Source organism: Microbulbifer maximicatervae (SeqCode) (assembly GCF_056231245.1).
The window spans coordinates 1806884-1864554 of record NZ_CP174334.1 but is presented as its reverse complement, the minus strand read 5'-3'; the positions used below and the strand labels follow the sequence as shown (position 1 = coordinate 1864554).

The window sequence follows — 57671 nt, the reverse complement described above, 5'->3', positions numbered from 1 at the left end:
AAAGCTCAGTTAACTCAGGTTATGCAGCAAATCGGAGCTAGTAATCTTGAAGGCATTTGCGGCAAGGTAGAACTAACCAGCAGATGAAAAGCTCAGGCAGTTCATCCGGCCGAGTCGTGTAAGCAGGAGGCTTATACTGTTGCCGCATTTTCCAATTTTTTTGGATAACCTGACCTGCTAGAAATAATGTTCCTCGGCCAAAACGCTGGTTAATTCGATCAATAGTTTACATAGTTTTACTGGCCATAAATTGCTGTCCCGAGCAAACATATCACCTTGACCCAATGAACAGGGAATTAACTCCACTAACCCCACTCCAGCTTTACAGAATCGACAGGCCTGTCGAAATTGCCCCGACACAGCCCGGTCTACAAGCCGCACTATTTGCCAGGCATCATCAGTTGGATACGGGGTTTATACTACAGAACTACAGCTGTAATAGGTGGATTCGTGAAGAACATGAAGGAACTATGCCTTGCATTGGCTCAGAAGAGTTTACCAACCAGTGAAACCTCTCCCAGTTAATTCATCAAAACTAATTATCTCTCTCTATCATTAACTAGCTTAGCCTGATAAAGGTATGTTTCACCGTATCTGTCACACCTAAAATAACCCCCCAAAATAACACTTGCTGCAGATTATCTTTTGGTGCCACCCTGCCCCTCTGATAAATCACTCGCATACTCGTACATTTGCATAACGACTTCAGAGAGAACCCAGCTAAACGACAACCTTGAGTTTCAGCCAGCACTCCAACTATGCGATACTTCCGCCCCAAAAGAAGTGAAAAGAAAACAGGGAAGACCCATGACCAAATTCACACTAACTCTGGCAGCGGTTTTATTGGCTGGCTGTAGTTCAGTCACTCAGCTCTCGGAAAAAACGGCAGGGGAAATCAGACGCGCGGTATCTATACAAGCTAGTGGGGAAAATTCTGGTACTCAGTTCTCAGGGCCGAAATTACAGGCCACTACTGATGGCTCTGACCTGAACCTCTACTACTACAACCTCCGCGCATTTGAACCCGCTGCTAACGAGCCAACGAAGTACCATCTACAGATCCATATCACCTATCGCAAGGCGTGGCGTCACTATGAGTCTGCGGAGTTAAATGGCGGACAACCAGTAGAGACGGCCCCTATTAACAAAAATGTCCTTCAATGCGTAAGTGGCAATGAATGTATGCTTGAAGAGATCCTGGATATTGCTCTCACTGAGGAACAAATACAGGCTTCGGTGCGCAATCGAGATAAACTCAAACTTAAACTGAGAGCAAGATCCGGGCACAGCTCTACCATTGAGGTTCCAGCAACCTACTTGCTTGGTTTTTACGCTGCGGTTGCCAATTACGAGGGGTGACTACCACTCTCCGTAGGCAATAAATGTTGACTAAGTGCTCTTTTGTGGGGTCTGAGAGCTTCCTGCCTGGCAATATGCCTGTGCAGTCTCCGCCAGACCCTCACCTAAGGCCACCGGGGGGGTCCAGTCAAGCAACTCTTTGGTTTTAGTGATATCCACTTGTAGTGAACCGCACAAGCGCTCGGCAACTGCCCCCTTTCCTATTAGCTTCAGCGCACTGGTGAGTGCGAATTGGGGAAGAGGCAATAGTCGAGCATCACATCCCATGGCATGGGATAAACCACGCAACAAATCTGTTACCGATACATCCATATCATCGGATACCAGAAATACCTGGTTTGCCGCATTGGGATGAGAAATACAAACGCGGATCAGGTCGATCAAATTGCCGATAGATACCAAGCTTCGGCGATTATGAATAGCCCCTAGTGGCAGCGGGATCCCCTTGGTAAGCCAACGCATCATCGCTTGGAAGTTCGCCTTGACCCCAGGCCCATAGACCAGAGGTGGTCGGATAATAACAACTTCCATCTCCGTAGACTCAGCCAGCTCAAGCAGTGCGTCTTCGGCCTCCTTCTTTGAAATCCCATAGGGATCCGTAGGATCACATTGTTCATCCGCATTAAATGGTAAGCGGTTGTCGGTTGACTCCCCGTTAACCTTAATAGAACTAAGATAAATAAAACGTCTAGCACCGGATGAAGCCGCCTGCTGTGCCAGCTTGATAGTGCCTCCAACATTCACCCGACGGAATTCCTCCAGAGGGTTAGCGGAGGTCTCCTCCATTACATGGACGCGCGCAGCGGTGTGAATGACTGTATCTATATCGACAAGCGCCTGTGCCCAATCCGTATTGCTTGACAGGTCACCGATCTGAAAGCCACCCTCAACATCGCGGCGATACACCGGCAAAACCTGGTAACCGTCTTTGCGAAGCTGCGGCAAGAGTGCGGTTCCCACAAAGCCACTAGCGCCGGTTAGTAATATACGTCCTTTCAATGGGGGCCTATTTCTCAGCTGTAGAATTCACGTTAGTTTACACGGACCACTTTTTCGACACACCTTTATCTCGTCAACTACATAGTGAGCATGACAAACTATCCAAGCATCGCTGGCTATTAGAACTCTATTCAATACCACAAAGGCGTTCTTTGTCAGTAATAGCATTTTTAAGCCGAGCCCGGACATTCTTCAGGGCTCTCCCATGTGGAGCTTGAGTATCCGGCCTGCCCCAGCGGGCTTCCCAAGCCTCCCTGGCTTGTAAACAGGCTTTCGCTTGCTTGTACTTCCAATTCGCCTCCTCGCAAAGAGACAACCCTTTAGGTGACTGCCGATCGCAAATCTGGTGGTATTTTTTATGGGCTATCTTCTCCTGAAAGTTCTTGGCAGTAGCACCTTCAAAGTGGCGGATCGGTGGTGTTTGGATTTTTCTATCCGGGCGCACCTGCTTATCCATAGTACTATCCAGATGGAGCATTCGAAAAAATGTAACTCCCAATAGCTCCTCATTAGCATATTGATCATCATTGGAGCTGGTTAATAGCCCTGGAGGATGGGGAGTTGCAAGAACAAGAAGTGGCACAGCCAGCATGAAAAGTAGCAACGTCAACAGCAACAAGAGTGGCCGCCCAGTCAAAATCTGTGTTGGCATTGAAGTCTGGAGCCTCCCTAAATAATCTACCTACGGCTGTGAATTCCGTACTGTGAAGGCCAAATGAACAACACACAGAAGTTTAGTGAACCACCTTATCACTCCCAAATAGCCTGAAGCTCAGGCACTAGCTATGAACTACTGTACCCAATAAGTCAACACAACAGGCAAAATAAAAATGCTCATAATAGTTGAGAGGAAAATAATACCGGATATCTTCGGGGTATCTTGGGGGCGATAAATAGATATCCAGAGGTAAGTACTAACAGCGCATGGCATCAGGGATTGCAGAATTAGCACCCCTCGCATAGCACCAGTAAAGTTAAACAAGTTTGTCAAAATAAGCGCGACGGCACCACCGAGAATTATATGCCCAATAGCAAAGACCAATCCAATCTTAGTATCACCCAGCTTAATTTGGGCCAAGCTATGTCCGAGGGTCAACAGCATTAGAGGAATTGCCATACCGCCCAAGATATTAAGAGAGGACATGACAGGCTTTGGTAAGCTAATATTGAAGATCAATGCGACTATAGAAAAAGCCACACTGTAAATGGCTGGGCTAAGCATAATTTCCTTGGCAGACCAACTACCCGAAGTTACTCCAGGAGCAACCACAAAGAAGAAAATCATTCCCACAACAACAAAAGCAATTCCGTATAGAACTCCCGCATGCCCAAATGCTAAGGCACATACTGCGAGGCCGACATTGCCTACATTATTCATACTAAGACAAGAAAAATAAGTACGTATATTTTTCCTAAATAAAGATAAGAGCAGAAAGGTTAGCACCGACATCAACGAATACATAAGAAAGGCTGCCAGCAGCATCCACAGGAACTTACCCAATACTATCTTCTGACCCAGCATTTGATCCAATATCAGCGCAGGATATCCAATATGGGCCATTAATTTGGATACCATTTTAGAATTTAATTCTTGCCTACCTGCCGCGAAGAGGTATCCAATGAGAACGCAGATAAATACGGGAATAACAACTTCAAATACGTTCTCAAATAGGGTTGTCATCGAACGTTAAACCCCCACTGCCCTACTTTTCAGTACAGTGCAACAAGTATCCTTTTAATGTGCTAATAGCATTAGCCCACCAGAACGCACCCACAGAAGTACGCTGGTGAAATTGCGATGTTCTGACGACCTTCTAGATGAAAAACCCTAATTATATATATCTATAAATTCAGCTGTAATTCTCTAAGGTTTAGAGTCGGAGTTATCCATATTTCAGCATCAAAGGCAGCAAAAAATTTTTCATTATAGGTCATCAGCTGATCTTGACAGTTCTCTTCAAAAATAAAAATTGCTGCACGCTTTCCTTGCTCCAAAAAGAAGTAGGAAGCCTCAGGATTGGCTGAGGCGATAAAATCATTCATCGCCACAGACATACTATCATCAGCAATGGACTTGTTGCCGGCCTTTGCCGGTATCAGGATTTTCATTAATAAGCGCATTTTGATCCTAGCAGTTGTTGAGGTTGCAGGATCAAAACATAGTCTTTTCACTGTCCAGCTGCGCTGTATTAAGCGACAATTCTCGGAGTATATCAGTGGTAATTTACAACCGATATTCAGTAAGTAGCCATTTCCTTCTTGCCAATAGTATTACTACCTGAAGGCGTCATCGAATCTCTACAACATTCCCCAGGGAAGGGAAAACATGACTTAGGTAGTCACCAAGTCACTGGGATCGCTCCCTTTCTTTGGCTTACGCTCAGTCCACTTAATCCATTTTAAGTCCTCTACCATAGTTGTATAGATGACCGGCACCAAAAATAGTGTTCCAAAAGTGGCCAAGATAAGGCCGCCAATTTGCGCAAAACATAATGGCCGCCAGAGGGGGCCTCCGTGAATAGCTAAGGGAATCAAGGCGAAGGTAGTCGCCGCAATAGTGATTAAAATGGGGCGCAGTCTAAGAATACCTGCATCAAGTAATGCCTGACGAAGCGAATCTCCTGCAGTATGACGCATCTCAATAAAATCAAATAGGACAATAATATGACTGACAATGACGCCTATTAGACTCACTATCCCTAAAAACGCCATAAATCCAAATGGCTGACCAGATATAAACAACGCTATTAGTGCACCCACCATACCTAATGGAACCGTGGCGAACACTACCAGAGGCTTTATCAAACTACTAAATTGGAATACCAAAGCAAGGTATATTGCACTGGAGGAAACAGCCATGATCATTAGTAATTGCAAGAATCCATGACGAGTACTGGCTGCATCTCCAGATATCTGCAATTGATATCCAGCAGGCAAAGAATTTGAGAGTTCTTTTAACTCTTTTTGAACACCAGACATAATATCTGATGAAATGAACCCGGAATATGGAAATGCATAAACAGTAATCGTTCGAAACTTTTCCAATCTATATATTCTTTCTGTCGAAAAGAGAATGGAAGTGGTTGCCACTTGTCGCAATGGAATATGAATATCGCTATCAGATGCGAATACATATAGATTATTGACATCCTCCAACTGTCCACGTTCCGCCAATCGAAGCTGAGCAACAATAGGTATTTCCTTATCTCCCTGACGCAAGGTATCCACTGTAGACCCAGTAAAACCTGAAGACGATGCCAGAGCGATATCAGCATTGGTTACGCCCGACATCTCAGCTCGATCTTCTAGCACATTCATATTCATTACTAGACTTTTTCCTGCCCAATCAGCGCGAACCACGCGAGCATAGGGAGACTTCTCAATAATTTCTTTAACTTTTTCAGCATATTCTCGCAGAAGTGCTATATCCTTCTCCTCCTCCAAAGACCCAACAGCAACTCGCCCAGAAACTCTTATCTCAACAGGGTGATCAACAGTACTTGTTTGTAGCTGGCGAACATCTAACTCCGCTCCAGGGATTCGTTCAGAAAGAGCAGCCTGGATAATTGGAACTAGAATAGGTGTCAGATACTTATCACTTAATCGAACGATAATCTGCCCATAATTGGATTGCTTTTGTTGAGGATTAGAGGTGTACCAAAAACGTGGCGCCCCACCACCTAAAGTGCTGCTAATCCCCTCCAATATGGGTCCATCACTATTTTTTACATACTCCCGCTGATACTCTTCGATAGTTTCTCTAATTATTTCCTCTGCGACCTTTGCTACATTATCCGTTGCATCAATACTCGCATCATTTTGCAACCAGACATCAACATAAAATAAATACTGAACATCAGCGGGAAAGAATGCATTCCTCAACTGGCTTTTTATAACAACACCCAATACAAGGATGCCTAAAGCAATTAATATAACAATCTTTCTGTTACTTATAGCCCAATCTGCTGTTCGGTAGTAGTGCCCGGTAAGCCCCTCTTTCCGCCGCACCTCCAAGCTGCGCTCCGTTTGGTCCGGCGGGCGTAATAACGTATTCCCAAGAAAAGGGATAAATGTCATGGAAACAATGCGGGATGCAACCAAAGCACAAACCATCACAATAGGAAGACTATGCAGAAAATCCCCCTGGTTACCCGTTAGCAATAAAAACGGCAAATACGCAACAATATTTGTCAATGTCGCAAAGAAAATCGCCTTAGCCAGCAAAGTTGGGCCCAACCAAGCAGCAATAATAGAGGGTTTACCGGATGCCATTTGTCGTTTAATCGCGTCACTCGCAACTACTGGATCATCTACCAAAAGGCCCAGAGCTATTATTAACGCAGCAATTGACACCTGTTGAATATCAATCCCCAGCAGTTGCATAAATCCAAAGGTCATTGTCAGTGTTACTGGTATAGATATCATTAACAGTACAGCAGATCTCCAATCTGAAAACCCGATAAACGCAATTATCACCACTAAAATAATTGCCTCTATCAAAGCTTCTAGAAAGAGGCTTACACTCTCTCGCACTTGACGCGGCTGATCAGAAACTCTTTCAATAATAAGGTCTTTTGGTAAATCAACCTTAACCTTTTCCAAGACTGTGCTAACATTGCGACCAAGCTCGCCTATTTGTTTACCATCCAACATCTGCACAGAGAGATTTATGCTGCGGCTACGCTGCCACTCTCCATTTTCATCTTTATTTACATAGTAATTTAACAGGGGCGGTGGTGCTTGATACCCCATAATAATATCGACAATTCCTCGCAAATACACCGGCGTTCCTGTATCACTCAAAGCTACCGGGACATTGGCAATTTCTTCATGGTTATTAAATTCACCACTGGGCATAATCGCGATACCCAAATCATCCGAAATAATGGTGCCGCCGGGAATAGTTGTATTGCGGGAATTTAGAATAGGGGCAATCATATCCGGTCGCAGCCCATAGGAGGCCAACCTCTCCTGCGAATACAGCAGCTTCACTTCTTGGGTGAGTACGCCAGTTCTTAACACCCTTTTCACTTCAGGAATGGCTCTTATATTTGCTGCAATAAGATCAGAGAAATCATCAAGTTGACGATAGCTATATTTCGCACCTGCCACTTTCATTAAATTGTCACGAGTATTGGCCAGGTTACGAACTACGAAAGGGTCCCAAGCATCGGGAAAAAAGCGCTGGGCACTTAGCCTATCGGATAGGTAGAGCTTTGTAGCCGCTAGTATTTCACTGTTACTTTTATCAGATAAAAAATCCACCCCAAGGTAGCCAGCCCCATTTAATACTTCAAAATTCGTTCCGTATCCTTGGGCCTCCAGCCAGTTAGCAAAAATCCATAGGCCTGTAGCAGAGTACGTATCTGCTAAAGACAAAGGAAGGGCAACAACAATACTCACCCGTCCCTTACTATTTGACTCTTGCCCTCGAACCTCTGAAATACCTTCCCTAATATCCTCCGCACGCAATGTAATTTCAGTTGGCCCTGCACGGGGGCTAGCAACACTGAGTAATATAGCTGCAGTATCACCAAACTCCGAGTTCAGAGAAATTTTGCTAGCTCCAGATGGTAATTGCTGCTGAGCATCAATCAGCTTCAGATTTAGATCATTAAATGCCTTGGTGACATCGGTTTTCGGTGCTAACTGCGCTTGTACTATAGAGACACCATTTAATGTAAGGGACTTTATTGCAAAGGTCCGTGAATCCGGCTCGTGGAGATATTCACTCTGCGCTATCGCCTCTTCAACTTTTCGAGTTACCAACTCTTCAACTCTTACTGCAGATTGTCCACGCCAATGAGTTGTTGCTACAGCAATACGCACAGGAATATCTGGATCTTTGCTTTTCGGCATAAAGAGATAAGCAACTACCCCCCATACCAGGATAGTGACCAGCAATGCAGCGGAAATACTTGGGTTGTCTACAAAAAAACGAGCAGTATTGAAACGGTGGTGACTTTCCGCCTCAATAATTTCTGCCTGTCTTTTTTCTTCCTGATCTGTCATTCCCTAGCCCTCAAGGCACGACAATTATAGCTTCCCCATCTCTGAGCTGGGCAGCACCAGTTGATACAACCTCCTCGCCCTCAGTTAACCCCTGGATAATGACAATATCATTGCCAACCACTTGCCCCGGGAGCACTTTTCTTAGTTTTGCTCGCAATAATTCCTTGTCTCTTTCCAGCACAAATACAGCGAATCCTTTAGATTTACCAGGATGAGCTACTAAACATGAGAGCGGTATGACGACCCTATCTGGAGGTATCGGTATTTTATCCAGGGCCAAAGACATAATCATTCCTACCCGTAATTGCGCTTTTGGATTGTCAACAGTGACCGTAATTGCGAAAACTCTGGTGCGGGGATCAGCCATGGGCGAAACTTCAGTGATCATGCCCTTGAATGTAAGGTCTGGTAAAGACTCTGTACGCAATGACACCACACTGCCCAGTGGAGCATAACTCAACACGATGTCCGGTACGGAAAATACAACCTTAACGCGGGAAATATCAGCCACAACGAAGCCAACCGACTGCGAGTGAACCAATGTGCCCACCTCTATGTTACGCTGCAGGATAATTCCAGTCAGCGGAGAGCGCAGTACGGTATCTCGTAACTCTTCCTCTGCCCTGTCCAAATGGGCCTTACTGCCAACTACTGCCGCCTGCGCAATTTCATACTCTTCCCTGGCTGAATCATAATCAGGCGCGGTAATACTAGCAGTGGCAAAAAGCGCAGTTGCCCGTTTGTAATTTAGGTCAGCTTTACGCCTCTCTGCTTCTGCTTTACTCACATTTGCAGCGGATTCCACCACGCGATCTCTATATTGCTCGTCATCAATCTTCGCCAATACTTCATGGCGTTTAACGTAATCCCCTCCTTGCAGCAAACGAGTCTGCCCAAGTGCCTTTCGCGAGGGTATTACACGTACATAGCCCTCTGTACGAAATGCTACATCAACTTGCGTATAAGGATTGACGACTGCAGAGTAGGGATAACCAGCTGCAGCGTCTTGCGAGCGGGCAACAAAAACTTCCACCGGCGTAGGCTTTCTTTCCGGTGGTTGGCGGTGGCAACCACCAACCACCACAAATATAGCGATAATACAGAGGCTGATAACGCGCATTTATCACACCTCCCCCACCGACCTTTCATATTCAGCCAGGGTTCCCCATACAGACAGTACCGCGCGGTTGTAGTCGCTATTCGCACGAAAAAGCTGCTTCTCCGCCTCCAGGACATCACTCAGGACGGCAGCTTGCTCGCGGTAACGATTTGTCATTACCCGCACTTTCTCCCTATAAGCTGCCTGTAATTCCCGCGCAACCCCCACAGACTCCTGAGAAGTACGCAAGCGACGCAAACTCTCACGAACCTCTATTTCTATTCGATTTCGAACCTCTTCAGACTTTTTTTCCGCTTCAAGAATTTTATTGGCACGACTGGACAGTTCATCCCGTTTCCGCCCCCAATCAAAAAACTCCCAGCGCATTTCCAGGGCAATAAAAGCTTCGGCATCGGGTATCAACCTGACGTCATAGAGCTTTAGGTACTCAATATTCAAATCGATATCGGGGATGTACTCGGACTTTTTCACATCGTAGCTATATTCAGCCCGCTCAATCGACAACTCTGATTCCGCGAGATCTGGACGCTGCTCAAAGGCAAGCCCTAAAGAGGTTTCGACATCGAACGCTAAATGATGTGGGTTTGGAAGGCTCTGAATATTGAAGGGGGTCTCAACATCCCGGGCCATCAACGCATTGAGACGCTCCTTCGCTGTCGCCATCTCATCGGTAAGGCGCTGGCGCTCCAGCCTGCGCTGGGCCAGGCGTGCTCGCACATCCAAAAGTTCATACTCGAGGGCAACTTGTTGTGCAACATAATTCCCTACAAGTTCACTCAATGAGGTAAGGAAGATAATGGCTTCATCTACGGCCTGTAAATCACCAAGGATTCTGCCAATTTCAAAATACTGGATCTTGGTGAGGTAGCCTATATCCTGCTGCACCAAGCGAACCTTTTCCTCTGCCATTTCAGTGACAACGTAGCCCTCACAAATCTCTAGCTCTATGGTGTACAACTGTGTGATAGGTTGAGTCGCGCTGACGGAGAAGGTCTTGGTCACACCTTCCTCTGATGTGATCTCTATATCCCTAGGGGGGATAGGGCCTATCGGAGAATTCTGCACAAAAACGCCACGATCAAAGGTGTACCTCTGGCGTGTTAGGTTGTCGATTATCCCTGCATTCATTTCCAGCCGGGGATAGCGCTTTGTTTTTAATGCCTCGACGTCATCCCAAACCTCATTAACTTCAAGCGCAGCCGCCTGAACCCGTAAATTAGCTGTCACTGCCAAATCGACGGCATCTTCCAGGGTCAAAACCGGCTCGCTGGCATAGCTCCAGGCTCCGCCGCCAGTCAGCAGTATTGCGAGCGCGCACTCGAACAACGGCCACCTCTATTTCCAGCAACAATTTAAATCTGCTCACTGCGCAAATAAATTTAGGATCGAGTAAGTATATCTGTTGACAGCCACTGGCCGGACTGCTGGCCCCAGACTGGCGGATTCCTATTTATCCCCTTGGACAATATTCATATTTTTAATAACTTAGTAAGTTTATATTCCACCGACTGGCGACTAGAGATTCATTTTCGAAAACACCAGCACCTCTTAGAGCGGGCAGCCCCCTCCCATCAGTTTTCCGAACAGAAACTGTGTAGACGCCATAAAGAAGCATCACCTGTCGTGATCCTTTAGCTAGGCTAGTTAATGGCGGCAATCAAAACCGTATTTCTTTGGTTCCGTGGAAAACCCTATGGCGGTGAAGTTTATTCCTCTATTGATTCTCGCGGTTTGCACTATCGCCGTGGCTGGGGTGTTGAGCTTATTGGTTTATTTTGACCTGGATGATCAGATTATTGAGCTGATGCAGTGGCTCAATGAGCAGGGCTGGCAGACAAGTTTGCTATTTATCTTAATTGTGGCCGCAGCAATCGTCTTTTTACTCCCTGGCGTCATTTTTACCATGGGGGCGGGGTTCGTATTTGGCGTTATAAAAGGAACTCTACTGGTTATTGCCGGCACCGTACTTGGGGCAACCCTCGCATTTCTTATCGCCCGCTACCTTCTTGGCGAGAAGCCCTCTCGGTGGGTTATGTCTCATATCAAGCCCGCGACTGTTGGCGAAGTGATTCGTCGCGAGGGCTGGCAAATGATCATGTTGACCCGACTGGTTCCCCTATTTCCCTTCAAGTTGTCGAACTACTTCTTTGGACTGACTCCAGTTCGACTGCGTGACTTTGTGATCGGAAATTTCCTTGGAATTATCCCCCTTACATTGCACAACGTTTACATCGGCTCCATCGCAGCAGACCTCACCTCCCTGGGCAAGGTTGAGGAACGCACTCCAGTTCAGTGGGGATTTTATATTGCCGGATTCGCCCTGGCCGTCATCGCACTAATCGGGCTCACTCGAATGGCTCGCCGAGCTTTGAAAAGAATTATTAAAGAAGAGGACCTCTGATGCCTTGGATGAAATGGCTACCTTGGCGCTTCTTCGTACGCCGCTTTGCCACCGCTCACGGTTTCCTTGATCCACTCACATTGATGGCGCATCTACAGCGCTTTGCCGAGCCTTCAGAGGTGAGTGAACCCATCGAGCTGCTACGCGCAGGGGCGGTATTTCACGCTCGAGCACTGATCAACAGTAAAGTCATACAACACAACCTGGACTGGGTGTGGCCCTACTGGATTCAGCGCCAGTTCGATCCCTATGACAAGTCGTTTATCCCTCGAGCTTTTTCCATTAGCCACTGCAATTTGAGCCACCGCAATTGGACCGCTGTAGGTATACCAGACTGCGAAGAATTGCCGATTGTCGACCCCCGAGGCCTACTTACACCTCACTACGATGGCTGGTCTATCGATGTCTGGGTCATCAGTGATAGCGGTGAAGAGCTAACGCCTTCCACCCTCGGCTTCTGCAACCAGCACCAGGAGCTGGGAGATGATATTGCGATAGTCACCGAATCCCACCGCCGGGGTCTTAAGTTACATAACAGGGCTTCAGCGAGCTTGCTCCAGGGCCATCCCCGTTGTGTGCTTGAACTCAATGCCCAGTGTCCGGGAGGCGGCTGGTTAATGGTGGTCTTGCGCCCCTGCAATCCAGAGGGCGTCAGCTTTGTTCACAAGGTTCGCCTGGGCGACAGCGGGCGCAATTGGCTTATTGAAGACAAGTCTGCAGTGGAGTTCAGTCAACCGGTGGACAAGCACTTGGCGTCCAATTACAAGCGCGGCGATATCTACCTCCATCTCCGCGACAAAGAGAGCAATCGCGAGGGGCTCTGCGATATTGGCATGGCCTCCGCGGCCGCTATGTTTCGCATCGAAGACCGAAAATCCCGCAAGATTGAGGTTGCTATCCCCCTGGTCACAGAGGAGAGTAAACAGGGCTCTCCCCTTTGCTGGGAACATGTCCTGGAAGGTCACTGCGCCCTGACCGTTCCCGACGAAAAGTTTCAGTTTCTCTACGACTCGGCAATACGCACCCTTATTCTCCATTCTCCCAAAGATGTCTACCCAGGCCCTTACACCTACAAACGGTTTTGGTTTCGGGACGCGGCATTTATGATTCAATCGCTGCTTTATGCCGGACTGACAGACCGTGCAGAAAGAGCTCTGGAGCAATTTCCCCACCGGCAAAAGCGGGATGGTTTTTTTCACTCCCAGGACGGCGAATGGGACTCCAATGGTGAAGCCCTTTGGATCTTCAATCTCTACTGTGAATTAACCGGCAAACCCTTAAAGCAGCCGTGGTGCGAGCCTGTCGTCAGGGGTGCCAAATGGATTATCAACAAGCGTCTGCCGAATGATGGCAGCCCCTGTGGGGGCCTGCTCCCTGCGGGATTCAGTGCAGAACACCTGGGGCCCAACGACTGCTACTACTGGGACGACTTCTGGGGCGTCGCCGGCCTGCAGAGTGCCGCCAGTATTTGCACGCGCGAAGGTATGGATGACAACGCCCACCGCTTCAATACCGCTGCCAGCGACTTCCAGCGCACTATCGATCAAAGCTTGCAGGATGCGCAGGACCGCCTGGGCCGCCCCGCGATGCCAGCCTCACCAAACCGGCGCCTGGATGCCGGTGCCGTAGGGTCAATCGCCGCAGGCTATCCCTTGCAACTCTACCCACCAGAGGACCCGAGGTTGGTAGACCTGGCGGAATACCTGATGGAAAAGTGCTTTGTGAGCGGCGGGTTTTTCCAGGACATGATCCATTCCGGCATTAACGCCTACCTCACTCTCCACATTGCCCAGGTATTGCTTCGCGCTGGAGATGCCCGCTGTATTGACCTTATGCGCAGTGTGGCAGAACTGGCATCGCCAACAGGGCAATGGCCGGAAGCCATCCACCCCCATTCTCTCGGCGGATGCATGGGGGATGGACAGCACGCCTGGGCAGCGGCTGAGTGGGTGGCGATGCAACGCAATTGCTTTGTCCGCGAAGAGCAGGACGCTCTGGTTCTCATCTCCGGGCTACCCCCCGAGTGGCTCAAAGGTACTGACTCAGATCAGCCCATCCGCTTTGGGCCCGCGCCAACCCGGTTTGGATTGGTTACCCTGGAGATTCAACCAGGCTCCACGCCAACGGTCTCTTGGGCTGCCGATTGGCATGGTAAGCCCCCGCCTATCGCCATTAAGGCCATCGGCTTCCGGCCAGTGCTGATCACCGACGAATCGCAGAGTGCGGAGTTGAGCCCCAAGTGAATATCGTGATGCTCACCAACACCTACTTACCTCACGTGGGCGGCGTTGCGCACTCCGTCGCCGCGTTCAGTGAGGAATATCGCAAACGTGGGCACAAAGTACTGGTCATCGCACCTGAGTTCCCGCAAAAGTCTGACGATGAAGAACATGTTCTGAGAATTCACTCAATCCAGAATTTTAATGGCACCGACTTTTCCATGGCACTGCCATTCTCAGGCGTCTTGAATGATGCCCTGGATAAATTCCGTCCGGATATCCTCCATGCCCACCACCCTTTTCTCCTGGGGCTGACCGCCCTACGTATTTCGCGAGAGCGCGAGCTACCGCTCGTTTTTACCCATCACACATTGTACGAGCACTACACCCACAACTTGATGGGAGATTCACAAGCACTCAAACGCTTTGTAATGGAAGTTGCCACCCGCTTCGCCAATAAAGCAAATCTGGTCCTGGCCCCAAGCCTGAGTGTTGTGAGACTTCTCCGGGAGCGAGGGGTACAAACTCCAATCGCGGAAGTCCCTACGGGAGTGCACCCAGAGCAATACGCCCATGGAGAAGGCAATAAGCTCAGGAAAAAACTGAAAATACCCGCATCAGCATTCTTGCTGGGACACCTGGGCCGCTTTGGGAAGGAAAAAAACCTGGTTTTTCTTTGTCAGGCCGTCGCCAAATTTTTACAGGAATATCCATCCGCACACTTTCTTCTCGCTGGCAGCGGCCCACTGGAAGATCAGCTCCAGCAGTTTTTTACCGACAAAAAATTAATGCAACGTGTACATATGCCAGGGAAAGTCATTGGTGATGCCCGCCGGGATGTCTATAGCGCAATGGACACCTTCCTATTTACTTCCACTACTGAAACCCAAGGTCTAGTGCTGTCTGAGGCAATGGCCTCTGGGGTTCCCGTGATCGCCCTGGAAGCCAATGGATCGAGAGATATATTGAAGCAAGGTATTAACGGCTGCCTGGTAACCAAAGAATCGCTCAATGATTTTGTCGCCGCGATACGTTGGTTCCACAACCTGTCTGACGACCACCGCCAACAGATGATTAAGGAAGCCAGAATTACGGCCCAGGACTTTTCCATGAATAGCTGTGCCCAGCGTGCACTGGATCTCTATCAACCCCTCGTGCACTACAACTGGCCGCTCGATAACTCTATTTATGCGCGATGTATACGCACTGGAAAATTAATCACCATACAGTGGGAGATTTTCGAGGGCTTCACAGAAGCCGCAGGCGCAGCCTTGAATCAACCACCCAAGCGTTAGTCCAGAAACTATGTTAAGCCGTATCGGACTATCAATCAGACGCTGGCGCCGCCGACTCAGTCGCAGCGAGTGGATTACTCGCTTGCTCGGACTATCCACCAACCCAAACAGCCCCCATGCCCCAGGGCTAATTTTGATCCAGATTGACGGACTGGCCTACCCCGAACTTCTCAAAGCACTGGCCCGAGGGCGAATGCCATTTCTGAAGCGGCTAATCAGAAAAGAGCACTATCGCCTGGAGCATATGTACCCGGGAGTCCCATCGACAACTCCTGCAGTACAGGCCGAACTTTTTTATGGAGTGCGCCAGGCCGTACCTGCATTTGGCTTCCTCGTCCACGAAACGCAAAAACTCGGACGGATGTACGATCCTGAGGTTGCCGCCCTGGTCGAAAAAAGAATTAAGACTCAACACCGCGATCCACTATTGCGAGGGGGCAGCTGTTATCTCAGCCTATTTAAAGCCGGAACAAAAACCGGTGAAGCGCACTTCTGCCCCGCCGACCAGGGATGGGGCCCGGCCCTGCGCGAAGCCAGCCCGATGGCAATCGCCATCCTGATTGTCACCAATATTTGGAGCCTTGTTCGCACCACTGCATTAATTTTGATTGAACTGGTTCTATCCCTGATTGATTGCGTACGCGGGATTATCGCCGGCCAAAACCTGATTAAGGAGTTGTTGTTTATCCCCACACGGGTAGGCATCACCATTCTCACTAGAGAGCTGTGCACCATGGGGGTAAAAGTTGATATCACCCGCGGCCTGCCGATTATTTATATCAACCTGCTCGGTTACGATGAGCAATCACACCGGCGCGGGCCAAAGTCAGCATTCGCGCACTGGGTGCTAAAAGGCATAGATAGTGCGATAGCCAAAATCTGGAAGGCTGCACACAGCTCCGAACGGCGGCACTACGATGTGTGGATTTTTTCAGACCACGGCCAGGAACAAACAGTGGCCTATGAAGAGGTCAACGGGCGCAGTCTTGGCGATGCCCTCTCGGAAGCTCTATCCAATTTACCTTCAGCGCCGCAGATCAAATCTACCACCATCCCCAAAAAGGTCCGTTTCGAGCGAGCTCGACTGTTCGGCAGTGAGTGGATGGACAAAAGCAGCATCGAAGAGGAATCCACGCAAGAGGGCGATAGAACGCCTACTGCCATAGCGGCCCTGGGCCCAATCGCGATGCTGTACAACATTGATCTGAACGGTACCAGCCGGGCAGATGCCGCCAAAAGGATGGTGGAGCAAGCCAAAGTGCCCCTAGTACTCTATCTGGAAGACCCATCCTCCCCCGCTTCCTCACCAGTGCATGGGTGGTGGAAAGATGGCCCCATCAAGCTTCCTGAAGACGGCCGCAAATTGATGGGGGACGAACACCCCTACCCGGTTGAAGCCGCAGAGGATATGGCCAGCCTGTGCCGGCACCCGGACTCTGGCGACTTTATGATGTACGGCTGGTGTGCTGGTATGCGGCAACCCATGACTTTCGCCATGGAAAATGGCAGTCACGGCGGCTCTGGCCCCAATGAGACCCATGCCTTCGCCCTGATGCCAGAGGATATCCAGCCCCCAGACCCCAGTCGGGGCTACTGGCGCCCGCAGGATCTGCGCTCCACAGCCCGCGCCTACCTCCGTGGCGCCCGCCCCATGAAGGTAGATAACCACAGGATGCCAAAAACTGTTTTGCGCATCATGACCTACAACGTGCACAGTTGCCGAGGGCTGGATGGCAAGCTCTCCCCACAGCGAATTGCCCGGGTAATTGCCCGCTATCGCCCGGATGTGGTGGCATTACAAGAACTGGATGTCATGCGCAAACGCACCGGAGGCCTCGACCAGGCCGAAAGACTTGCTCGCCTACTGGCAATGGACCTGCACTTCCAGCCCACTATAAATATGAAAGAGGAGCGCTACGGTGATGCGATCCTCACCCATCTCCCCGCCCGGCTCATCAAGAAAGGGATTTTGCCCGGCCCTCCCTCCGGCAAAGGGGGACTTTTTAACCCCGCTGCAGACGAACCGCGTGGAGCTGTTTGGGTGGAAATCGAAGCCAATGGCAAACCTATCCAGATTATCAACACCCACCTGGGGTTATCCCGTGCAGAGCGGCTGCGCCAGGTGGATGCCCTTCTCGGCCCCGAATGGCTCAGCAATCCCCGCTGCACCGGAGAGCGAGTGCTACTGGGAGACTTCAACGCGCTACCCAACTCTGCCGAGTGCAAGCGACTCGGAGGCTATCTCAGGGATGCCCAGGAACAGGCGCCCCGCCACAACCCCAAAGGGACCTTCCTAAAGGTCCGTATTGATCACATGTTCCTAAGTGCGGGACTCAATGTGAAACGGGTACGGGTGCCCAGGACATCGCTGACCCGCCAAGCCTCAGATCACCTGCCATTGATCGTGGATATCGACCTACCCATCAAGGGTGGAAAGTAATCGATCTCGGTTTATCGAGCCCCACACTCTTCGCACCCTCCAACCCGAGCGATAACACTTGAAAAATGCCCCACAGCCCCCACAATAAGCGGAGAATATTTGAATAAATCCTTTAAAAATATAGGGTTTTTGTGAATTCATAGAGACTGGCAGACGGACGCTAAAAGGGTTTTCCCGACTTGAAGGTCCCCACTGCGAGCTATATGATTCTTCTATCACTTAATAGCAGGAGTCGCTAAATGCAACCGCAAGCTTATACTCAAACCCGCGCACTGGATCGCTCGGAATCGGCGAAGGTGTTGCGCAATACCTATGCCCTACTGGCAATGACCGTTCTCTTCAGTGCCATTACCGCCGGTATTTCCATGTCTATTGGCATGGGTCGTGGCATGAGCCTGGTCTGCTCCCTGGGAGCCCTGGCCCTCATCTGGTTCGTATTACCGCGCACAGCAAACTCCGCCGCAGGCGTTGGTGTTGTATTCGCATTTACCGGCTTGCTGGGTGCCTCCATTGGCCCATTGCTTAACCACTACCTGGGCATGGCTGGCGGCGGCCAGATCGTTATGCAAGCCCTGGGCACCACTGCCCTGATCTTCTTTGCCCTGTCTGCCTACGTACTGACTACCCGCAAAGACTTCAGCTTTATGGGCGGCTTCCTGGCCGTTGGCCTGATCGCAGTACTGGTATGTTTCCTGGGCGTTATCATCGCTGGCTTCTTCGGCATCCACATGCCGCTGTTTAGCGTGGCCCTGAGTGGCGTTGTTGCCCTGCTGATGTCTGGCTTCATCCTGTACGACACCAGCCGCATCATCAACGGTGGCGAGACCAACTACCTGATGGCTACCGCCTCCCTGTACCTGAACATCTTCAACCTGTTCACCAGCTTGCTGCACATCTTTGGATTCGCATCTTCTGACGACTAAGCAACAGCTTTGTTGAGCAAGTCACAATGCCCCGCACCGCGGGGCATTTTACTATTTGGCCCCCTATGAAGTTTTCCCTAGCCATCTACTCAGCCCCCCACAGCACCCAGTCTTCATCCAGTGCACTCCGGTTTGCCAAAGCCCTCCTAGAGCAAGGCCACGAAATTTATCGAGTGTTTTTCTACTGCGACGGCGTACAAAACAGCAATGCCATTGCCGCCCCTCCCCAGGACGAAACTGACCTGACTTCAGAGTGGCAGGCACTGGGCCACCAGCACCAATTGGACCTGGTAGTTTGTATTGCCGCTGCGCAACGGCGCGGTGTGCTGAATCAGCGAGAGGCCGAGCGCCTGGAAAGACCCGCCGCCAACTTGGCTGAGGGTTTTGAGCTGGCTGGACTCGGCCAACTATCCGACGCTGTCGCCAACTCCGATCGCCTGATTACCTTTGGAGGCTAAGCATGAGTACTAAATCATTGGCCCTATGCCGCACCGCCCCCTACGGCAATGCCCTGGCGCGGGAAGGTATCGAAGCCGCACTGGCAGCGGCGGCGATGGAACAGGACATGGACCTGCTATTTCTCGGCGATGGGGTATTCCAATTGCTGGACCAGCAATCACCTGCGGATATCGGCCAGAAAAGCCTGCGACGCAACTTGCAGGCTCTGCCGATGTTTGGCATTGAGCAGTTTTTCGTTTGTGAGAAAAGCCTCGCTGAACGCAATATCACCCTGGAGCAGATCCAGGTTGCCGGCGTAGAAACTAAAACCGTAAAAGATACTGGCTCACTGATCGCCGCCTACCTCACCGTATTGAGCTTCTGATATGACTTTGCATATTGTCAGTAAATCCCCTTATACCAGCAGTGCCCTTAAAGAATGCCTGGGTGCTTTTGCTCAGGATGACTCGCTCCTGCTTATTGAAGATGGTGTCTATGCGCTAAGGCACGAGGCTCTGGAAACGGTGCCAAGTACCCAAGTTTTCTGCCTTGAAGCAGACGCTACTGCCCGAGGCCAGCAGCAACTTGCAGTAAACATGGATAGAGTGGAAATGATCGATGATGCACGCTGGGTACAGCTCTGTACCGAGCATCAACCCATAGTCAGCTGGTTTCGGTAACAAAAAATGAGCAACCTAGTAGTCAATGGCCAGGAAATCCCCTTGGACAAGGAGGGTTACCTGCGCAACCTCAGCGACTGGAGCCGGGACGCCGCCCTTCAGTTAGCCAGTGCTGAGGACATCAAGCTAACCGAAGAACACTGGCAAATTATTGAACTGTTGCAAGAATTCTACCGCGAGTTTGAACTCTCCCCCGCTATGCGCCCGCTGGTAAAATATATTGGCCAGCATCTAGGTGCAGAAAAGGGCCGCAGTATTTACTTGATGCAGCTCTTCCCCCCAAGCCCAGCTAAAGTGGCCAGTAAAATTGCCGGCTTACCTAAGCCGACCAACTGCTTGTAACACCCTATGCTTGGCCAGGCTAGCCAGTGCTTGCCTGGTCAGCTACACGCTAGACTATCAACCAATATCAGCTGATTTTGCTCCCAAAAGATGAGCAACCCCTAAGGAAATGAGCAGCTCCCCTTGGATAAAAGGGCAACCTTGGCAACTGAAAATTCTTACTTAAGTTCATCCTCTTACACAGACAGGACTTAAGGCCAATCAAGAAATAATCGCAAATTCTGGACATTTATCCAGCAAGTGCACGCACAGCCGATGACTCTACCGCGAAGCACCCAGATATCTCTTGATGAAACAACCTATTACCACTGCGTATTCCGCTGTGTACGGCGAGCATTCCTTTGTGGTCGAGATACTGTATCTGGAAAAGATAATGATTATCGTCGTGAGTGGATTGAAAACCGTATGCATAAGTTGGCTGAAGTTTTTCCCTGGATATTACCACCTATGCCGTAATGAGTAATCACTTTCGTGTAGCACTCTATATTGGCAAAAAATATTCAAAGCCTCTAATTTGGCCCAGCGCTATCTAAACAGTGATGCTCTTGATCCCTGCGAGCTTAAGGTACTAGAAAATGTTGCTTTGATATGGCGAGAACACTTAACGGATATCAGCTGGTTTATGTACTGCTTAAATAAGTCTGCCGCTCGCCAAGCTAACACTGAAGACAAGTGCACAGGTCGCTTTTGAAAAGGTCGATTTAAGCTGGATCAAGGCGCTGTCGCTGCCTACATGGCCTATATCGACCTCAACTCTATCAAAATGTTACACTAGTCGTGTAACTAAGCGCTCACTAGAAAGCAATACGCCCCAGTACTCCCTCTCCATTAAACAAGTAAAGATTCAGGCATGTTAAAAGGGCTTTTACGAGTTCGATCTCTACAATTATTTGCAGTACTTCTTAATGTGATTGTTCCTGGTGCAGGCCTAATGCTGATCGGGCGTTGGCAAGCAGCTCTTTTTACCCAAGCTGCGCTCATTACTCTAGTCGTTACTCTATGCTGGTCTCGATGGGTCTTTGAACCCATTGGGATTGTAATATGTCTTACTCTCGCGGGACTGGTCTATTTAGCTTCTACTGGCTTGTGTCTCAGTATACCCACCTCCCCTTCAAATAGGCTTATTCGCCAGTTTTTGCACACTAGTATATTCACATTCACTTGCCTACTAGGTCTCACTGCGGGATTTCTTTACAAAGATCGTTGGCTGGGTATACATATAAACTATGTACCGAGCATGTCCATGTACCCAACATTGAAACCGGGGCAGTTCATTGTATTGGATACCTGGATATATCAGGACAGAGCACCCCAACCCGATGATGTGGTGGTATTTCAAAGGGGAAATAAAGGTCTCAGGCTTGTCAAACGTGTAGCCCTATGGCCAGATGGCAAGCTGCAGCACGAGGGTTTATGGTATGTATTAGGCGATAATCAAGGTGCCAGCCATGATAGCCGATACTTTGGAGGGATTCACACCGAGCAGCTTGCGGGGCAGGTTAAACTAGTACTACTCACCATTGATCACCAGCATCAGTTATTGTCAGACGACACCTTGCAGGTGGTGCGTTAGCGTACAAGATTAACTCTTTCTGGGGGGGCGGGGCCAACCTCCCCCTGCTTTGACCTTGGCTCACACAGTTTTGATCTATTCTACAAACTCACACTCCTCAAACACCTCTGGCATAAGCACTTTCATTGCACTTATTTTGATATCTTTCTTAATCTGTGGATACCCCTAATCTATGCTAAGCAACATACTCTGCTTTAAGTTGAGTCAGCTGATTTTTATCCGTACACGAATAAAAACCTCTATCTTCAGCCCATTTTGAAAAACGTTTTTCCATAACGCTCAGATGCTCTTCAACCAACTCCTTCGATTGGCTACAGCCTGAGTATTGAAATCGGATAATGCCATTAAAACTCGGCTCAGGAGTAAAGGGCCTATCCTGAAACCTCATCTCCATATAGTTGAAACTATAACGCTGGGCTTCATCACGCGTATAGATTTCACCAAAACGTAGAGCGTCATCCAGACTTTCGCAGGCAATTCTGATAACAAGTTCTTTCTCAGCGGTATTATCTGGCGAGTAGTCTAACTTGATATCCATGTCAGGCTTCGATTCAAACTCCAGCACCTCATCTAAATGTTGAGGGTCAACTTCCAATACTGGACCTTGAGCGACATACTGCGTATGAGTAACCAGAGAAAAATACTGCTTACCTGAGACTCTATCATGAAAGTCATGGCCTCCGACATAATAGCCTTCAGGAAGATCAATACGGCGCTGCAAAGTTAAACTATCTATATCGTAAATTAGAATCACTCCATCATCAAAATGACTGTAATAAATATAGGAGTCATCAATATAAATAGACGGACCCCAGCGCCGATTAAGCGGCACTGAGGTTTCGGTGTCAATTCGATTGATCAGCTCACCACTGATAGCATTAATCAACAGAATCTCGTTCAACGAAACCACATAAAGTACGCCTCCAACCAACTGATAGATATCAACAGCATTAGGCATCTCACGCTCCCATACCACGCTGCCATCTTCATCGTTTATCCCCACCAACACACCGCCACTGAAAGTAGAGTGGCTACGTCCTTCAACCTGCTGACGGGACTCTACTTGCGGCCCAATAAATGTAACGATTGTACCCTCTATTAATATAGGCTTCAGGGCACGCTCGGATGGGAAATCTTGCTTATAAATCCAGACCTCATTTAAGTTAAGGTCATATTTGAAGAAATGCTCTGCCTTAACATCATAACCATATAGAAAATTATCTATTAAAACATCAGAAATAGAGCGGACTTCTTTAGAAACAAAGCTTCTTGAGTCAACATCAAAAACAGCCAAACTATTTTTAAATTTTTTCGGATAATTTAAGATGGTTGCTGGGAATCTATTTACTTCACCAATCAAGGGGTAGGCTGGAAAAATAACATCCAAAAACGCTTCTGGTAAATTTAACTCACCCCCAGAACCATTTAAAAACAAAGCTTGATCGGACACCAAGCACCTTCTATACACACCACCGGCAATTTGATAAAAGTTAAAACGCTGATCATCACTCAAATACTCTTCATAAGTGACTTCACCATTTTTCAACTTAAAATTCCCCCCCACTCCTGCCGCCAGGTACAGGCTGCCTTTCCTCTCTGGATGGCAGTGGACGTAAACCCCCTCACAAAAACTATATATCTTCATACCTAATCGCCCGATTTTATAATATTTTCATAGCTGTATATCTGAACAAATTTTTGCCCATCTGATCCGCCACCATCTAATGCATCAAACAACTTTGGTAGTATATTTTTGTCCCACTGTTCCCTGTCAGACTTTTTCTTTAGGTCTAAATTACCAAAGTCCATAGCCAAATTGTCCTGATGCCTAACAATCAGGTCTTTAATGTGTTCAATAATAGCATCTTCCGTCACTTCCTTGGTGGCACCAGTCGCAATCACATCCGAAAAAAAACTTATGTAACAAATTCTGGACATCCATCAAAGAAGAAGTATAAACCGCCAACACCATTGACAAAAGAGTGTAAACTTACAAAATACTGGACATCCATCCAGTAAATACGCGCACAACCAATGACTCTACCGCGGAGCAACCAGATATCTCTTGACGCAACACCCTATTATCACTGCGTATCCCGCTGTGTACGGCGAGCATTCCTTTGTGGTCGGGATATTGTATCTGGGAAAGATTATGATTATCGACGTGAGTGGATCGAAAACCGTATGCATAAGTTGGCTGAAGTTTTTGCCCTGGACCTTGCCGCCTATGCAGTAATGAGCAATCACTACCATGTGGTACTCTACATTGACAAAAAATCTGCCGATAAGTGGTCTCTTTTCGAGGTGATTACTCGCTGGCAAAAAATATTCAAGGCCTCTAATTTGGCCCAGCGCTATCTAAACGGCGATGCTCTTGATTCCTGCGAGCTTAAGGCACTAGAAGGTATCGTTTCGATATGGCGAGAACGCTTAATGGATATCAGCTGGTTTATGCGCTGCTTAAATGAAGCTATCGCTCGCCAGGCCAATGCTGAAGACAAGTGTACAGGCCGCTTTTGGGAGGGCCGGTTTAAGTCCCAGGCTTTGCTGGACGAAAGAGCCCTCGCCGCTTGTATGGCCTATGTAGACCTCAACCCTATCCGTGCCAATATCGCCAAGACTCCTGAAGATTCTGATCACACATCGATTCAACAACGTATTCGTGCAGCAATCTCAGGTGAGCAGCACAAAAGTTTGCTGCCGCTTGTGGGTGACGAGCGTCAAAATATGCCAAAGGGTTTACCCTTTCAGTTAGATCACTATCTGGAGCTAGTCGATTGGAGCGGGCGGCATCTAGACCCTAGAAAGCGCGGAGCCATCGCCGAAAATATCCCACCCATCCTCGAACGGCTGGGAATTTCATCTGAACACTGGCTTTATCTCAATCGAAACTTTGAAAGCCGCTTTAAAGCTTTGATAGGGTCTGCTGAGGCCGTACGAAGCGCTTGCAATCAGCTGAATAAACGCTGGGTACACGGCATAAATGATTGTCGACACTACCTTTCTGCAACACCCTGCTAGTCCCCTCCGATTCTCTCGATACTGTTTTCCACTTTATCTAAAACCGCAGTTAGTCTAAGCCCAAGCATAACTCTTCAGCACTTCATCTCAACTTAACTAGCAAACAGAAAGAAACAGATACTGGGGCTAGCGCTAGCAATACTGTTAACGCCTTTCTCCAATCTATGGGTGTCCTAAATTGATTCCACTCTTGATCCCTGCGAGCTTAAGGCACTAGAAGATGTCGCTTCGATATGGCGAGAACGCTTAATGGATATCAGCTGGTTTATGCGCTGCTTAAATGAGTCTGCCGCTCGCCAAGCCAACACTGAAGACAAGTGTACAGGTCGCTTCTGGGAAGGACGCTTTAAATCCCAAGCTTTATTGGATGAAAAGGCCCTTGCTGCCTGCATGGCCTATGTCGACCTCAACCCCATCCGCGCTAATATGGCAAAAACCCCTGAAGATTCTGATCACACTTCCATTCAGCAGCGTATTCGTGCATCAATCTTGGACGAGCAGCCCAAAGAGCTACTGCCACTTGTAGGCGGTGAGCGACTGAATATGCCTAAAGGACTTCCTTTTCGGCTGGATCACTATTTAGAGCTAGTCGATTAGAGCGGGCGACATCTAGACCCTAGAAAGCGCGGAGCCATCGCTGAAAACACTCCACCCATACTCGAGCGACTGGGTATTCCACCAAGGCACTGGCTTTATCTCAGTCGTAATTTTGAAAGCCGCTTTAAGGGTTTGGTAGGGTCAGCTGAGGCCGTAAGACACGCTTGTAGGCGACTCAATAAACGTTGGGTACATGGCATAAGAGACTGTCGGTGCTACCTTTCTGCAACACCCTACTAGCTCCCTTCCACTCTCTCGATACTGTTTTCCACTTTTATCTAAAACCCCAGTTAGTCTAAGCCCAAGCATAACTCTTCAGCACTTCACATCTACTTAACTAGCAAACAGAAAGAAATAGATACTGGGACTAACGCTGGCAACACTGTTAACAACTTTCTTTAAACTAAGAGTGTCCGGAATTGTGTGGTACTTTTCTCTAATCTATGGGTGTCCAGAATAATTATTTGGCAATACAGCTAACCATTCAGCCAAAGCGGTATTGTCATCATCACCTTCCCGGCTAAACTCCCCCCAAAAGCGCAGACCCTCTCGCACGGCATAGTATTCAATATTGCCGACATCCCGCTCAATCACGCCATAAAGCTCTATATCTCTACCCTGCTCCACTAGCTTTTTTGCAAAATACATCCAGGCATCGGACAAACTATAAATCACTACACCATCAAAAGCCTCCTCTGCACCTTGCGTAGGCAGGGCTTCATTAACGAGGAGGGAATAGTCTAATTCCTCTAACGGTTCTTTAAACCCCGCTAATTGATAAAGCTCGGTCAGCGCTGACCAGCTAATACAATTGAAAGTTACCAATAGCTTGGGTAAAACCACTTTAGGATTCAGTATTAACAGCGTTCCATCAGCTTCCATAACCTAACCCCCCTACTCTTCTTCCAAGGCTTCGGCGATAAAGCGCGGGAAATCTTCACCCAGCTTGTCACTATGAGCATCAAATACGTCAAAAAAGTTTTTAGCCACTGTCACTTTATAATCACGTTTTTTATCGGCCGGATCTATCAGACCATGGGCATTACGGATTAATTGTTTCATACGGGATTTAGCCGGCCCAATACGCACTGGCAACTCAGGGGATAGTGTCTGCCTGATCTTATAATTCTTGAAATCAAATAACCGAGCGTCTAATAATGGCGGCATGGCATCCATAAAGCGTGGTAGATATTCTAAATAGCTTCCAACACTGTTATTGTCCGTATCTTTTAACCAGCTCGTAAGGTTTCGCATAGCACAACTATAGGCAAAGCTTGCGTCAAGCGGGGCTATCGGTTCTTTTATCGGAATCTCTATGTCTATAATTGAATCTGGGAGCCAAGTATCACCCCAAAAGTTCCAAACATAATAGGCATCATCTTGAGGGTGAGCATACTCCCCAATCCTCCCCTCCAATAAAGCTTGTTGCAAGTCAGCAACCTGGTAAGGCTTTAATGGGTTGTCTTTAAAATAACTAAAGTAGTCTTCCCAGCCGGCAATCGTTTTCTTTGGATACAGCGCAAGGTTACCAACATGATGAGGTTCAACTTTACGCCAATCAGTTTCATCAAATCCGTTATAGAAAAACGCCTTATCTTTTTGATTATAAATCTCTGCTCTTCCATCTTCCCGCTCAGAGGCCTCAATTCTGTCCCACTGAGCATTTCTATCGGTTTTAAACTGGTAATTCTCGAACATTTTAGACCTCCAAGATAAATTCTTCAGATGCTTCTTTTAGTACTCTTAATCTATAGATACCCTGAAATAGCCTATTAAAACAACAAAGCCGCTAAGCAAAACACTTAGCGGCCAGAGAGGAAGCAATGAGAATAGCCCCTAGGGCTCCAACAAACTCTTATCATCCACGTTAACCGTTGCCCCACAAAGCACCAAAGCCTCACGAAAAACTTCAAGATCTCGGTGAAACCCGGTTGGGCCTTCAGCGTGGCAGCGTAGCCGATTACCCTGCTGTTCAAAATCATAAAAAGTGGGACGACCATAGTTGCACCAGTCGTCCAGTACTTTATCCATTAAAGTCAGGGAGTCAGGGTTAAGAGCTTCCAACCGCTCTTCGAGGTAAGCGCCCAACTGTCCACCACATAAACCTTGAATTAAAACCACCCAGTCTGACAATTGGTCCTGCGGGACAGTAATATCAATAGCAAAGCGATTATCACTCATGTTCAGAAACCACCTCTTGCCAAATTTTTTTAATACTAGGGTCTACTGGGTTATTAGCGACATGATCATAAAATCGCTTTAAAAAAGCTATTTGCTGTGACTGGTCATCCAATATAACTTTTGGATTAAATTCAAAATAATTACTCAAGAAGCGCCTTATAAAATATATACAATACTCAACAGACTTGGAATCGGAATTGGCAAGATCACCAAGAGCATCCAAACAAGAAAAAAAGTAATCTAGGCGCTTCATCAGTATAGTTGGATAACCTTTGCGCAAGTAACTCCCTATACACCCACACATTCGATCAAACAAATCATAAGGGTCAACATCCAACTCAACTACTTTCTGGTCTCTTCCGACAGGGACCCGGCTTTTAACCAACGAACGAAAATATTTAGAGTGAAAATAATCGAAGAATCTTAGCCGTGACTCCTGATCCCAAAAAAACTTTTCATAATCACTTGTTAAACTATCGTAAAAATATCGTTCAAAAGCCTCAGGCTTCATTCTTTCATCCATAAAAGCAAAATCCCAGCCCTCTGCATTTTGTAGTGGAAAGTATAAAACAATAGATCCACCACGAGCCAAGTCAAAATCTTCACACACTCCTGTTAAGAAAGCATTTTTTATTTTAAAAATCCTATCTCCGCGATTATCTTCCTTTAAAAATGCTTCAATAGGTTTCCAACGCTCTAAGCGTTGAGATATCCATTGGGGGTCTTTCGTAAATTCTAAATTAGGCTGAGTCATCACTTCTAGTCCTCTGCAACGATCACATCAGTAACTTCGTCAAAACCAATGCTGGCCAAATTATTAATAACTTCGTTAAAGCTAGCCATTTTCAAATGGCCACTACTCACCCCGCCTTCAAAATTGGTTTTAATAGCGTCTTCAACACCGGCCTTACTCACCAATGGCTGGGCAATTGTATAACTGACGCTCTTCTTGTTCCCAACATCACCCAAATCAATACTTAAATCTCTCTGTGGTTTATTTTTATTGTTTTTCCATTGAGTATTAAATTTTTGGAAATACCAATTAAAATCAATCACTTCAACCACTGGAAATTTATCATTTTCATCCTTCTTTCCTCGTGCGTGTCCAATTTTTTTTGCGGCGCTATCCAAGGCAAACTGCCGGTGTAAGCTCACATTTTTAGTCTCATCGCTTGCTTTCTCCATGGCATCCCGTAGGCTCCAAGGCTCAATGATATCCACTTCTTTATCATTAAAATTTAACACTCGGAGATATTTGCTACGCTGACCATTGCCCTTGTCCACCCCAGCGTAGGACTTTCAACAAATTCTGGACACCCACCAAATAAGAAGTATAACCCGTCAACCTTATTGACAAAAGAGCGCAAACCCACAAAATACTGGATATTCATACATGCCAATGCGCGTGCAATCAATGACTCTACCGCGAAGAACGCAGATATCTCTTGAGGCAACACCTTATTACCACTGCGTATCCCGCTGTATACGGCGAGCATTCCTTTGTGGTCGGGATACTGTATCTGGGAAAGATTATGATTATCGGCGTGAGTGGATCGAAAATCGTATGCATAAGTTAGCTGAGGTTTTGCCCTGGATATTGTCGCTTATGCAGTAATGAGTAATCACTACCATGTGGTACTCTACATTGACACAAAACTGCTGATAAGTGATCTCTATTGGAGGTGATTACTCGCTGGCAAAAAATATTCAAAGCCTCTAGTTTGGCTCAGCGCTACCTTAAAGGCGATACCCTTGACTGCCGTGAGCTGAACACACTAAAAGAAATCACTTCAATATGGCGGAAACGCCTAACAGATATTAGCTGGTTTATGCGCTGCTTAAATGACTCTATCGCTCGCCAGGCTAATACTGAAGATAAGTGTAAAGACCGCTTTTGCGAGCGGTCAGATAAAATCCCCGGCTTTGCAATAAGAGTCCTCACTTCCTGCATGGCCGATGTAGATCTCAACCCCATTTGTGCCAATATCGCCAAAGATTCTGATTACACATCAAATCAATAGTGTATTCGCACAGTATTCACCGATTAACAACCCAAATGTTTACTATCGCTTGCAGGCGATGAGTGGGTGCCTTAATCGCTGCCCAAGGTGGGGCTATCGACTTATCTAAACTGGTTCAGTTTTTTTAAGCTCCCCCTTTCATCCAAACGAACTGCTACAACTTTGTTTTCTCCAGCATTATCACTGAAGGTTTCTGCAAAAGCGCCTCCTATAATTTACTCTAAACATCACTAGACCGGCACTCAATTGCTCTCGCCCCCATCTCAAGGCAATCATCAATGGTAAACATACGCTTCGGAATTATTGGCACAGGAATAATCGCTGACTTTACCACCCGAGCCATCAGCCAGGCAGACAGTGCCAGCCTTTCCTCCGTCGCCAGCAGACGGCACACACGGGCCAAAGAGTTCGCCTGCGAACACGGGATTCCGAATGTCTACCCGGATTGGAGGTCACTGGTAGAGGCGGAAGATTCGGATGCCATTTACGTGGCTAGCCCCACCACCAGTCGTGAGGAAATCTGCCTCGCGGCACTGGCCAACCATAAGCATCTTCTCTGTGAAAAACCTTTTCTCAATACTGCCTCGGTCGACAAAATTGCCGCCCGGGCTCAGTCTGAAGGGTTGGCATTTATGGATGCCACACATTTCACCCATCACCCTCGCACGGCCAGAATTATTCAGTGGGAAAAAAAATATCTGGGCCCGGTTAATAGAATTCGCAGCGCCTTTTTTGCCTCTATGATGGACCGCAACAATATTCGCTTCGATTCACACAAAGAACCCACTGGCGCAATCGGGGATATCGGCTGGTACAACATGCGTGCAATCGTCGAATATATGCGCCCCACAGGAGCAATAAAGGCAATTTCAGGAGCGATAAAGCGGGACTCACAAACAGGGACCATTATTAGCGGTGCGGGCCTGATTGAATTTGCCAGCGGGCAAACTTCAACTTTTGAGTTCGGATATGACTCAGGCGTTTGGCAAATGGACCTGGACATTCTGGGAGAAAGCGGCCTGATCCAGCTAGACGACTTTGTACTCGACTGGAGAGACAGCGCAGCCTTTTACAATCCTGAATATACGCCAGAATTTGTGGTTCGCCGGGGGCAGGCATCGCCAGATAAGTTCGAACACCAACAAGTCCCTATAGAGCGATCGCAGGCGGTACAGATGATCGAAGACTTCTGCCACTTAACAACCCCAGATAATCAAGTTGACCGTATCCAGGCTATCGAGAGGGCCCACGCAACCCAGTCATTGATCGACCAGTACTGCCAAGCAGTTGGCGTAGCCATCTAGCTATCGCCACCAACGCGCGGTATTGAATCAAATATGCAGGATAACGTGCCGAGCCCCGTGGTGATGGCGGTGCTCCCAAAGATAGATCCCCTGCCAGGTACCCAGCATCAAGCGCCCCTTTTGCACTGGAATGGACAAGCTGGTCGCGGTAAGGCTGCATTTGATATGAGCCGGCATATCATCTGGCCCTTCAAGGGTATGGGTATAAAGCGAGTCATTTTCCGGCACCAGTCGATTGAGCCAGTTCTCAAGGTCACGGCGCGCACTGGGGTCGGCATTTTCCTGAATCAGTAAACTTGCAGAGGTGTGCTGTATAAAAAGTGTACACAGACCCTCATCGAGGGCCTGATCACTGACCCAATCAACTACACTGCCGGTAAACTCGTGAAGCCCCTGTCCATGAACCGGAATTTTTATCTCACCTATTGCCATACGGTTTCCTATATAATTCGCGCCCGCTTTTTGTACTGACACCGCATTGTAATATGGCACTGTACCGCGTTAATACTGACGACTACCCACAACAGCTTCAAAACAAGGCCGAGCGCCTGCAAGAGGCTTACAGCAAGTTCACTGACCTGGAGCCGGAACTCTTCCCCTCCCCGCCCATTCACTACCGTCTGCGCGCCGAATTCAAGGTGTGGCATGAGGGAGGTGTAGCCAATTACGCCATGTACCGCCAGGGTGAGTACAAGAAGCCCTTTATCATCGATGAGTTTACCGTCGGCTCTGAGCTGATGAACCAGTTGATGCCGAAGGTGCTGGCTGCTGTCAATAATAGCGAAGTCCTACGCAAACGCCTGTTCTCCGCCGAGTTTCTTACCACGCTGAATGGTGATGCGCTGATTACGCTGATCTACCACAAGAAACTGGATGAGACCTGGGAGCAGGAAGCCAAAGCACTCCAGGCACAGCTGGGATTCCCGATTTTGGGGCGCTCGCGCAAGCAAAAAGTGGTTTTGGAGCGTGACTTCGTTACCGAAAAACTGGATATCGATGGGAAAACTTACCAGTACAAACAGGTGGAAGGCAGCTTTACCCAACCCAATGGAGCGATCTGTCGTTCCATGATCCAGTGGGCGAGAAGTGCCTGCGGAGACAGTGATAGCGATCTGCTGGAGCTCTACTGTGGCAATGGCAATTTCACCATCCCGCTCAGCGAGAAATTCCGCAAGGTCCTGGCCACTGAAATCTCCAAGGTATCGGTAAATTCGGCCCAGGAGAATATCGCCAACAACCAGATCACCAATCTGGATATCGTACGCCTGTCCAGTGAAGAGTTTACCCAGGCCATCGATAAGGTACGCCCCTTTCGCCGCCTTAAGGATATAGATCTGGATAGCTACGACTTCTCCACCGTCCTGGTTGATCCCCCCCGAGCGGGTTTGGATGAAGACACCTGTGCGATGGTCGCCCGCTTCCCGAGAATCCTGTATATCTCCTGCAATCCGGAAACCCAATTGGAAAACCTGGAGTCGCTGACCAAAACCCATCGCATCGAGCGCTTCGCGCTCTTCGATCAGTTCCCCTATACCGACCATACTGAAACAAGTTTATTGTTGGTGAAGAAGTAATCGCTTCCGTTATTCCTCTACCCCACCCCGGCGTGCTGTTATTTCGGCGCGCTGGGAGCTTCTAAATAAGCTGCTCCCCATTAAGCGAATCTGCGATCCAAATTCAAGGCACCACAGCCCCGGCAGTGTTTTATAAACGCCTCTTCTATGCCCAGGGGCTCCTGGCAGTAAAAGCAGTGCCCAGATCTTACCGTTATATGAACAGCCAATTTTTTGCTGTAGAGCATAGGCAATTTAAGTTCACCGCTCAGCGCTTTTATCAAACTTACGCTAATACGCCCCTCAGAAAAATTCCGCGTAATTTTTTGAATGTTCGGCAGGGCCTTATCAGCAAACTCCCAAACTTCACCACAGTGGTCACAGGAAATCATCATTTCCCAATTTACTCCGCCTTTCCAAAGATACAATTATTTTAGTCCCAAAGGCTGAAGTATTTTCTCCATCTGCTTAAAGGAAAGGCGACACAGCAAAGAAGGAAATAATCTTTCCAGCCACCACAGCAACTTAAGTTTTGCTGGCACAACAATGATTTCTTTGTTCTTTGCAATTTGAAACAAAGCCTTTTCTGCAAAAGCATCAGCAGATATTGGCCCCAGAGGCTCGAACATCTCTGCCTGCTGTTGAAGTGGAATGGGGGTTGGCATCCGCCCACTGACGCCACCTCCCTGCAAAATCGGCGTTGATACTGCCCCGGGACACAAAACACTCACTCGTACACCGCAGGACTCAGCCTCAGGGCGAATAGCCTTTGATATTGCCACCACAGCACTCTTGGAGGCTGAGTAGGCGGCCATTGCTGGCGACGGAACTAAAGCCGCCATTGAGGCAGTATTGATAATATGGCCAGAGCCCTGGCGCTTCATGGCCTGGAAACCACATTGGAGCCCATGAATAACGCCAAACAAATTGATATCAATCGCCGCTTTCCAATCTTCAAGATTATGATCGGAAAAATATCCACCCACTCCTATACCAGCATTGTTAAAAAGGAAATCTAACGGAGATATTTCACTAATGACCTGAAAAAATTGATCAAAATTACGAACATCCAAGTGAACAAACGATGCTCTCCCACCGGACTCCTGTATTTGGCTGACAACCTGCGTAGCCAGGTCCCGCTGGATATCCGCGATAATGACTTGAGCCCCAAGTGCTGCCAGTCGACAGGCCAAGGCCGCACCGATTCCAGAAGCACCACCGGTAATCAGTGCCGTCTTGCCACTAAAGTAAGATACCTGATCCATAAGCGCTTTCCCTTCCTTGCTTTTACCACTTTATACCCCAGTTTCTGCTATCATCGCGCCCGCAAAACCTAAGGGGTGGCCTTGCCTGAGATGTCCGGGGATCAAATTGGTCTGTCGCGACAAACCCTTGAACCTGATCCGGTTAATACCGGCGTAGGAATAGGTAGACAAAGCAAAACCTCCCCACGTCGCACTCCGGGTCTCTTTCACTGCCGCTATTCGAGAGAGAACCATGAAAAAACAGTTTCCCACCCACCCTATTGCCTGGTCTGTCAGCCTTGCCAGCAGCCTGTTCGCTGGTATCGCCACCGCTAATACCGCAGAGACAGGGCTTGAGGAAGTGGTGGTTACGGCACAGCTACGGGAAACCAACCTTTTGGAGCTTCCTTCCAGTGTTACCGTGCTGGATGAAAGCGCGATCGATGCGCGGGGCGCGGCCAATCTGGACCAGCTTTTGAACATGGCGCCCAATGTGAATTTTTCCTCCGGCGCCTCCAGGGGACGATTTGTACAGATTCGCGGAATTGGTGAGCGCAGCCAGTTTATCGATCCGGTAAACCCCTCTGTAGGCCTGATCATCGACGGTATCGATTTTACTGGCCTGGGGCTCGCAGCCAGCACCCTGGATATCGACCAAGTGGAAATCCTGCGGGGTCCACAGGGCACCGTGTACGGTGCTAATGCCCTGGCCGGCCTGATCAACATGACCAGTGCAGCGCCCACCAGTGAGTCAACCACCAAGGTGTCCGCCGAGCTAAGTGAGTACAATGGACAGAGTCTGTCCGCGGCTACCAGTGGTTCTTTGAGCGATGCTCTTGGCTATCGATTGGCTGCCAGCAAACGCAAATCCGACGGCTATACCGAGAATGTGTATCTCAACCGAGATGACACCAGTAATATTGACGAGTCTGTACTGCGCGGTAAGCTGGCCTACTCCCCGTCCGACGATTTAAAGCTGGGCGTTACCCTCTTCTATATCGATGTTGATAACGGCTACGATGCTTTCTCTCTCTATAACACTCGCGAAACCCAATCTGACCAGCCCGGCTGGGATCGCCAGGAAACCTTTGCCGGCGCATTGACTGCTCAATGGTCTGGTAACGAGAACTTTACTCTAGAAGGCACTCTCAGCCTCGCCGATTCAGATACAGAATATGGCTACGATGAGGATTGGAGCTATGTCGGCTTTCATTCCTGGGAATACAGCTCCACGGATAATTACCAGCGCGATAAAGACAATATCAGTATTGACCTTCGCGCACTCTCTACCGAAGAGTCCAAGTTATTCTGGGATCGCAGCCACTGGGTAGTGGGCCTTTACGGCCGCACGGAGCGCGAGGACCTGAATCGCAACCAGAGCTTCCGCAGCACTTTTGATACTGAAAACTCTGCCATCTACGGCCAGCTCTCTACGGAAATCACCCCAGCGATCAACTTGATCACCGGTCTTAGACTGGAAAGACGCGAAGCCGATTACTCTGACTCCTATAACATCGATGCAGATAATGGTGAAAATCTGTGGGGCGGCAATATATCCCTGCAATACCATTACACCGGCAACACCCTGCTCTACGCTACGGTTTCCCGGGGCTATAAAGCCGGCGGTGTAAACGGCAGAATCATCTCAGAATCAACAAGCAACACTGAGATCAACAGTGACATGTTCGAGTTCGATACCGAACAACTGCTCAACTATGAATTAGGTATTAAGGGCAGTTGGCTGGAGAATCGTTTGCAAGCCCAGGTTGCCGCTTTCTACCAGGACCGGGATGACGTTCAGGCCAAGGTTTCTATCTTTAACCCTGCCGACTACTCATTTAGTGACTACCTTGCCAATGCAGCCGGCGGAAGTACTACTGGTCTTGAGGTGGAACTGAACTATCAGGCTACCGACGCCCTGCGCTTTTTCGCCTCTGCTGGCTGGCTGAATGCAGAATTTAAAGACTACGAAAGCAGTTCCCACGTCGATGCCCGAGATGACTACGCAGGAACGGTGTTGGCTGCGGTTGATCTGGATGGCCGCGATATCGCTCACGCCCCCAACTACCAGTTCTTCACCGGTACAGAAATCGATCTGCTTCCCAACCTGATCTTGCGATTGGAGCTTGAGGGTAAAGACGAATTCTACTTCTCAAACAGCCACGACGAAAAATCCACAGCCTACGAATTGGTCAATGCTCGCCTGACCTACCGGGGAGATAACTGGGATGTTGCCCTGTGGGGAAGAAACCTGACTGACGAAGATTACTATGTGCGTGGGTTTTACTTCAGTAACCAGTATGGCAATAACCCGGCCAATGGCTACGCAGCCGAGCCCTACTATCAGTATGGTGAGCCCCGAATTGCCGGGGTAACAGGCACCTACACCTTCTAATCACTCAGTGACTTTGGGGCAGCGCTTCGCTGCTCCAGAATCTCTATCAAGCGGGAAATTATGCAGCTCTCTGTCGAAATCAGTATGTATCCGTTAAAGGACGAGTACATCCCGGCTATTCAAGCGTTTATCGCACAGTTAAACAGCCACCCAGAACTCAAGGTAATCACCAATACAATGAGTACTCAGGTGTTTGGCGATTACGATCTGTTGATGGATGTGCTCAAGTTGGAAATGCGAAAATCCTACGAACAGTTTGGCCGCGCCATTTTTGTATGCAAGTTTATTGACGGCGACCTGGCCCCGGGAGAAGCGCATGTTTGACCAAGATATCATCACCGCAATCAGCGCTTCGATTGCGGCCATGTCCCTCTGGGAAGTAGCCGCTGTAATACTGGCCCTGGCTTATTTGCTTCTGGCCATGAGGGAGAAAATCAGCTGCTGGTATGCCGCGTTTGTCAGTACGACGATCTACCTGTTTCTATTTTGGGATGTCAGCCTGTTAATGGAGTCTGCACTACAGGTTTTCTATCTGCTGATGGCAGTTTATGGCTGGTGGCAATGGCGAAATCACCGCAACCGGCAAGACGATTTAAAAATCCATCGCTGGAGCGGAAAAACCCACTCAATAGTTATTGGCGCTACCCTGATACTGACGTTACTGATCGGCTACCTGCTGGATCGCAACACCAGTGCCGCCCTCCCCTACCTGGATTCATTCACGACTCTGGGGGCAATCGTCACCACCTATATGGTCACCCGGAAGGTACTGGAGAACTGGCTTTACTGGATTGTCGTAGACGGTGCTTCAATCTATCTCTACCTGGACAGAGAACTCTACCTTACTGCCGTATTGTTTATGCTGTACCTGGTGCTGGTTGTGATTGGCTATTTCCAGTGGTTGGCCATTTTCCGAAAAGAGAAACAACAACCCGATAGCGCTCCTCAAACAATGGCAGCGGCATAGTGACCAACTGATATGAGCCAGGACTTGAGCAACATCATCCCCAACGATTGGCATCATTGGAGCAAGGCCCGGCCCACGGTGGTCAGGCCCCTGGCTGGGGGGCTGACCAATAACGCCTTTCTGGTTGAGTCCGCCGATCAGCTGATGGTGCTGCGGATAAACTCCAGCATCAGCGATCAGCTCAATCTCGACAGGGCTGCTGAACAGCAGGCGCTGCAAGCTGCCACATATTCCGACAGCTGTGCCCCTTTGGTTTACTGTGACCCACATTACCGATATTTGGTGACCCGCTATATTGAAGGCACTCCCTGGGATAAAAATGTCGCCCACAGTTTGGAAAAACTTGCCGATCTGCTGCGCCGTATACACGGCTCCCCTGCAATTGATGCCCAATTAAACATCGGTGAGAAAATCTCTAGTTACCGGCAGTTTATCGACAAGCGAGCCAGTTATTTCCACTTGCTCGACACACTGCAAGAGAAACTTCCGCAATTAATTGACGCTGCTTATCGGATGGGCGACGAATTTTGCCTGTGTCACAACGATCTAACGGTTGGCAACCTGATCTGGGCTCCCTCTGACAAGCTATACGCTATCGACTGGGAGTACGCAGCAATGGGGGATAAATTCTATGACCTCGCTGTTTTGGTAGAGGAACACAACTTGAATCAGCGAGAGCAAAATAGTTTGCTGGAGTGCTATCTTAATCGCACTGTGTCACCTGAAGACAATCAGCGCTTGGGGTTATGGCAGCTGATCTACGGTTACCTTTGTATTCTCTGGCACGGGGTACAATGGAGTAACCAAACCCTAAGGTCCCCGGAGCAAGGGAGATATATCGGGAATAAAGCCCAACAGTTATTGAAAGGCCTATCGGCTCACAGCCTCAACTGAGCAATCCCTGCTAGAATAGGCCCAATCCCCAAGAAGCGACTGTCAGTCACTGCGGCGCAATCCAAGTTGCTTTCGAAGTTGCTGTCGAAGTAATTCAACTAGGGCCCGACTCGGCTAAAATACCCCCCCTTTTTTCACACCCCTAAAATAACCACAGAGGTACTCCTGTGATCAGATCATTTTTTGCAATACTACTTACCTTGATCGCTATCAACGCACAAGCGGTAGAGAAACCCGAGGGTTTTAAAACGATAGACGGGCTGTTTGCTGCGCTTTCAAACCTGGACCACCAGGCTATGCGAGACGGCGTCAGCGACGATTTTATACTCCTTGAGCACGGTGAAGTCTGGGATATTGAAGACCTTATCGCCGTAATGAAACCCAAACCCTCAAAGCTGGAAAGAATCAACTACTTCAGCATTATCAATTTTGAAGAGCGTGAGAACCTGCTGACCATCAACTACTGGACCAAGTCCATTTTTAAATCCGAGGATGGCAATAAAGAAGCTGTGTGGTTGGAAAGCGCCATTGTTAAGAAAATCGATGGCAAGTGGCTAGTAGCCCAATTGCACTCAACCCGCCTGCCCGCAGAGAAATTCCCCAAAGACGTCCAGTTTGAGCAGCAAGTCCTCTAATAAAATGCCTTACAGGCCCTGCCCGCACAGGGCCTGTGTCCATTTGATCTCTCTCAGGTCCCTCCCAACTAGAACAACTACCGGATTTCAAAGCTTCCAAGTGCTAGTATGTGACTCTAAATCACATATTAGTCTCCAGTTCTACAGGGCCACTCAATGAAGCTTAAAGTTTACCTCTCCGGCGAAATCCACTCCGATTGGCGTGCGCAAATTATCGAAGGTTGCCAAAAAGAAGGGCTGGACATCTCCTTCTCTTCCGCAGTCACCAACCACGACGCCAGCGATGCCGCTGGTGATGGCCTGGGTGAGGAGCAGAACGCTTTCTGGCGGGATCACAAATCTGCCAAAGTTAACGCAATCCGAATCAAGCACCTGATTGAAAACTGTGATTTGGCGGTGATTCGATTTGGCGAGAAATACAAACAATGGAACGCCGCATTTGATGCCGGCTTTTGTGCAGCCTTAGGCAAGTCCTATATCACACTTCACGATGAATCTTTGGTGCACGCACTCAAGGAGGTGGACGGTGCCGCCCAGGCCTGGGCACAGACCCCCGCACAGGTTGTCGATATCCTGAAGTACTTAACCACTCAGGCCTAAAGAGCTTCTGGATAGCAAGCCGGCAGGCATCTACTAACAAAACTGCACAATCAGTAGGTGCTGCTAGGGAGCCTCCGAATAACTCCGTAATGCCTCTGCGGGCCTTGAAGGCTGCAGATGTTAGGCGCAGCTCGCCGCGAATGGCCGTAGCCCTTTGCAAGAGCTGCAACGCAGCAGCTGTGGCCTTCAAGGCCCGCCCTTCGGGGCTTGCAGAGCGATTCACACTCCGCGTTACGACTTCTTGAAAGGTCTAGACATTCCTGCGAAGCCGCGCCTTGATTGTGAAACGCTCTGCATGCCAGAGGTATCACGGAGTTATTCGGAGGCTCCCTAGTTAAAAGCCGTAATTAAGGACACCGGCATAGTTCGGCCGAGAGGCTGCCTCTGCTGATGGGTTGTGCACTACCTCGCCGCTACGATTGATCGCATAGATTTCCGCACCGCAGTGCTTGCAGAATGCCTTCTCCCGCAAAGCCCCCTCTTTAAAGTGATATTTGCGCAGTGAGTTTTCAGGATCGCTGATATGGATAGCGACTTCAGTATCAGCGTGCCCCCTTTGGCCCGCTGGTACAAACAGGGCATCTATAAGCTTGTTGAAATGAATCGCTCCACAATGACAAGTTAACGGATTCATAGCCTTATCTCCCTGGTCGATTAGTATGGGGAAGCAGTTTACTATTTACTTTAATTTAACAAAGGGGATATATTGAAAAGATCTTTTAGCTTTAAGGAAACAGTCTGTGCGTAGAGAGTACGACAAATACCATTTGATCAACGTTTTTTGCAGTGTTGTTGATCACGGTTCCTTAAGCAAAGCTGCCAAGCACTTGGGCCTGTCTACGCCCACCGTAAGCAAGACTCTCGCTCAACTTGAACAGGCCCTTGGCCAGGTATTGCTCAATCGCACCACCCGGGCAATCGCTGTTACAGACGCCGGAAGGATTGCTTACCAGAAAGGGCAAAAAATAATCAGCTCATTCACCGAGCTGGAAGACCAGATTGCAGAGGCGGCAACGCTCACCCGAGGAAAATTAAAAATCACTTTTCCGGAAACCCTCGGCTTAAAAGTATTCAGTCATATCTGCAATGATTTTCAGAAAGCATTCCCCGATTTCAGCTTGGAGCTTATCTTCAGCCCCTATCACCTGGATTTAATCGAGGACGATATCGACATTGCTTTTCGCGTCTGGGAAACCCTGCCCGATTGCCAGTTTTACGCCCAGCCCCTATTTAGTATCCGCCCTATTTTTATTGCCGCGCCGACCTATCTGGAAGAACACGGCTGCCCCAAATCCATTGCCGAGCTCAGCCAACACAACATCATGCTAACCCGCCTTGACGGCCTGGAAGATGGCTGGTCAATTGATGGGAAGTTCTATCAATTCAATGGAAATTTAATCTCCAATAAAACTTTCCATACCCGAGCAGCCGCATTAAACGGGAATGGCATTGCCAAGCTTCCCTCCTATTTTTGCCAACGGGATATCAAAAAGGGGCGACTGGTAGAGGTACTCCCTGACTTGGAGCGAAAAGATAAAACTGTAGGCGCTATCTATAAAGTAAGGCGAAAAGATTCAAAGAAAATTGACGTGTTTTTGAACTTTGCACAAGAGCGCTTGCAGGAGTATGACTTTAGCCTGTTTGATGAGTGAGAATGTGCCACTAAAGAACTCTGCAGCGATTAGAGATCCTCTGTGAAACACTCAGCTGTTTAGCACCACATTAGGTGGTACCATAGAACAATAATAAGCGGCTTGCTACTGGGGCTGAAGAGAGTGAAAACAATACTCTCGAAATACACTGTAGATACATCCCCTCTCCTTTATTGGTAAAGCCGCACAACAGTCATACATTGGAGATTGAAGTGACAATCACTAAAGAGGTCGAACAAGGCCAAGCTGTCTATTCCAAACCCGTACTTTGGCTTTATGATATGTGGGTTCTGGGCATATCAAACCGCTTTATTTGGAAGTGCCCAACTCCTGGAATACTAGAGCACTTCAATCGAAATATATCCTCCAACCACTTGGATGTAGGTGTTGGAACGGGCTATTTTATGGACAAGTGCCATTTCCCCTCCGACAAAGTCCGCCTCGCCCTGATGGACCTGAATCAAAACAGCCTGGATATCTCAGCGCAAAGAGTGGCTCGGTATAATCCAACACAGTTCCGCTGCAATGTCCTGGATAAAATTACTTTAGAGACTGAAGTTTTTGATTCAATCTCCTTAAATTACCTATTTCACTGCCTTCCCGGCAAGCTGTCAGAAAAACTGGTTGCGCTGGATAATGTCGCAACCCTGCTATCGGATTCAGGCACCGTCTTTGGTTCCACCATCCTGTCTGAAGGCGTACCGAAAAGTGGGGCAGCCAAGAAGTTAATGGCTATCTACAATAAGAAAGGAATATTTTCTAATACTCAGGATTGTGAAGAGGACCTTAATACATTTCTTGCCAGTCGATTTAAGGAGTACAAAATAGAAATTCGCGGGTGTGTAGCACTATTCAGTGCGCGGCACAAAATCACCGGCTAGAGCATCTACAGGGCACTTATGAGGATGAAGTTCTCGTTTAAGTTGGGGCTGAGAAATCCACTGATATTCGTTACCTTGTCAGCTTTAGCAGTAGTTCCCAATTATTGCCTGGGCCTGCATTTCAGTGTATTTGAAGATAAATTTGAATGCCTTGATATTCACAATTCTCTAAACTGTGCACGGTCAATCGAAAGTGGATTGAGTGCTCAGATCAACCATATCCAGCGGACGCAACCAGGGCACCTGACTATAGCCCTGAATAGCGGGAAATTACTGACGTACACAGACATCCTTCCCGCAAATAGTCCCGCAGAACACATAGCCTACTCTGCAATTGAGCAAATAACTGATAACCTGCTACTGATTCATCAACAGCTCTGGGAAGCACATTCCTATATTTTGCTAGACTTGAGAAACGGCCATGAATATTCTCTTGCCGGCTACCCTTTGCTGTCTCCGCAAGGCGGATATCTTTTTGTTGCCGAACAAGACCTGGACGCCGGTTTTAATGAAAATGCCTTACAAGTTTACAGCTTATCTGCAAATTCTTTGGACTTACTATACGAGCTAAAGCCTGAAAACTGGGGACCAGACCAAGTTTACTGGACGACAGAAAATACGGTCTCTTTTATTAAAAAGCAGCTTAATCCCAACTACCTTTCAAGTAAACACCAGCCGTTTTATATTGAGACTAAAGCTGTACTTTCTATTGCCCCTGATAGCCAGCGTGTAAACATTCGATATTTTGATTAAAATACCCCTCTTTAATTTACCCAAAGTATCTTGGAGCTATTTTGACAGCTAATTCAGGTCTCTCGATATTATTTGTCTGCCTCGGTAATATTTGTCGTTCTCCCTTGGCGGAAGCCGTTTTCCGCACCAAGGCACAGCAGGCGGGTATTCCTGTTTCCGTCGACTCCGCGGGCATCATCAGCTACCACGCAGGTAAGCGACCAGATCCGCGAACTTTGGCTATTGGTGAAGAAAATGGCTATTCATTTGAAAATAGCTACGCTCGCCAGGTAGCCACTACCGACTTTACAAAATACGATCATATCTTTGCGATGGACAAAGATAACCTGGAAGCATTGCAATCCTTGCAGCCTGACTCATCAGGCGCCCAACTAGGGTTATTTTTATCAGTGTTGCAAGATAGTGATTTAGCTGAAGTGCCCGATCCTTACTATGGTGGTATTGAAGGGTTTCAACATATTCTCCAGCTTATAGAACAAGCATCTGATGCATTTATCGAGCAGCTTAAAAGCAGAGAGTAAGCAAAGCCCCCACAAATTCTACCGGGCTTGTGGGGGGAAACTTTCCTCCAAGGCAGACCTATCCCACATTCCCTTATCGGCTGCGGCTTCATAAGTACTCTGCAAAAAATCAAACAGCGCCTCATCAGGGGAGCGTGAAGCTCTCACCGCATCATAGGGCAGCAAGAACTCACCCAGATCTTTGGAATAGTAAGCTGAGGCGGGCGCGACCCTTGCTTCGGGAAATCCTTGGGGCTCTGGGTAAGTATATGAATAGAAGCAAGCACCATCTACACCACCGCCACCAGGCCAAAAACCGGCACTGCTAACTTCATGAGAGTAGGCTTCCCTGGCCACCCAATCGGGAAAGTGTGGAACGCCTCCAGGGTGCGGAGGCGCCTCCCTGCCAGAAAAACGGGTAAGTGCTAAATCAAAACTTCCCCAAAAAAAATGAATTGGACTGCACTTGCCAATAAAACGACTGCGAAACTCAGTGAAAACCCGATGAATTTGCACCAACGCCTGCCACAGCTGCCTAGCATATTCGGGATCATACTCGTAGTTATCCTGATCCCTCTCAAAGGGTATCGCATCCGCCACTTCGGATGGCATGGTGTTAATCTCAACCGGTATACCTAGCTGCTTGAGTGCAGCCATTACTTCCCAGTAGAAATCAGATACTGTGCGGGACTCCAAGGGTAATACCCATTCTCCCCCCTCAGTGGTCAACAGCTTCAGTACGTGATGATAGAAATCAAAGCTAATAGAAAACGACCGCCCTCCATAAGGGATAAGAGATGTCTCCAGCCCTCTGGCGGTAATATATAAAGGAACATGCCAGGAGTGATTGATCCAAGGAGTTTGTACCAGGCGAATCTTGCCAATAACCTGCATCCACATATGCAGGGTGGCAATCGTATTTACTGACTCAGCGTAGGGTAACTCTGGCCAGTCTTTACTCTCAGACCGATTCTTTAAGTTGCTCACTTTACGTGCTCCATCTATCCTTTGACTCGCTCGATACCTAGTGCCTTCTGTTAACCGCCAAGCTTAGACCACTAAAAATACCCCATCCGAAAAAAACTAAAAACAGATAAACAGCTCTATTTTGATCATCATGAAAGACTACCTTAAATTCAGACTCGACAGCCAAGCAACAAGCATTATCGAGACCCCATAGAGAACAATAATGATAAGGGTTCCGATAGTGTTGATTTTTGTTAGCTTTCCTGACTTGTCAGACAACCAAGTATTAAAAGCTCTAGTTATCAGCGGCATCGCCACCCAAGTAAGCGACGTAACAATTAATAAGTTGATAAAGAAGTTAGTCGTCGCAAAGGGCCAACTCTCTACCAAAGGTAACAACCACATCGTAATAACCATAACTATCGGATATAACATCAATAAAATGAGCATGGCCATTTTCCACTGCGAGGGCGCAGTGTCTTGAGCTCGGCCACGAGCCCGAGAAAACCAATCCTCAAAGCCATGCCCTATCCGCTTTATTTTTACATCTTCAAAAAATCCTTCAGCACGTTTTACCAATCGCTTATGTTCATCAGAATTAAGCCAGTTGTCTAAATGCTTGTTGGAGTCAAATCGAAATATTGCAACCCATTCCTCTTGAATACCCTTTATTGGCTTAGTTAGACCAGCGCCCAAGAAGCCTGGATATTTTTTAAGTGCTTTATCAATCTCTTTCTGCCACTGCATATATTCGCGAAAAAATTCAGGCTTCACTTTTTTGGATACCACAATCGTTACGGGCACTGTTAGTTGATCTGCACCAGCGATAACTTGAGATACTACTTCAACCGAGAATTTCTTCTCTAAAAAAGCAATTAGGTCTTTAAGTAAGTTATTTCCAAGAAACGTTTCAAGGTGAGCAACCGTATCAAATTTAAATATTTGAACCCACTCATTTTGGATATTAGAAACGGGCTCTAACAAATTCACCTCGAGCAGCCCATCACAATCTAGCGCAACATCCACCAGCTTCTGATGCCATGATCGATACTCATCCCCCAGGTACTTTGGCACCTCTTGAGACAATACAAGACAAGCACTGGAACCCTCTTCCATTATCTGGCAGCAGCCTCCGGCGGATGAACTAAAGATCAAAGTATTATGCAAGCAGAATGTATTTGTGTTCATTTTTGCGAACGAATGCTTTTGCTGAAAACTATCGCAACAAACAAACTTAGACGAAATGTCAGGACTGACATCAAGGGTAGCATTTGGGAAGTAACGCTCCGTACGAATGACGGAGCGGTCTGCAGAAGTGTCGCCTATTTGGGTGACACTTCCGCTAGAAAAATAAATGCGCGAGCAATCAGCCAGTCAGGCTTTCACTAACAACCAGTACTTTGCCGTCGCGCCCGCCTGCCGCAGCTATTCGTACCGCTTCTTTAATTTCAGACAGAGGGTATGTGCCATGAACTGGTGCAGATAACTTACCTTCCGCTACAAGCTTTGTGATAGTGCCAAAAACTTCCTGTTGCCGCTCTGGGGATGCCGAGCCAAACCACTTGGCCAGCCAGAACCCGCGCACGGTGATATCTTTAAAGATGATCATCCCCGGTGCGATAACGCAGGGTTCCCCACTAAGCGCGCCATAATTCACTAAGGTTGCGCCATTTGACAGAGCTTCGCCCATACGAGCAGTTGCCATTCCACCAACAGCATCAATGCCTAGCTTGATCTCAGCATCACCAGTAGCCTCAGCCACTCGCTTACCCAGGTGCTCACCATCCACGAGAACCACATCAGCGCCTGCGGCCTTCATCGGCTCAATCAAAGACTCACGGCGGACAACATTGATCACTTTCAGGCCCCGCAACTTGGCCAGGGTTGTCAGATAAGACCCCACACCGGAATTTGCGGCATTCTGAATAACCCAATCCCCCTCCTTGAGATCTACAAATTCGCTCAACAGCAAGTAAGCTGTTGGCGGATTAATCGTTATCATGGAAAGCTGTAGAGGGTCTACATTATTCGGGAGCGGAATCAGCCCCTGGGCATTGGCCACCATATGTGTAGCCCAGGTGCCGCTTCCTACCGGCAGGAGAACGACCTGGCCAATGGCTGGCGCGGTAACATTAGGTCCATGTTTGACGACCTTAGCAACACCTTCATTGCCTCCAACCGCAGGAAGAGGAGGCAACATCCCATAATCGCCCGTCAGGGTCAGAACATCTGAAGGGTTAATTGGTGCTGCCAGCATCTCCAGCAACACCTGCCCCTCTTGAAGTTCAGGGGTATCAAAGGACACCGCCTCAATAACATCCTGCGGCACTGGTCCGCGCTCTTGATATTCCGCCTTTAACATATCGCCGTATCCTTTTTTCGATTGATTATGAACAACGACCTTCACGCTGTACAAAATGTACCATGAACACTAGAGTTTGACGCTTATTAACAGTGGGGCCATTTAGATTCCTCCTGATAAATCAAACCCATTTACAAATCGCCATTTGGATCTACTTATGTGTGGTTCAAGCTAGCAATTTCAAGTCAGCCACTTGAAGATACTAAAAAGGGAGAAGGGAAGAATACACCGCGCTTGGGACCCTATGAGGCATGGATGCCGATTAGGAGCTTACAGGGATGTATTCACAGCGTGTCTCGAGTGCGGTGTATTCTTTCCTTCCACCCCAGTAGTAAGTCCAATGAAGCAAATTGCAGCAGCGATAACAATAAGCAGAAAAGAAGTTAAATTAAGCAGGCCGAAGTAAATAACGGCACTTTTGTGTTCTATCCGATCAATTACCACCTTAAGCACCGGGTCCGTAACAGCAAGTGCAGGGTCAGGCTCTATCACAGAAGCTAGAATGGTATAATTCCTGCCCTTTATTGTTTCGCATACATGCAGTGTTCTTCCCATTGTTGACCCCCAAAATCCTGAGGCCTTGTCACCGCTCTTACCCACTGCAACCTCAACCCCCTCCTCTAAAATTGCCCAATCGATAACCAGCGTTTCAGAATGAGCTTTATACTTTTCCTTATCAAGAAATTGAATACTCAACCGACAATTTTGCTCGCGAAAATCAAGCACCCTTTCTGTCTGCAACTCCAGCTCGAATGGCACACTTAATTGCGATCGGAAGTTAAATTCACTCCTCCACTTTTTTGTAACATCAACAGGATACTCAACCGCTATCCATTTATATTTTTATAGGAAACAGTTGCATATACCAATATCAAAACCGCAACAACAACTAACACCAGCACTGACTTAATGGTTAATCCCACACCCCCCCCAAGATACCTTCCTTAATACGTCACAGCTACACCCCTTGAGACCCAAGCAGAACCAAGAAAACACACAATGCAAGCCAAACTTAGCATTTCGCAGTACCCAAAAGCAGGCAAGCACATACTAAAAAGGGAGAAGGAAAGAATACACCGCGCTTGGGACCCTATGAGGCATGGATGCCGATTAGGAGCTTACAGGGATGTATTCACAGCGTGTCTCGAGTGCGGTGTATTCTTTCCTTCCACCCCAGTAGTAAGTTGCCAAATAGCGCTCTCCAACACTGCTCAACGGACAATTATTTAAATTTATTAAAATAATCATCATGGAAAATAAAATATATAGCAAAACGTACCAGTTGGGAGTAGAGTCGTAGAGGCATCCCTAAAATAATCATTTAGATAGTTACAAGATGTATTTCAAAAAAATTACAAAAAAAAATTTAATTTTCCAGGAATTCATCCTGCCTCGCTTGCAAAATATACAATCTGACCAAAGAGAACTTTTCAGTTCAGAAATTCTAGGCAAGTACAGAACACTATTATCAAAATCATATCGATTAATACCTTTAGCTTTATGCTGCTTACGTATTAATTTCCATTTAAGAAACTTCAAAAAGTCACAGCTTTTCTCAGCCACGATAATTCGTATTGCTAGCAGGACAGGAGAATAACAATGGGGCTCTGCATTGACTCCAGTAATATCACGTTTATCACACAAGTAAGGGCTGCCCTGAATACTCTTGTCGGCGGTGTCGGTACCGCACTTACCTATACACAGGAGCGATACCGAACCGGGGGGCGACATGTGCTGCGAATTACAGAGGGAGTTGGTATTTTGACTGCAGCTGGCTTGAGGGCAAACAGCACCACTTTGCTACGCCGACTAATTACCAGCCGCCATGACACCAGAATTACTGAGCACCACGCTCTCGGATTTCGTCCCGACCAGTGGCTGATGGATCAGGTATGGAGCGGCTTTAAGAGCTACCTCCCACTAGTAAGCCCGGACAGAGGCTTTATGGCCAAAGTGATGAGCAGCGGCTCCAGCGGCGTTGTAATGTGGAACAATACAGCCCTGCAAACCGCCAACCTGGCCAACAACGGCACCGTGGCAATGGGGAATTGCCCAAGCTATATCACCCTGGCCCATGAATTGGTCCACGCTGACCGCTGTAATCGCGGGCGATACCTGTCGGGCAGTGCAAATTCCACTTTCCTGGCCGATGAACGCCAGGCTCCCATGGGTAGAGTTCTCCGCCAGCAAAATGCTCCCTTAACCATGGCCCGCATTGCCAATGGCGGTCTAAATATTGTTTATAACAATATAACTATCCCAAACCGCAACAACCTGATCTCAACCAGAACTAGCGGCTGGATATGGGTAGGTGGCTCCATGGAATTGCGTGAGGAGATCGCCACTGTCGGGCTCAGTGACGATGACGGTAATGTACCTACTGACCCGCTAGCCATTAACGAAAATATGATTCGGGCTGAACATGGCGTAGCGCAACGGATGAAGTATGGCCAGATCAGAAACCTGAACTAATCTCGCGCATATGGGCCCCGCCAGCACCAAAACCTGAGGCCGCTCCACCAAAGCAAACTGACAGATATGATCTGTGTACCTCCTGCTAGCAGTATTAACTTATGAGATATCGCTAGCAGTAGGTTTCTTGCCTTCCCCGCTTTGCATATTGCATCCGACCACAGCATGTCGTTATGCTTTGGCGGCTAGAATCACACCTTCCCTTTGTCTGGAGGGTACACAGAACACCTTGGTCAACATACAGCCAGATCATAACCATGATTGATTATGCCCTTATAAAACACGTCCACATGACCGCCGCAGCGCTCAGTATCCTGCTGTTTACCATCAGGGTGGGATTGGAGTTCAGCCACAACACGGGCTGGCGAAATGGCCCCCTGCGCTGGGTGCCACACCTCAACGACACTTTGCTGTTAGCTGCAGCTGCCGGACTGGTAATTCTCGGCAGCTGGAACCCGAGCACATCGCCCTGGCTAGGTGCGAAAGTAGCCCTGGTATTTGGCTACATTATTGCTGGCGTCTTTGCTCTGCGCCCCAACTTTTCCAAGCCAATTAGAATCACTGCCTGTGTACTTGCCTTCCTGCAAGTAGTCGCTATTTTCTATCTGGCGATGCACAAGCCCAGCTTGTAACTGGATGGCATTGAGTACTCTTGGTATCAACCTCAAACTGGTATCAACCCCAAACATCGTGCTCAATGCCTTTTATTTTAAATTTACTTCCATTGAACACCGGCTCACGCACCCCGGAAGACAACTGACTCTCGTAATCTGCCATTACCTTAAAGGCCACACCAGACAAAAGTAAGATAGCTATAAGGTTTGCCGATGCCATAAAACCCATCGAGACATCGGCCATACGCCAAAGAAAGACAAAGTTTTCTGCACTTCCCGTATCTGCCACCCAAGCCCCAAAAAGTACGAACATCAAAAACAATAGCCGATAACATAAGATGGATGTTCGGGTATGGTAGAGGTAATAAATATTGGTTTCGCCGTAATAGTAGTTACCGATAATTGATGTAAAGGCAAAAAACATCAATGCCGTAGCAATAAAACTACTTCCCCAGGTACCCACCTCGCTCGCCAGTGCGTCTTGAACCAACTCAACCCCTTCCAAATTACCGACCATAAAGACATCTGCCACCAAGATAATGGCTGCCGTGGAAGTGCAGATAATAATGGTATCGAGAAATACCGATGCCATTTGCACGTATCCCTGCACCATTGGGTGTTTTACATCTGCAGCAGCAGCGACATTGGGCGAGGAGCCAAGTCCAGCTTCATTGGAAAACAGGCCCCGCTTGATTCCATTGGCCACCGCCGCACCAAAGGCCCCCGCCCCAGCCTCCTGAAACCCGAAGGCATTTGCCAGAATTTCCAACAGCACCCCAGGTAATTCAGCAATATTGGCGACCAAAACATAGAAAGCTACCAACAAGTAACCAATTGCCATAAAAGGGACAACAATACCGGCAAAGCGCGCAATTGAACGAATACCGCCAAAAACAATAATCCCGGCAAAGAGCGCAATAAAAAAACCCACCCATAAAGGGCTTACACCCCAAGCTCCATACAATGCGGCAGCCATCGTATTTGACTGCACAGCATTAAAGGTAAATCCGTAACAAATCATGAGAAAAACTGAAAAAGTCAGGGACAGCCATTTCCACTGTGGTCCCAGCCCCTTTTCAATGTAATAGGCAGGTCCCCCACGAAATGCTCCGGGAACATCACCGCTCTCTTTGTAAGTTTGCGCGAGAGTATTCTCCACCAAACTGGTGGCCATCCCCAGCAAGGCCACCAGCCACATCCAAAACACCGCTCCGGGCCCGCCAGCGGTTATAGCCACAGCCACACCAGCAATATTTCCGGTGCCGATTCTCGCAGCTGCGCTGGTGGCGAATGCCTGAAATGCGGTTACTGAATTTTCATTTTCCTTATGAATGCCACGAATCATGACTTTGACCATATGACCAAAGTGACGAAATTGTATAAAGCGAGTGCGAATAGAAAAGTAGAGCCCCGCTGGCAGCAATCCTAAAATCAAGATTCCAAGCCACCAGATGCCACCGACTCCGCCCCAGGCGAGCAGGTTTGCCCACTCGATCAGGGTAGTGAAATGATCCAGAAAATCTTGCATTACCTAACCCATTAACCGCTTATAGTTATAAATGCCGCCAGCCCGCTGGTAGTAAGATTAGCAGATATTTCAAGAATTAATTTTGAGCAAAAAAAGGATCTGTAAAGATACATGACAGAGTTGGCGTAGAAATTATGCCAACCTCAAAACCTTCCTATTAACCTTGGAATACTCAGAGAACGATATGTTACAACACTTTAAGAACAACTAACCGTTAATTAAGCTTAACTAGCTTTAAGAAATAAGGTATAGCAACTATAGCCGTTTCAAAAGACTTTTATTTACCTCAAAATTGAATCGTTGCGCAAGATATAGTACTTAGGAGGCATGCAAAACCAGTAAAACAAAATGATAATAATGAAATCTGTCAAATTCATAAGATCTATTAATGCGCTGAAGATCATTCATTAAAACGACACTCCAACACCCTCAGCGCGAAACCACTATAAAACTGACTTAGAAGACCAAATAAATATTTCGAATAAGAGTGGAAGTACCCTCACAGATCACATTTGAATTTCCTTCAATCTTCACTTTCTTCCCGGCCATTACAGAAGAAAGCAGCATTGAATATTGGGCCGCACCAGCTTCAGACGTCAAATAACCAGTCCACTGTCCACCACCACAAGTATCGTCAGACATATCTCCATCTAGTCTGACAATAAATCTATTACCTGAGGATGAGTCTGACTCAGGCGTTTTATGTACCTGTAGAAAATTAATCTCACCCTGCTCTTCAGGAAAGTCCGCAAAAACACTAGCAGAGAAAAAAATCAAAAATAACGAAAAAAATCTCACATTAACACTCCAATAAAAAATTATTATGCTTCTATCTACAAACGGGACAAAGTTAATTGTCCCGTTTAAAAAATCAGCAATACCTATCGCAATCTAAAATTACAAAAATCAGTTTGTCAACTGTAAAACCTGACCGTTTATACGGTGCGCTTAGCTTGATTCAATTTGCCTTACAGCTGTCGCACCACCTCTAGCCTAGACATATATCACTTTTACTTTTATTAATTATCTAATCAATAGAGAAAGCAATCTAATATTACCGCCAGCTGAACAGTTTTCATCATCGATTACCAGGTTTACTTCTTTTCCTGCTGAATGAGCGGTGAGAGCAATAGAAAGGATATGATCTAAATTCGGTGCATTTTCATCTGCCTGCACCATTGAGTTAGCATCACTACAATCAAGTGGATCAGGCATCTCATCCTTTAACATTAAGTTTACCCTTTTACTTCCCCATCCAAGAGAGATTTGCTCGATGCTTGTCCATCCGGAGTATTCTGCTGCATAGCTATTAGCACTCAGCAAACCTGCCACTATAATTGCTGCTAACTGACGTTTCACTATAAATCCTTATTCCTATTTTGGAATGATAACTGTTTCATTTGTACCAGTTATAATAACTTTGCCTCATTTTTTTACAAATGAGGTAAAATCCAACTTATCTATTTTATACACAGTGAATTTGTTCAGCAACTTATACGAAAGCAAATGTTAGAACCATATTGTAATTTTATAGATTCGAACCCCCTAACCACCTAACTAAACCTTAAGGTTAATACCCACTGACAGCGACTCTTGAAAGATTACAAATTAGCCCTGCGTTTTTAAGAGAGTAATCCATTTGATCGCAGTGAAATAGAAACGTCCAAATTCCATTGCACCTTTTTGGCGGACAGCTCTGTAGAAGATCAATTGATCTACTTGCTGTTGAGGCTGACGCTTTCACGTGCCAGGCCAGTCCCGAAGGTGATCGTGCAGCACTCTTTTAAGTCCCAGGATTTGGTGGATGTATATGCCCTTGCCAGCTGTATGACCGACCCATATCACCTTTTAACCAATAGGTGTCCTGAATTTTTCGCCTACTAAATCCTACTAATTTCCACCCAATATCCTAACACTATCTGTTCTGTTTTCATCCAAACCCACCGTTTCGAGCCCCAAGTAGAACTCCCCACGATTTCATAGCGCTTAACTCTAAACCAGAAAGAAATGGCCATTAGAATAGGCATCAGAAACAAAAACCAGAGAAGGCGACCCCGTCAAATCCGCCACTCGCAAAGTCTAACTATTACCTTTAAGAAGCTTTTAACCTTATTCGATTCGCCTTACAGTAATCGTTTAAAGCAGTAGATACTTTAAACTGTATAGATACCGGAAGCCCCATACTGAAAGCAGTCAAAAGAGTACTATAAGCCGCTGAACTGTTAACCGCATTCTGCTCAATGTAAAAGCCATCGGGGCAGCCTGCATTGGGCTCTGTACTTGGCACAATCGATATCGCCCACGCATTACTACCAGAAGGCCAAACATCTAACTTCTCAATCGTATCCGTATGAGTTACCCAGTCTTCAGCTAGCGCAGATGTACTCATTAAGAGTACTGCTAACATTGCAGTTATACTTCTTCTCATCAATATATCCTAAAAATCACTATAATAAAAAGGTGAGGCTTGTGTATCATAGCACAATTTTGCACCTCTCCTACCCGGCACTCAACAATAAATTAAGCAGAATCAACGCTTCAATTAGAGTAGCAATCATCATAAGCTTTCTGTTTTAAAAGGCAAATACATTTTATTCACCATTCTATATAACTCACACAACAATTACCTTCTGGGTAGCTTGCTGCCCAAATCAAATATTTTCACATCGTTAAATTCACACTATTAACTTCAAATAGAGCTGATGCACCAACAATTAAAGGCATCAATACTTACACCAAATTCTGAGATGAATTAACACGGAACCAAAAGAAAAACAACGAACGTATTTCCGGACATCCATCAAAGAAGCATACTTGGTTTGCGATATCCAACTACATTACGAGCACAAATCTATAGACCTCAATATCGAACAAACAATCTACTTATATAGCACCAGTTAGTACTATCATCAAAATTAATTGTAACCTCTTTCCCTGCTGCCGCTCCTGCCAAAGCTGCACTAAACATCAATTTTAGCCCTTGTTGTGTAACACCATTCTCCCCCAGCACCACCCAATGGTGCTTTGGGTCATTACCATTAATACAAGCACTAGAATCGTCATCAAAAGTTACAACAAACCGACCATCCCCGTGAGGGTATACTTTCGTAATCGTTGAAGTAAACCAAACCTCCTCCGCAACTGCAGGAAATGAAAAAACAATTAGAAAAATAAAAGCATTTAACCTTAACATACAACCGCCCTAAACCCAGAAACTAAAAGCCAAAATAATTTACTGAAAAACCCCAACAAAGGCTGCGGGATTACAAGAATTACCGTACGCTCCACACCTTGACCATTTACCTACCAAAAGCCTATGTATTTACTAAATACAAAGCGAAAAAAATAACAACGCCTTGTCAGTTTTACTATATAGTTAAAGACTGCTCGCAAAATGCTAGCACCTTGCGAGTACAGCCCTCAATATTTAACAAACAATCTATTTATATAACAGGTGCTACTGCTACCATCAAAATTAATTCGAACTTCCTTCCCTGCTGCAGCTCCCGCTAAAGCCGCACTAAACATCAGGTTTAACCCTACCTCAGTCACACCATTCTCCCCAACTTTTACCCGATGGTACTTGGGGTCAATACCGCTTGGACAGCCGGGAGAGTCGTCGGCAAAAGTTATAACGAAATGACCATCTCCATGGGGATATACCCTTGTGATCGTTGAAGTAAACCAAACTTCCTCCGCAACAGCAGAAAAAGAAAGTAAAAACAAGCAAATAAAAGCTTTAAGCCTTAACACACTATCACCCTAAACTTACTAAATAAAACTAAAACAATTTACTTAAAGATTTCAATAAAGGCCGCGCGATTGCAAACTGAAGAGTCCTCATAGCTATATATAGAAATTTTTTTACCAGTGGTCAGCGCTGTAAGGGCAGCAGCGTAAGCCCGATTATGAATTTCCTAATTATTCCCTGCATTACCTGCCACTGATAACGGAAAGGTTATGGGCTCACCGCTACACAAGCCATTACCATTAGCAGTCTTCACCGTAAACGACATACCGTTTGCTGCGGTATTTGCGACTGCCGTAATCTCGACACTTTGGGCTATATATCCGCTGGAAGCCCATCCATTTACCGAACACAGGGCGAAAAATTATAGCAACGCCTTCTTCATCACAATATTTCCTTTTTCTAAAGTTTCAACTTAAATAAAAATTTTTGCATACTACCACCATTCCCAGCACATTTATATCAATTAAGATTTATTGAACTCTAAACAACACCGTCGATTTAGCAGTAATTAGATAGACCCACTATCAATCTGCGCGGTGATACAAGCTCATTAGAATAATATACTAAGAAAGCCAGCAGGTATTCATACATCGCACCCAGGAACCATAAATGGAGAGCACATCTATATCCTGGGAGAAGCATAGAATTTATACCCACAATAGCTCCTCCTATACAACGACTGGCAAACCCAATTCTATTTGTGTGGCAATCTCGGAAAGGCAAGTAAAGGTCCCCGACCGCCTGTTGGTAACGAGCGTCTAGGTATGCATAAATGATTATCCTTTCAGCTGGATCACTACTTGGAACTGGTGAACTGGAGTGGTCGACATTTAGCCCCAGAAAGCGCGGCACCATTTATGGAAATACTCCCCCTACTCTTAAACGGCTAGGCATCTCACCAAAGCACCGGCCCTAACCCAGCCGAAACTTTGAAAGCCGCTTCAAACGCCTAGCGGGAACAGCAGGAGCTGTTCGACAAGACTGGATCCTTTTCGATAAACGCTGAGCACAAAGTATAAACGATTGCCGGTGCTCCCTTTCTAGCACACCCTATTAATTTACACCCAACACCCTAACACTACCCCCTTCCGTTTTGATCCAACCCCTCCATTTCAAGCCTGAAGGAAGCTCCCTGTGACTTCATAGCACTTAGTACTGAATAAAATAAAACAATTACTAAAAATCGACCACAGCAGTTTGCTGGGGCTTACCGAGCAGGGGTGCCACTTCCAGTCTTTTCCCGTTTATCATGGCATGTTGGATTTCTGGATTGGCTCTTTAAACAACTCTTCATCCATCAGAAAAATCAGGACTCTCAGCTTTCTTTCAATCGAAGATGATAAACTCCTTGAGACCAAACCTCCCCCCATGACTGTGAGCAGGAAGAAAACTGATCCTCCCGAAACCATAGGGTCACCTCCTTTCCTGTCGCATGTGCAGTTGTTAGAAGGGTTAAAGCTGCCTTACAAGATTCTTCAGCAAACTCACCCACGGTCTCAGTAACCCTGCAAACTCCTACACTATAAAAATTAGTATCTCCAGTACTATCTTTTATACTAGCGTGAACATTTCCATTTGCAGCAACTTCTACTGTAGTAACATTGCCAGTACAGGTCTGGCCAGCAGAATAAGCGTTAACAGAGGCAAGAAGACACCCAAGCAATAAGTAATTTCCGTTATTCAAAATTCATCCCCAAAATATATATTTTCATCAGCATTCATCATAGTGAATTTATTGAGGCTATACGCCTCCAAATTAACTAAAGATTTATTATTTTGATTTTATATTACTATAGGTTTTTGGTAAACCACAGGCTCATAACAATTCATAGGCATACCAAGCATCGATTAGAATTCTCACTCAACCCCCAAATCAAACAATTCGTTACCGATTCATAGGGGGCACATCAAGCAATCCGATATTGCACTTACATAATGCAAGCGGTTATACACAGCCACCCTAACAAGCACCATATTAAAATTCCGGAAAACAACAAACAACCCCAATAAAAATGCACCCACCTTAACCCCACTTACGAAAGACAAAGAAATATTTATAGCTTCCCCGTTATATTACCCGCCACCAATAACCGCCCACATGATATCCTTACCTCAAAAATCACCACGCACGGACAGCATACATAATAGAAACAACGCAATAAGAGAACTCAAAACTAAGAAAAAAGATTAAATTAATAGCAATGATGCAGCCTTAACCATTACTTTCCTTATGACCAACTAAAAACTAGCGCCCCCATACCTTTGCGACACTATATCTCACATTAGAAAGAAAAGTACTTCTGCACAGTTATGAACCACGCTGAAACCCAGACTAGCACCTTTTGGGAAAGGCTATTCAAGATTTCCAGCATGGCCGAGCGTTCAGTTCAGAAAGCCTCACCAGATTACAATGAAGGAAGAAAGTGCGAAGAGTGAATTAGCCTAAAGCAAGAAGACTTATTGGATATCAGCTGGTACAAGCACAGCCTAATGAACCTATCATCACTAAGAATCTAGAGCTTAAATTTTATAGACGAGCCTAGATGCATCGAGAATGCACCTAGGCCGATAAGCTTATTTAAGCAACTTAATATGTGCTGCTCCACTACATATTGAGCTGTCAGAATAGCTATATATGCTGACTCTTTTCCCGGCAGTTAAGGCTGTAATGGCTAAGCTAAATGCTCTGTTATGAATACCTTCATCCCCGCCTTCGTTGCCTGCAGCACCAAGAGGAAAACCTATTGTTGTATCTTCACATGGATAATTTCCATCACCATCAGTCACAACCACTGAAAAGCTTTGGCCATTAGAATTGGTATTTGTAACAGCTGTTACCTCAACATCTGTAGCAATCCAACCTTTATCTGCAACTGCCTGCATGGAAAGCGCCATTAAGCTAGTGGCTATAATTTTCTTCATCATTACTTCCAGTGTAGTTTCTTAAATAGAAGTGAAAATCTTATTATTCTTGCCGGA

The 57671-nt window shown here is 47.2% G+C and carries 61 protein-coding genes, 1 pseudogene and 1 riboswitch (1 of these 63 cut by a window edge); of the genes and pseudogenes, 30 read left to right on the top strand and 32 right to left on the bottom strand.

Features of this window, described 5'->3' with window-relative positions:
• On the top strand, positions 1 to 87 hold the 3' portion of the coding sequence (locus ACJJIS_RS08100) for an alpha-hydroxy acid oxidase (protein WP_475709963.1). 1077 nt of this gene lie to the left of the window's left edge; 87 of the gene's 1164 nt are visible here — the last part of the coding sequence; the start codon falls outside the window, past its left edge; the stop codon is at positions 85 to 87.
• Here ACJJIS_RS08100 and ACJJIS_RS08095 read toward each other — a convergent pair.
• Positions 38 to 166, bottom strand: coding sequence for a DUF4113 domain-containing protein (locus ACJJIS_RS08095; protein ID WP_445361999.1), 129 nt, complete (start codon positions 164 to 166; stop codon positions 38 to 40). The two genes, ACJJIS_RS08100 and ACJJIS_RS08095, sit on opposite strands and share 50 nt — an antisense overlap.
• A gap of 641 nt (positions 167 to 807) precedes the next feature.
• Between ACJJIS_RS08095 and ACJJIS_RS08090 the strand changes: the two genes are divergently transcribed.
• Complete coding sequence (locus tag ACJJIS_RS08090) at positions 808 to 1359, top strand: hypothetical protein (protein WP_444957964.1); 552 nt, start codon at positions 808 to 810, stop codon at positions 1357 to 1359.
• A gap of 30 nt (positions 1360 to 1389) precedes the next feature.
• Here ACJJIS_RS08090 and ACJJIS_RS08085 read toward each other — a convergent pair whose 3' ends face one another.
• From ACJJIS_RS08085 to ACJJIS_RS08055, 7 genes are all read right to left on the bottom strand, one after another.
• A complete protein-coding gene (locus ACJJIS_RS08085) occupies positions 1390 to 2358 on the bottom strand; it encodes a UDP-glucose 4-epimerase family protein (protein ID WP_475709962.1) in 969 nt (322 codons plus the stop codon).
• A 127-nt stretch (positions 2359 to 2485) separates the two neighbouring features.
• Positions 2486 to 3010, bottom strand: coding sequence for a hypothetical protein (locus ACJJIS_RS08080; protein ID WP_444933461.1), 525 nt, complete (start codon positions 3008 to 3010; stop codon positions 2486 to 2488).
• 138 nt (positions 3011 to 3148) lie between these two features.
• Positions 3149 to 4039, bottom strand: coding sequence for an AEC family transporter (locus ACJJIS_RS08075; protein ID WP_475709961.1), 891 nt, complete (start codon positions 4037 to 4039; stop codon positions 3149 to 3151).
• Positions 4040 to 4200: 161 nt separating this feature from the next.
• Positions 4201 to 4530 (bottom strand): hypothetical protein, encoded by a 330-nt coding sequence (locus tag ACJJIS_RS08070; protein ID WP_475709960.1) that lies wholly within the window; start codon positions 4528 to 4530, stop codon positions 4201 to 4203.
• Between the two features lie 159 nt (positions 4531 to 4689).
• Positions 4690 to 8370: an efflux RND transporter permease subunit gene (locus ACJJIS_RS08065; protein WP_475709959.1), complete on the bottom strand. Its 3681-nt coding sequence runs from the start codon at positions 8368 to 8370 to the stop codon at positions 4690 to 4692.
• Between the two features lie 10 nt (positions 8371 to 8380).
• A complete protein-coding gene (locus ACJJIS_RS08060; RefSeq protein WP_444897629.1) occupies positions 8381 to 9490 on the bottom strand; it encodes an efflux RND transporter periplasmic adaptor subunit in 1110 nt (369 codons plus the stop codon).
• 3 nt (positions 9491 to 9493) lie between these two features.
• Entirely contained in the window at positions 9494 to 10816 is a 1323-nt protein-coding gene (locus ACJJIS_RS08055) for a TolC family protein (RefSeq protein ID WP_444914050.1), read from the bottom strand.
• Positions 10817 to 11183: 367 nt separating this feature from the next.
• Here ACJJIS_RS08055 and ACJJIS_RS08050 point away from each other — a divergent pair, with 367 nt between their 5' ends.
• From ACJJIS_RS08050 to ACJJIS_RS08000, 11 genes are all read left to right on the top strand, one after another.
• The gene (locus ACJJIS_RS08050) at positions 11184 to 11891 is read left to right on the top strand and encodes a TVP38/TMEM64 family protein (protein WP_444897631.1); all 708 of its coding nucleotides are present in this window, start codon (positions 11184 to 11186) and stop codon (positions 11889 to 11891) included.
• Entirely contained in the window at positions 11891 to 14134 is a 2244-nt protein-coding gene (locus tag ACJJIS_RS08045; protein ID WP_475709958.1) for a glucosidase family protein, read from the top strand. The genes ACJJIS_RS08050 and ACJJIS_RS08045 overlap by 1 nt, the downstream gene beginning before the upstream one ends.
• Positions 14131 to 15405 carry a glycosyltransferase gene (locus tag ACJJIS_RS08040; RefSeq protein ID WP_475709957.1) on the top strand — a complete coding sequence of 425 codons (1275 nt, stop codon included), beginning with the start codon at positions 14131 to 14133 and terminating at the stop codon, positions 15403 to 15405. The genes ACJJIS_RS08045 and ACJJIS_RS08040 overlap by 4 nt, the downstream gene beginning before the upstream one ends.
• Positions 15406 to 15415: 10 nt before the next feature.
• Positions 15416 to 17845 (top strand): endonuclease/exonuclease/phosphatase family protein, encoded by a 2430-nt coding sequence (locus tag ACJJIS_RS08035; RefSeq protein ID WP_475709956.1) that lies wholly within the window; start codon positions 15416 to 15418, stop codon positions 17843 to 17845.
• 239 nt (positions 17846 to 18084) lie between these two features.
• On the top strand, positions 18085 to 18768 hold the full coding sequence (locus ACJJIS_RS08030; protein ID WP_475709955.1) for a Bax inhibitor-1/YccA family protein: 684 nt from the start codon (positions 18085 to 18087) through the stop codon (positions 18766 to 18768).
• 65 nt (positions 18769 to 18833) lie between these two features.
• Complete coding sequence (gene tusD / locus ACJJIS_RS08025; RefSeq protein ID WP_444933469.1) at positions 18834 to 19226, top strand: sulfurtransferase complex subunit TusD; 393 nt, start codon at positions 18834 to 18836, stop codon at positions 19224 to 19226.
• Between the two features lie 2 nt (positions 19227 to 19228).
• Positions 19229 to 19591: a sulfurtransferase complex subunit TusC gene (gene tusC, locus ACJJIS_RS08020; RefSeq protein WP_444933470.1), complete on the top strand. Its 363-nt coding sequence runs from the start codon at positions 19229 to 19231 to the stop codon at positions 19589 to 19591.
• A gap of 1 nt (position 19592) precedes the next feature.
• Entirely contained in the window at positions 19593 to 19886 is a 294-nt protein-coding gene (gene tusB / locus ACJJIS_RS08015) for a sulfurtransferase complex subunit TusB (RefSeq protein WP_475709954.1), read from the top strand.
• Positions 19887 to 19892: 6 nt separating this feature from the next.
• Positions 19893 to 20228, top strand: a complete 336-nt coding sequence (locus ACJJIS_RS08010; protein ID WP_475709953.1) for a TusE/DsrC/DsvC family sulfur relay protein — start codon at positions 19893 to 19895, stop codon at positions 20226 to 20228.
• A gap of 255 nt (positions 20229 to 20483) precedes the next feature.
• The gene (locus ACJJIS_RS08005; protein ID WP_475709952.1) at positions 20484 to 20684 is read left to right on the top strand and encodes a hypothetical protein; all 201 of its coding nucleotides are present in this window, start codon (positions 20484 to 20486) and stop codon (positions 20682 to 20684) included.
• 394 nt (positions 20685 to 21078) lie between these two features.
• Positions 21079 to 21801 (top strand): S26 family signal peptidase, encoded by a 723-nt coding sequence (locus ACJJIS_RS08000; RefSeq protein WP_475709951.1) that lies wholly within the window; start codon positions 21079 to 21081, stop codon positions 21799 to 21801.
• Between the two features lie 175 nt (positions 21802 to 21976).
• On the opposite strand, the gene ACJJIS_RS07995 is transcribed toward ACJJIS_RS08000, so the two are convergent.
• Both ACJJIS_RS07995 and ACJJIS_RS07990 read right to left on the bottom strand, forming a co-directional pair.
• Positions 21977 to 23446, bottom strand: coding sequence for a PQQ-binding-like beta-propeller repeat protein (locus ACJJIS_RS07995; RefSeq protein ID WP_475709950.1), 1470 nt, complete (start codon positions 23444 to 23446; stop codon positions 21977 to 21979).
• A gap of 2 nt (positions 23447 to 23448) precedes the next feature.
• Entirely contained in the window at positions 23449 to 23703 is a 255-nt protein-coding gene (locus ACJJIS_RS07990; RefSeq protein ID WP_475709949.1) for a hypothetical protein, read from the bottom strand.
• A 132-nt stretch (positions 23704 to 23835) separates the two neighbouring features.
• Between ACJJIS_RS07990 and ACJJIS_RS07985 the strand changes: the two genes are divergently transcribed.
• Both ACJJIS_RS07985 and ACJJIS_RS07980 read left to right on the top strand, forming a co-directional pair.
• Positions 23836 to 24822, top strand: coding sequence for a transposase (locus ACJJIS_RS07985; RefSeq protein ID WP_444914058.1), 987 nt, complete (start codon positions 23836 to 23838; stop codon positions 24820 to 24822).
• 249 nt (positions 24823 to 25071) lie between these two features.
• Positions 25072 to 25419, top strand: coding sequence for a transposase (locus ACJJIS_RS07980; protein WP_475709948.1), 348 nt, complete (start codon positions 25072 to 25074; stop codon positions 25417 to 25419).
• A gap of 441 nt (positions 25420 to 25860) precedes the next feature.
• On the opposite strand, the gene ACJJIS_RS07975 is transcribed toward ACJJIS_RS07980, so the two are convergent.
• The 5 genes from ACJJIS_RS07975 to ACJJIS_RS07955 all read right to left on the bottom strand — a co-directional run bounded on the left by ACJJIS_RS07975 (position 25861) and on the right by ACJJIS_RS07955 (position 28845).
• The gene (locus ACJJIS_RS07975; protein ID WP_475709947.1) at positions 25861 to 26301 is read right to left on the bottom strand and encodes a hypothetical protein; all 441 of its coding nucleotides are present in this window, start codon (positions 26299 to 26301) and stop codon (positions 25861 to 25863) included.
• 12 nt (positions 26302 to 26313) lie between these two features.
• Positions 26314 to 27117, bottom strand: coding sequence for a hypothetical protein (locus tag ACJJIS_RS07970; protein ID WP_475709946.1), 804 nt, complete (start codon positions 27115 to 27117; stop codon positions 26314 to 26316).
• Positions 27118 to 27255: 138 nt separating this feature from the next.
• Positions 27256 to 27600: a hypothetical protein gene (locus ACJJIS_RS07965; protein WP_475709945.1), complete on the bottom strand. Its 345-nt coding sequence runs from the start codon at positions 27598 to 27600 to the stop codon at positions 27256 to 27258.
• Positions 27593 to 28354 carry a hypothetical protein gene (locus ACJJIS_RS07960; RefSeq protein ID WP_475709944.1) on the bottom strand — a complete coding sequence of 254 codons (762 nt, stop codon included), beginning with the start codon at positions 28352 to 28354 and terminating at the stop codon, positions 27593 to 27595. The genes ACJJIS_RS07965 and ACJJIS_RS07960 overlap by 8 nt, the downstream gene beginning before the upstream one ends.
• Before the next feature lie 5 nt (positions 28355 to 28359).
• Positions 28360 to 28845 carry a hypothetical protein gene (locus ACJJIS_RS07955; protein WP_475709943.1) on the bottom strand — a complete coding sequence of 162 codons (486 nt, stop codon included), beginning with the start codon at positions 28843 to 28845 and terminating at the stop codon, positions 28360 to 28362.
• Positions 28846 to 29276: 431 nt separating this feature from the next.
• Between ACJJIS_RS07955 and ACJJIS_RS07950 the strand changes: the two genes are divergently transcribed.
• Together ACJJIS_RS07950 and ACJJIS_RS07945 are read left to right on the top strand one after the other, a co-directional pair.
• On the top strand, positions 29277 to 29621 hold the full coding sequence (locus ACJJIS_RS07950; RefSeq protein ID WP_475709942.1) for a hypothetical protein: 345 nt from the start codon (positions 29277 to 29279) through the stop codon (positions 29619 to 29621).
• Between the two features lie 278 nt (positions 29622 to 29899).
• Entirely contained in the window at positions 29900 to 30925 is a 1026-nt protein-coding gene (locus ACJJIS_RS07945) for a Gfo/Idh/MocA family protein (RefSeq protein ID WP_475709941.1), read from the top strand.
• A 27-nt stretch (positions 30926 to 30952) separates the two neighbouring features.
• On the opposite strand, the gene ACJJIS_RS07940 is transcribed toward ACJJIS_RS07945, so the two are convergent.
• Complete coding sequence (locus ACJJIS_RS07940; protein ID WP_444897647.1) at positions 30953 to 31357, bottom strand: secondary thiamine-phosphate synthase enzyme YjbQ; 405 nt, start codon at positions 31355 to 31357, stop codon at positions 30953 to 30955.
• Between the two features lie 53 nt (positions 31358 to 31410).
• Here ACJJIS_RS07940 and trmA point away from each other — a divergent pair, with 53 nt between their 5' ends.
• Positions 31411 to 32499 (top strand): tRNA (uridine(54)-C5)-methyltransferase TrmA, encoded by a 1089-nt coding sequence (gene trmA, locus ACJJIS_RS07935; RefSeq protein WP_475709940.1) that lies wholly within the window; start codon positions 31411 to 31413, stop codon positions 32497 to 32499.
• A gap of 80 nt (positions 32500 to 32579) precedes the next feature.
• On the opposite strand, the gene ACJJIS_RS07930 is transcribed toward trmA, so the two are convergent.
• The gene (locus ACJJIS_RS07930) at positions 32580 to 32873 is read right to left on the bottom strand and encodes a hypothetical protein (RefSeq protein ID WP_475709939.1); all 294 of its coding nucleotides are present in this window, start codon (positions 32871 to 32873) and stop codon (positions 32580 to 32582) included.
• A 33-nt stretch (positions 32874 to 32906) separates the two neighbouring features.
• The gene (locus ACJJIS_RS07925; protein ID WP_444913351.1) at positions 32907 to 33743 is read right to left on the bottom strand and encodes an SDR family NAD(P)-dependent oxidoreductase; all 837 of its coding nucleotides are present in this window, start codon (positions 33741 to 33743) and stop codon (positions 32907 to 32909) included.
• Positions 33744 to 33804: 61 nt separating this feature from the next.
• Positions 33805 to 33920: riboswitch (TPP riboswitch) on the top strand.
• 55 nt (positions 33921 to 33975) lie between these two features.
• Here ACJJIS_RS07925 and ACJJIS_RS07920 point away from each other — a divergent pair.
• The 6 genes from ACJJIS_RS07920 (at position 33976) to ACJJIS_RS07895 (ending at position 39213) form a co-directional block, all read left to right on the top strand.
• Positions 33976 to 36117, top strand: a complete 2142-nt coding sequence (locus ACJJIS_RS07920) for a TonB-dependent receptor (protein ID WP_475709938.1) — start codon at positions 33976 to 33978, stop codon at positions 36115 to 36117.
• Positions 36118 to 36177: 60 nt separating this feature from the next.
• Positions 36178 to 36441, top strand: a complete 264-nt coding sequence (locus ACJJIS_RS07915; RefSeq protein WP_282932390.1) for a hypothetical protein — start codon at positions 36178 to 36180, stop codon at positions 36439 to 36441.
• On the top strand, positions 36434 to 37084 hold the full coding sequence (pnuC, locus tag ACJJIS_RS07910) for a nicotinamide riboside transporter PnuC (protein WP_475709937.1): 651 nt from the start codon (positions 36434 to 36436) through the stop codon (positions 37082 to 37084). The genes ACJJIS_RS07915 and pnuC overlap by 8 nt, the downstream gene beginning before the upstream one ends.
• Before the next feature lie 12 nt (positions 37085 to 37096).
• A complete protein-coding gene (locus ACJJIS_RS07905) occupies positions 37097 to 37978 on the top strand; it encodes a phosphotransferase (RefSeq protein WP_475709936.1) in 882 nt (293 codons plus the stop codon).
• Between the two features lie 167 nt (positions 37979 to 38145).
• Positions 38146 to 38613: a nuclear transport factor 2 family protein gene (locus ACJJIS_RS07900; RefSeq protein WP_282932387.1), complete on the top strand. Its 468-nt coding sequence runs from the start codon at positions 38146 to 38148 to the stop codon at positions 38611 to 38613.
• A gap of 156 nt (positions 38614 to 38769) precedes the next feature.
• Positions 38770 to 39213: a YtoQ family protein gene (locus tag ACJJIS_RS07895; RefSeq protein ID WP_444893547.1), complete on the top strand. Its 444-nt coding sequence runs from the start codon at positions 38770 to 38772 to the stop codon at positions 39211 to 39213.
• 334 nt (positions 39214 to 39547) lie between these two features.
• Here the strand turns inward: ACJJIS_RS07895 and ACJJIS_RS07890 are convergent, their stop codons facing one another.
• Positions 39548 to 39847 (bottom strand): GFA family protein, encoded by a 300-nt coding sequence (locus tag ACJJIS_RS07890; RefSeq protein ID WP_252465752.1) that lies wholly within the window; start codon positions 39845 to 39847, stop codon positions 39548 to 39550.
• 106 nt (positions 39848 to 39953) lie between these two features.
• On the opposite strand from ACJJIS_RS07890, the gene ACJJIS_RS07885 reads away from it, so the two are divergent.
• From ACJJIS_RS07885 to ACJJIS_RS07870, 4 genes are all read left to right on the top strand, one after another.
• Positions 39954 to 40865, top strand: a complete 912-nt coding sequence (locus ACJJIS_RS07885; RefSeq protein WP_475709935.1) for a LysR family transcriptional regulator — start codon at positions 39954 to 39956, stop codon at positions 40863 to 40865.
• 212 nt (positions 40866 to 41077) lie between these two features.
• Positions 41078 to 41746, top strand: coding sequence for a class I SAM-dependent methyltransferase (locus ACJJIS_RS07880; protein ID WP_445358148.1), 669 nt, complete (start codon positions 41078 to 41080; stop codon positions 41744 to 41746).
• Between the two features lie 24 nt (positions 41747 to 41770).
• The gene (locus tag ACJJIS_RS07875) at positions 41771 to 42499 is read left to right on the top strand and encodes a hypothetical protein (protein WP_475709934.1); all 729 of its coding nucleotides are present in this window, start codon (positions 41771 to 41773) and stop codon (positions 42497 to 42499) included.
• Positions 42500 to 42540: 41 nt separating this feature from the next.
• A complete protein-coding gene (locus ACJJIS_RS07870; protein ID WP_444936129.1) occupies positions 42541 to 43020 on the top strand; it encodes a low molecular weight protein-tyrosine-phosphatase in 480 nt (159 codons plus the stop codon).
• Between the two features lie 18 nt (positions 43021 to 43038).
• Here ACJJIS_RS07870 and ACJJIS_RS07865 read toward each other — a convergent pair whose 3' ends face one another.
• From ACJJIS_RS07865 to ACJJIS_RS07850, 4 genes are all read right to left on the bottom strand, one after another.
• Entirely contained in the window at positions 43039 to 43986 is a 948-nt protein-coding gene (locus ACJJIS_RS07865) for a DUF5996 family protein (protein WP_413662398.1), read from the bottom strand.
• Positions 43987 to 44124: 138 nt separating this feature from the next.
• Positions 44125 to 45081 carry an antibiotic biosynthesis monooxygenase gene (locus ACJJIS_RS07860; protein WP_475709933.1) on the bottom strand — a complete coding sequence of 319 codons (957 nt, stop codon included), beginning with the start codon at positions 45079 to 45081 and terminating at the stop codon, positions 44125 to 44127.
• Between the two features lie 250 nt (positions 45082 to 45331).
• Entirely contained in the window at positions 45332 to 46327 is a 996-nt protein-coding gene (locus ACJJIS_RS07855) for a zinc-dependent alcohol dehydrogenase family protein (protein ID WP_475709932.1), read from the bottom strand.
• A 270-nt stretch (positions 46328 to 46597) separates the two neighbouring features.
• Positions 46598 to 47053, bottom strand: coding sequence for a hypothetical protein (locus tag ACJJIS_RS07850; protein ID WP_475709931.1), 456 nt, complete (start codon positions 47051 to 47053; stop codon positions 46598 to 46600).
• Positions 47054 to 47926: 873 nt separating this feature from the next.
• Here ACJJIS_RS07850 and ACJJIS_RS07845 point away from each other — a divergent pair.
• Positions 47927 to 48799 (top strand): M91 family zinc metallopeptidase, encoded by an 873-nt coding sequence (locus ACJJIS_RS07845; RefSeq protein ID WP_413662402.1) that lies wholly within the window; start codon positions 47927 to 47929, stop codon positions 48797 to 48799.
• 257 nt (positions 48800 to 49056) lie between these two features.
• Positions 49057 to 49431 (top strand): SirB2 family protein, encoded by a 375-nt coding sequence (locus tag ACJJIS_RS07840; protein WP_475709930.1) that lies wholly within the window; start codon positions 49057 to 49059, stop codon positions 49429 to 49431.
• A gap of 43 nt (positions 49432 to 49474) precedes the next feature.
• On the opposite strand, the gene ACJJIS_RS07835 is transcribed toward ACJJIS_RS07840, so the two are convergent.
• From ACJJIS_RS07835 to ACJJIS_RS07795, 9 genes and pseudogenes are all read right to left on the bottom strand, one after another.
• Positions 49475 to 50941: an alanine/glycine:cation symporter family protein gene (locus ACJJIS_RS07835; protein WP_475709929.1), complete on the bottom strand. Its 1467-nt coding sequence runs from the start codon at positions 50939 to 50941 to the stop codon at positions 49475 to 49477.
• A gap of 456 nt (positions 50942 to 51397) precedes the next feature.
• Complete coding sequence (locus tag ACJJIS_RS07830; protein ID WP_108733617.1) at positions 51398 to 51739, bottom strand: hypothetical protein; 342 nt, start codon at positions 51737 to 51739, stop codon at positions 51398 to 51400.
• 225 nt (positions 51740 to 51964) lie between these two features.
• Positions 51965 to 52300, bottom strand: a complete 336-nt coding sequence (locus tag ACJJIS_RS07825) for a hypothetical protein (protein WP_108733618.1) — start codon at positions 52298 to 52300, stop codon at positions 51965 to 51967.
• A 733-nt stretch (positions 52301 to 53033) separates the two neighbouring features.
• Positions 53034 to 53369, bottom strand: a complete 336-nt coding sequence (locus ACJJIS_RS07820) for a hypothetical protein (RefSeq protein ID WP_475709928.1) — start codon at positions 53367 to 53369, stop codon at positions 53034 to 53036.
• Between the two features lie 432 nt (positions 53370 to 53801).
• On the bottom strand, positions 53802 to 54134 hold the full coding sequence (locus ACJJIS_RS07815) for a response regulator receiver protein (RefSeq protein WP_475709927.1): 333 nt from the start codon (positions 54132 to 54134) through the stop codon (positions 53802 to 53804).
• Between the two features lie 227 nt (positions 54135 to 54361).
• Positions 54362 to 54694 (bottom strand): response regulator receiver protein, encoded by a 333-nt coding sequence (locus tag ACJJIS_RS07810; protein ID WP_475709926.1) that lies wholly within the window; start codon positions 54692 to 54694, stop codon positions 54362 to 54364.
• Positions 54695 to 54732: 38 nt separating this feature from the next.
• Positions 54733 to 55044, bottom strand: a pseudogene (locus ACJJIS_RS07805) (DUF5992 family protein).
• Positions 55045 to 56007: 963 nt separating this feature from the next.
• Positions 56008 to 56376 (bottom strand): hypothetical protein, encoded by a 369-nt coding sequence (locus ACJJIS_RS07800; RefSeq protein WP_475709925.1) that lies wholly within the window; start codon positions 56374 to 56376, stop codon positions 56008 to 56010.
• An 890-nt stretch (positions 56377 to 57266) separates the two neighbouring features.
• Complete coding sequence (locus ACJJIS_RS07795) at positions 57267 to 57614, bottom strand: DUF5992 family protein (RefSeq protein WP_475709924.1); 348 nt, start codon at positions 57612 to 57614, stop codon at positions 57267 to 57269.
• Positions 57615 to 57671 lie beyond the last annotated feature (57 nt).

Excerpts from the sequence above, each read along its gene's own strand:
- ACJJIS_RS08090 (WP_444957964.1), top strand. The coding sequence starts at position 808 with ATGACCAAATTCACACTAACTCTGGCAGCGGTTTTATTGGCTGGCTGT.
- ACJJIS_RS08080 (WP_444933461.1), bottom strand. The coding sequence starts at position 3,010 with ATGCCAACACAGATTTTGACTGGGCGGCCACTCTTGTTGCTGTTGACG.
- ACJJIS_RS08075 (WP_475709961.1), bottom strand. The coding sequence starts at position 4,039 with ATGACAACCCTATTTGAGAACGTATTTGAAGTTGTTATTCCCGTATTT.
- ACJJIS_RS08065 (WP_475709959.1), bottom strand. The coding sequence starts at position 8,370 with ATGACAGATCAGGAAGAAAAAAGACAGGCAGAAATTATTGAGGCGGAA.
- ACJJIS_RS08060 (WP_444897629.1), bottom strand. The coding sequence starts at position 9,490 with ATGCGCGTTATCAGCCTCTGTATTATCGCTATATTTGTGGTGGTTGGT.
- ACJJIS_RS08050 (WP_444897631.1), top strand. The coding sequence starts at position 11,184 with ATGGCGGTGAAGTTTATTCCTCTATTGATTCTCGCGGTTTGCACTATC.
- ACJJIS_RS08045 (WP_475709958.1), top strand. The coding sequence starts at position 11,891 with ATGCCTTGGATGAAATGGCTACCTTGGCGCTTCTTCGTACGCCGCTTT.
- ACJJIS_RS08035 (WP_475709956.1), top strand. The coding sequence starts at position 15,416 with ATGTTAAGCCGTATCGGACTATCAATCAGACGCTGGCGCCGCCGACTC.
- ACJJIS_RS08030 (WP_475709955.1), top strand. The coding sequence starts at position 18,085 with ATGCAACCGCAAGCTTATACTCAAACCCGCGCACTGGATCGCTCGGAA.
- tusD (WP_444933469.1), top strand. The coding sequence starts at position 18,834 with ATGAAGTTTTCCCTAGCCATCTACTCAGCCCCCCACAGCACCCAGTCT.
- tusC (WP_444933470.1), top strand. The coding sequence starts at position 19,229 with ATGAGTACTAAATCATTGGCCCTATGCCGCACCGCCCCCTACGGCAAT.
- tusB (WP_475709954.1), top strand. The coding sequence starts at position 19,593 with ATGACTTTGCATATTGTCAGTAAATCCCCTTATACCAGCAGTGCCCTT.
- ACJJIS_RS08010 (WP_475709953.1), top strand. The coding sequence starts at position 19,893 with ATGAGCAACCTAGTAGTCAATGGCCAGGAAATCCCCTTGGACAAGGAG.
- ACJJIS_RS08005 (WP_475709952.1), top strand. The coding sequence starts at position 20,484 with ATGACTCTACCGCGAAGCACCCAGATATCTCTTGATGAAACAACCTAT.
- ACJJIS_RS08000 (WP_475709951.1), top strand. The coding sequence starts at position 21,079 with ATGTTAAAAGGGCTTTTACGAGTTCGATCTCTACAATTATTTGCAGTA.
- ACJJIS_RS07995 (WP_475709950.1), bottom strand. The coding sequence starts at position 23,446 with ATGAAGATATATAGTTTTTGTGAGGGGGTTTACGTCCACTGCCATCCA.
- ACJJIS_RS07985 (WP_444914058.1), top strand. The coding sequence starts at position 23,836 with ATGACTCTACCGCGGAGCAACCAGATATCTCTTGACGCAACACCCTAT.
- ACJJIS_RS07980 (WP_475709948.1), top strand. The coding sequence starts at position 25,072 with ATGGATATCAGCTGGTTTATGCGCTGCTTAAATGAGTCTGCCGCTCGC.
- ACJJIS_RS07975 (WP_475709947.1), bottom strand. The coding sequence starts at position 26,301 with ATGGAAGCTGATGGAACGCTGTTAATACTGAATCCTAAAGTGGTTTTA.
- ACJJIS_RS07970 (WP_475709946.1), bottom strand. The coding sequence starts at position 27,117 with ATGTTCGAGAATTACCAGTTTAAAACCGATAGAAATGCTCAGTGGGAC.
- ACJJIS_RS07965 (WP_475709945.1), bottom strand. The coding sequence starts at position 27,600 with ATGAGTGATAATCGCTTTGCTATTGATATTACTGTCCCGCAGGACCAA.
- ACJJIS_RS07960 (WP_475709944.1), bottom strand. The coding sequence starts at position 28,354 with ATGACTCAGCCTAATTTAGAATTTACGAAAGACCCCCAATGGATATCT.
- ACJJIS_RS07945 (WP_475709941.1), top strand. The coding sequence starts at position 29,900 with ATGGTAAACATACGCTTCGGAATTATTGGCACAGGAATAATCGCTGAC.
- ACJJIS_RS07940 (WP_444897647.1), bottom strand. The coding sequence starts at position 31,357 with ATGGCAATAGGTGAGATAAAAATTCCGGTTCATGGACAGGGGCTTCAC.
- trmA (WP_475709940.1), top strand. The coding sequence starts at position 31,411 with ATGGCACTGTACCGCGTTAATACTGACGACTACCCACAACAGCTTCAA.
- ACJJIS_RS07930 (WP_475709939.1), bottom strand. The coding sequence starts at position 32,873 with ATGATGATTTCCTGTGACCACTGTGGTGAAGTTTGGGAGTTTGCTGAT.
- ACJJIS_RS07925 (WP_444913351.1), bottom strand. The coding sequence starts at position 33,743 with ATGGATCAGGTATCTTACTTTAGTGGCAAGACGGCACTGATTACCGGT.
- ACJJIS_RS07920 (WP_475709938.1), top strand. The coding sequence starts at position 33,976 with ATGAAAAAACAGTTTCCCACCCACCCTATTGCCTGGTCTGTCAGCCTT.
- ACJJIS_RS07915 (WP_282932390.1), top strand. The coding sequence starts at position 36,178 with ATGCAGCTCTCTGTCGAAATCAGTATGTATCCGTTAAAGGACGAGTAC.
- pnuC (WP_475709937.1), top strand. The coding sequence starts at position 36,434 with ATGTTTGACCAAGATATCATCACCGCAATCAGCGCTTCGATTGCGGCC.
- ACJJIS_RS07905 (WP_475709936.1), top strand. The coding sequence starts at position 37,097 with ATGAGCCAGGACTTGAGCAACATCATCCCCAACGATTGGCATCATTGG.
- ACJJIS_RS07895 (WP_444893547.1), top strand. The coding sequence starts at position 38,770 with ATGAAGCTTAAAGTTTACCTCTCCGGCGAAATCCACTCCGATTGGCGT.
- ACJJIS_RS07890 (WP_252465752.1), bottom strand. The coding sequence starts at position 39,847 with ATGAATCCGTTAACTTGTCATTGTGGAGCGATTCATTTCAACAAGCTT.
- ACJJIS_RS07875 (WP_475709934.1), top strand. The coding sequence starts at position 41,771 with ATGAAGTTCTCGTTTAAGTTGGGGCTGAGAAATCCACTGATATTCGTT.
- ACJJIS_RS07860 (WP_475709933.1), bottom strand. The coding sequence starts at position 45,081 with ATGGAAGAGGGTTCCAGTGCTTGTCTTGTATTGTCTCAAGAGGTGCCA.
- ACJJIS_RS07855 (WP_475709932.1), bottom strand. The coding sequence starts at position 46,327 with ATGTTAAAGGCGGAATATCAAGAGCGCGGACCAGTGCCGCAGGATGTT.
- ACJJIS_RS07845 (WP_413662402.1), top strand. The coding sequence starts at position 47,927 with ATGGGGCTCTGCATTGACTCCAGTAATATCACGTTTATCACACAAGTA.
- ACJJIS_RS07840 (WP_475709930.1), top strand. The coding sequence starts at position 49,057 with ATGATTGATTATGCCCTTATAAAACACGTCCACATGACCGCCGCAGCG.
- ACJJIS_RS07835 (WP_475709929.1), bottom strand. The coding sequence starts at position 50,941 with ATGCAAGATTTTCTGGATCATTTCACTACCCTGATCGAGTGGGCAAAC.
- ACJJIS_RS07820 (WP_475709928.1), bottom strand. The coding sequence starts at position 53,369 with ATGAGAAGAAGTATAACTGCAATGTTAGCAGTACTCTTAATGAGTACA.
- ACJJIS_RS07815 (WP_475709927.1), bottom strand. The coding sequence starts at position 54,134 with ATGTTAAGGTTAAATGCTTTTATTTTTCTAATTGTTTTTTCATTTCCT.
- ACJJIS_RS07795 (WP_475709924.1), bottom strand. The coding sequence starts at position 57,614 with ATGAAGAAAATTATAGCCACTAGCTTAATGGCGCTTTCCATGCAGGCA.